Origin of the sequence: Aeromonas tecta (assembly GCF_000820185.1) — a bacterium.
GTDB lineage: Bacteria > Pseudomonadota > Gammaproteobacteria > Enterobacterales > Aeromonadaceae > Aeromonas > Aeromonas tecta.
Genome location: NZ_CDCA01000011.1, coordinates 1 through 57,671 on the forward strand (window position 1 = coordinate 1; position 57,671 = coordinate 57,671).

Genomic DNA, 57,671 nt, shown 5'->3' on the forward strand with positions numbered 1-57,671 from the left:
TCCATCACCGGCACCAATGAAGCCCCCGATGCCAGAGACGATGGCCTCAGCAGCCAGCAGAGTGTCACCCTCGATGGGGAGAACTGGGAGACCAGCAGCGATATCAAGGTGGATTACTATGTCATCGATGCGACAACCGGATTGAAAGTCGCCGATGCCGAGAAGTCGGATTACACCGGTGACGGCAACCATCGCTTCGGCGTGAAATCAGACATCGAACAACCTGGGGCTGATCAGGTACAGGCGGGACAGATTGGCTACCTGGACAGTGAAGACAAGAGCGAGGCCATGCGCTTTACCTTCCAACAGGGGCAGGTCGCCAACCACGCCACCATCGATATCAAGAGCTTGTGGTCTGATCGTGCCAGTGGGGGTTGGGAGCCAGGTTGTGAGCGTGGTGTCTGGAAGGTCTTCTACAAAGGAGAGCTGATCGCGAGCGGCATCTTTGAAGGCACTTCGGGTGGTAAGCAAACCCTCCAAATTGACGCCGGCGGCCGCTATTTCGACAGCATAGAGATGTCGGCGATTGGCTATAAAGATGGCATCGTCGATCCGCAAGGCTCCGAGTACTTTATCACCAAGGTCACGGCGGACCTGACCCATTTCGATCAAGCATTCCAGACCAACGAGACCGGCAGCCTCTCCCTCGACGTGTTGAACAATGATTCGGATCCCAATCAGGATGAGATCAGCATCGTAGAGGGCAGCTACCCGGACTACATTACCCTGGTGAATGGCAAGCTGTTCTTCGATGCAGCCAAATACCTGCAAACCTTGCCGGTGGGACAACGTGACTTGCGCCCTGGAGAGGCCAAATCTATCGAGTTTGAATACAGCATCCGTGATACGCATGGGGCGACCGACAAGGCCAAAGTCAATGTCACCATCATTGGGGATCCCCTCTCCGACGCGGCCCCGCTGCATGTAGAGTTGCAGGAAAGCGATCTGGGCAAGGGAAACCCGGCTCACAGCGAAGGCATGCTGCCCGGTGCCCATGAGGCGACCCCTCACACTTATCAGTTTGCCGCGCAACAGAGTGGTGCCGATGTCCACAGTGGTGGTAATTCCCTCAGCTATGAGGTCAGTCTGGATGGTCTGCAGCTGACTGGATTCATCATGGAAGGGGGGCAGAAGGTCAATGTGCTGGTTGCACAACTGGATCCGCAGAATGGCTCCTACCAGTTGGATCTCTTCAGGCCGCTGGATCATAGCCTCCCCGGCAAGGACCTGATCTCACTCCCCTTCGACATGAATATCCAGGTGGGAAATCAGCTGACCCAAGAGCAATTGATCGTCGATATCGTCGACAGCGCCCCCAATCCGGTTTCCATCACCCATTCGGTCGGCGATGTGGCGCCACAGTCCAACTCCGTCATCATCGCGCTGGACATGTCCGGCTCGATGAATGACAACGTGCGCGATAGCAACGGTCAGTGGACAACCCGCTGGTCGATCTCCCAGCAGGCAATCAAGGCGATGTTCGCCCAATACGACAAGATGGGAGACGTACAGTTCAAAATTGCGACTCATGCGGGTTATCCGGACGGTCAAACTTCAGGCTGGCTGCACTCTCTGGACGATATCCAGAAATTCTTCGACACCCTATCCCCGGCAGGCTGGACACCCTATTACCAGGCGCTGAACCAGGTCGACGCCATTCTGGGCAATCAGCAGGATCAGGTCGCCATGGAGGGTACCAACAAACAGTTCTATTTCCTCTCCGATGGCGCCCCCTCTGACTTCGGCTATTGGGCCAGCGGTGCCTACAAATCCCAGGAAATACGTGAGCGGCTGATGAGTGGTATCAGCCCGGATGAGGTGGGCGGTGAGCAACATTATCAGGATCTGCTCAATGGCAGGGTATCGCCGACCAAGGCCGAGCAGTTCCTTATCCTGGGCGAATCCATGGATCACATCATGGATAAACACGGCCACCCCTTTGACAACATGAACATGCTGGCCATCGGCAAGAGTGCCTCACTCGAATATCTGGATCCGTTGGCAGGTAAGAATGGAACTGCCATACAGGTAGAAAATGATGCCGATGTCACCAGTATTCTGACCGAGTCAGTCCCGGGCCAGTTGCACGGTGATGTCACCCAGCACGCCATCGAGGGGGAATGGGTACAAAGCCTGCACTACGATGGCCGAACCTACTTCTATGACCAAGCCAAAGGCGGCATCTTCGTCCATAACAACGATACCGAGAGCAAGGTGGTCGATGGCGCCAAGCTATCGCTTGATACGACCAACGGCAAACTGGTTCTAAATTTTGAAACAGGGCAATACGACTATCAGGCCAAAGATGTGCATGGCAATGGGCAGGACAAGTTCCTCTTCACCTTGCGAGATGGGGATGGCGATACTGCGGACACCGCTCTGGTTATCGACGTCACGGATCTGCAAGGAGGTATCACCCCATCACCGCTCATGAATGAGGCGCCCACTGCGTTTGCACCGTCCGCCCGGTTCCTCGCGTCAGAGCAGCAAGATGAACTTATCGAACTACCCGCCAACTATCCTCCTGCGGACTCAACCCACGCGGTGGAGAGCCTGACCACGACGGATCTGGTCATCCATGATCTGCTTGCCCATGATGACATGGAGACTCTGCTCACACAGGTTGCACCGACCACTCAAGACTCGGGAAGTGTTGCCAACGCGTTGAGCAGCGTGACGACACCAGCGAACCTGGGGAGCGATATAGCCGATTTGAACAGTCATACCATGCCAAATCCGATATTGGATGAATTGCTGTCACAGCAGCAATTTATTCAGTAATCACCCATATAACGGTCCCCTCCCTAATCGTTGGGGGCCGTTGATATCAACCTGTCACCACCCCATCCCCGCTCGCACCCGGCGAAACAGCCGGCCGCTCACAGTTTCAGATCCGAATTCGACGTATCATTTCACCCTCGTCACCTCAAGATCAAAGAGGCGTGTTCTCCTGATACAACCTGAACTTAACTGCGAGCCGACCAAGATGAAGCAGACTTTACTCTCCCTGACCCTGGCCAGCCTGCTGGCACTGCCGGCGTTTCTCCCCTCCGCAGCCTGGGCTGCCCCGGTGCGCTCCCTGCAAAAAGAGCAGAATTACGATCAGTACATCAGCAAGCGCCAGGTGGTGGATCAGCTGCTGGCGGATGCCTTGCACATCTTCAAGTCGCCAGCCCGCGTCTCGGACGCCGGTTTCACCGCCAAGATGCCGAGCAACATGGAGCTGGTCACCGAGCTGTTGCTGCAGGCCTATCAACTCGAGCCCTATCGCACCGACTTGCTGATCTCGGCGGCCAACGCCCAGATCTACAACGGCAACGTGGACAGGGCCATCAGCCTGTTCGAGCAGGCATTAGTCGCTGCGCCGGACGACCTGGATCTCAACACCTATCTCGCCACCTGGCAGCGTTTCAAGGGCAATCAGGCCAAGGCCGATGGCTATTTCAAGCGGGTGACTGAGCTCAATGGTGGGCGCGCCGCCGATCTGCAGCGCATCTTCGACACGGTGGACAGGGTCAACTCCACCCCACTCAAGGAGCAGCAGGGACGGGGCGAGAAGAAGGGGCGCCGCGCCATCGTCACCCTGGGTTATGCCCTCAATCCCGATGGCAGCATGCACGACATCCTGCTGGGGCGACTCGAAACCACCCGGGCGCTGGCCCAGGCCAACCCGGCGGCGCTGATCATCCTGACTGGCGGCGTGCCCCAGAACCGCCAGACCGAGGGCAAGCTGATGGCCGACTGGCTGGTGAAGAAGGGGATAGATCGCTCCCGTATCATCGAGGAGAACTACGCCACCAGCACGGTGGAGAACGCCCTCTACAGCGGTTATGCCCTCGCCCGTCACCAGATTGAGTACGCGACCCTGGTGAGTTCCGCCAGCCACGTGCGCCGGGGCCAGACCCTGCTGGAAATCGCCTGCTGGCAGAGCGGCCCGGCCGGGATCCAGATAGACAGTGTCAGCTACCCGGACAAGCCATTATCTAGCCTGGCCAAGGTGAGCGATGGCGAGCTGCTCGGCATCTACCGCGACGCCCTGCGCACCTATGGCCTCTGGAGCTATCGTTCGGCGCCACTGATCGAGCGTTGATCAGCAGCGTCTCGGGGCTCTGATCGCCCTGATCGCCCTGATCGCCCTGATCGCCCTGATCGCCCTGATCGCCCTGATCGCCCTGATCGCCACAATTGTTAGGGCTAGGGCTAGCCATACCACAGCAACCCGTCCACTGGCGGGTTGCTGCTATCGGGCCGTCCAGGCTACCCGCCGATTAGAGCCCCTGTCCGATCTTCCCTATGTTGCCCCTGCCTTTTATCGTCGATTTCCTTCCGTACCTTCCTCCCGCACTTTCCTTCCGCCAGAAAGCCCGATTGCCGGCGTGCGAATAACCTCTTCACATTCCGGCATATCTCAATTACCTCATTGATTCGCTGCTCTTTTTCTAAGAACCATAACTCATGACTGCTGTCTTCTCGTTCCTTCATTCCCCACCCTGTTTCGGGAAAAGATGTGCTCTCTATCACCCGAATGAAGGAACGGCATCATGGCAGGAAAAGGAACTTCTCTCTGGCTGGCGGCGCTCGCTCTGGTCACACAATCGGCCCTGGCGGTCGAGGTCACCGTCGCTTACCAGACCTCGGCCGAGCCCGCCAAGGTCGCCCAGGCCGACAACACCTTCGCCAAGCAGAGCGGCGCCAAGGTGGACTGGCGCAAGTTTGACAGCGGCGCTAGCGTGGTGCGGGCGCTGGCCTCGGGCGACGTGCAGATAGGCAATATAGGCTCCAGCCCGCTGGCGGTGGCCGCGAGCCAGAATGTGCCCATCGAGGTGTTCCTGCTCGCCTCCAAGCTCGGCGAATCCGAGGCGCTGGTGGTGAAGCAAGGACTCGCTAACCCCCAGGATCTGGTGGGCAAACGCATCGCCGTGCCCTACAGCTCCACCACTCACTACAGCCTGCTGGCCGCCCTCAAGCACTGGGGCGTCGATCCGGCCAAGTTGCAGATAGTGAACCTGCAACCGCCGGCCATCATCGCCGCCTGGCAGCGCGGTGACATCGACGGGGCCTATGTGTGGGCGCCGGCCCTCAACCAGCTCGTCAAGGAGGGCAAGGTGCTGACCGACTCGGCTCAGGTGGGGCAATGGGGCGCACCGACCCTGGATGTCTGGGTGGTCCGCAAGGACTTCGCCAAGGCCCATCCCGAGGTGGTACAGGCCTTCGTCAACAGCACCCTGGCGGCCCAGCGCGGCTATCTGGACAATCCCGATAGCTGGCTGGCCAAGCCGGACAACCTCGACAAGCTGGCTCGCCTGAGCGGCGTGCCCGAGTCCGATGTGCCCGAGCTGGTCAAGGGCAACACCTACCTGGATGCCCGTGCCCAAAGCGCCGAGCTGAGCGGCCTGGTCAACCAGACCATCATCGACACGGCCCGCTTCCTCAAGGCCCAGGGCAAGGTGCCAAGCGCCGCCGCCGACTACAGCCAGTTCGTGACCGACCGCTTCGTGAAGTCACTGCCCCAATAAGCCACAGGAGACGATCATGCTGCAGCTCTCTTATGTGTCAGCTGAGTACGCTAGCAGGAAGGTGCTCGACAACATCAGTCTCTGCCTCGAACCGGGGGAGTTGATGGTGGTGCTCGGTCCCTCCGGCTGCGGCAAGACTACCTTGCTCAACCTGGTGGCAGGCTTCGAGCCCTGCCATCAGGGCCAGATAAGCCTGGGGGGCGAGCGGGTGACGGGCCCTGGCGCCGAGCGCGGCGTGGTATTCCAGAGTGAGGGGTTACTTCCCTGGCGCAACGTGCAGGACAACGTCGCCTTCGGTCTGCAACTGGCCGGGGTGCCCAAGGCCAGTCGCCATGAGCAGGCGCAAGCCCTGCTGCGCCAGGTGGGGTTGGAAGGGGCCGGCGAGCGCGCCATCTGGCAGCTCTCCGGCGGCCAGCGTCAGCGGGTCGGCATCGCCCGCGCCCTGGCGACCCAGCCGCAGCTGTTGTTGCTGGACGAGCCGTTTGGCGCACTGGACGCCTTCACCCGGGAGCAGATGCAGACCCTGCTATTGCGTTTGTGGCACCAGGGCCGCCGTCAGGTGCTGCTCATCACCCACGACATCGAGGAGGCGGTGTTTCTGGCAACCGATCTGGTGCTGCTCTCCCCCTCCCCCGGCCGGGTGATGGAGAGGCTCACCCTGAACTTCGGTCGCCGCTTCGCCGCGGGGGAACCCTGCCGCAGCATCAAATCCGATCCGGCCTTTATCGAGCGACGTGAGTACGTGCTCAGCCGGGTGTTCGAGCAGCGGGAGGCGTTCGCATGATAATGCTCCTCACCCGACAACTGCATCTTCGTGGGCGCGCCCTGCGCTGGCCGCTGCCACGGCGACTGAGCCTGAGTATCGCGACCCTAGTTGCCTTGCTGGCCCTCTGGTGGCTGGTGGCCCGCCTCGGCTGGATAGATCCGCTGTTCCTGCCGCCCCCGGCCCAGGTACTGGCCCAGCTCATCACCATTGCAGGGCCGCAGGGCTTTATGGACGCCACCCTGTGGCAGCATCTGGGGGCGAGCCTCGGCCGCATCCTGGTCGCATTGGCGGCGGCGGCGGTGTTTGGCATCGCGGCTGGCATCGCCATGGGGCTGAGCCCCACGGTGCGCGGGGTACTGGATCCCCTCATCGAGCTCTACCGGCCTGTGCCGCCGCTCGCCTACCTGCCGCTGATGGTGATCTGGTTTGGCATCGGCGAGACCGCCAAGGTGCTGCTCATCTATCTGGCCATCTTCGCCCCGGTGGCCATGGCGACCCTGGCCGGGGTGCAGAGCGCCCAGCCGGTGCGACTGCGGGCGGCCCGGGCACTCGGCGCCACCAGGGCGCAGGTGCTGTGGCACGTGATTCTGCCGGGGGCGCTGCCGGAGATCCTCACCGGGCTACGTATCGGCCTCGGGGTGGGCTGGTCGACTCTGGTGGCGGCCGAGTTGATTGCCGCCACTCGGGGCATGGGCTTTATGGTGCAATCTGCCGGCGAGTTTCTCGCCACCGATGTGGTGCTGGCAGGCATTCTGGTGATCGCGGTGATCGCCTTCGTATTGGAATTGGGGCTACGCGCATTGCAGCGCAGGCTGACACCCTGGCATGGAGAAATACAATGAATGACAAGCTGACCATCACACCGCTCGGCCCCCATGGTGAACGTCCAAATCGCCATCACACCGAAACTGGGTTGACGCACATTGCCGCGCAGGCTGACGTCCCGACATCCCATGGAGAAAGACAATGAGCGACAAGCTGACCATCACACCGCTCGGGCCTCATATCGGCGCCGAAATTGCCGGCCTCACTCTGGCCGAGCCCCTGACCCAGGGCCAATTCGAGCAGCTCCACCGGGCGCTGCTCAAGTACCAAGTGCTGTTCCTGCGGGATCAGCCCATCACCCCAAGACAGCAGCGGGCGTTGGCGAATCGCTTCGGGGACTTGCACATCCACCCCGTCTATCCCCACAGCGAGGAGGCCGAGGAGATCATCGTGCTCGACACCCACGACGACAACCCGCCGGACAACGACAACTGGCACACCGACGTGACCTTTATCGAGACGCCGCCGGCGCTGGCCATCCTGGCTGCCAAGCAGTTGCCACCGAGCGGGGGCGATACCCTCTGGGCCAGCGGCATCGCGGCGCTGGCGGCCCTCTCCCCGCCGTTGCAGAAACTGCTGGCGGGGCTGGAGGCGGAGCACGACTTCACCAAGTCCTTCCCGGCCCATCGCCACAACGGCAGCGAGGAAGAGCGCCAGCGCTGGCAGGCGGCGGTGGCCAAGAACCCGCCCCTGCGCCACCCGGTGATCCGCACCCACCCGGTGAGCGGGCGGCAGGCGCTGTTCGTCAACGAGGGCTTTACCACCCGCTTGCCGGACTTGCCCGCCCGGGAGAGCGAGGCGCTGCTCGGTTTCCTGTTCGATCACATCACCCGCCCCGAGTTTCAGGTGCGCTGGCGCTGGCAGGAGAACGACATCGCCATCTGGGACAACCGTGTGACCCAGCACTATGCCAACGCCGACTACCTGCCGGCGCGGCGGGTGATGCATCGGGCCACCATCCTCGGGGACAAGCCCTTCTGGCGCGCGTCCTGAAGCACTGACATAGCGAGCGCCCATAAGAAAGCCCGCCGATTGGTGGGCTTTTTGCGCGGCAGCAAAGGCCGGCGTCAGGCCTTGAACTCCAGCACGGGATTGAAACCACCGTAGATCATGCGGGCGCCATCGAATGGCATCTGCTGATGCATGGGACTGGCCGGATCCATCCTCGGATCCTGCATCATCTTTTGCATCGCCTCGTCCCGGGTGGCCTTGTCCGGCCACTCCACCCAGGAGAAGACCACGGTCTCGTCTTCCTTGGCCGCCACGGCGCGGTAAAAATCGGTCTGCTTGCCATGGGGTACGTCGTCTCCCCAGCACTCCAGCACCCGGGTCGCACCGAGCTCGAGGAAAATGGGATCTATGTATTTTGCATGCTCGATCATGGCCTGCTTGTTCGCCGTGGGCACGGCAATCACGAATCCATCTACGTATGACATGAGACTCTCCTCCTTATTGAGGATCTCAGCATAGCAATGGGTGCCGCCCGCCGCGCCCTTCCGGCTACCGTCCAATCAGGCGGCGATCAGCCGCTCCAGATCGCTGCGGCTCAGGTGTTTGGTATCCACCTTCACATAGAGGGAGCGCTCTTCGGCGACCAGCAGCACGTCGCTCACCCCGTCGCAGGCGCGGATCTTCTGCTCCAGCGCCGCCGTGGCATCGACGCCCTCGGGCAGCAGGATGCGCAGACTGCTGACATAGGGCGGCTCCTGCATGGTGAGGCTGACCCCGAGCCAGAGCAGCGCCAGCACGGCGCAGCTGCCAAATACCAGAGGTGCACCGCCAATGCTATAGAGCAGGCCACCCAGGCTGCCGCCGATGGCGACTCCGATAAACTGGCTGGTGGAGTAGACCCCCATGGCGGTGCCCTTGTAACCAGGGGGCGACTCCTTGCTGATAAGCGATGGCAGCAATGCCTCCATCACGTTGAAACCGATGAAGAAGATCTGCAGTCCCAGGAGCAGACCCCAGAGCTGCAGTCCCGCCTGCCAGAGCACCACTTCGGCGATGAGCATCACCAGCACGCAGAGCTGGAATACCTGTTTCATCTGCCGGCGCTTCTCGGCATAGAGGATGAAGGGCACGACGCTGACAAAAGCGATCAGCATGGTCACCAGATAGGCCTGCCACTGACTGTCTCGGGGCAAACCCGCCTGTTCGAGTAAAGGCGGCAGCGCCACGAAGCTCGACATCAACAAGGTGTGCACGCAGAGGATGCCGAGGTTGAGTTTGAGCAGACGGGGATTGGCCAGCACGGTGCGGATCCCCCCCTTTACCAGCGCCGACTCACGGTTGAGCAGGTGGCTCGTCGGAGTGGGTACCCACCACAGGGTGATGCCGATCCCCCCCAGCGCCAGCAGAGCAATCATCCAGAACAGGCCGGACAAGCCCAGGGCGTGGGTGATGACGGGGCCGGTCACCATGGCGATGGCGAAGGTGATGCCAAAGCTCACCCCGATGAAGGCCATGGCCTTGGTGCGGTTCTGCTCGCGGGTGAGATCCGAGAGCAGCGCCATGACGGCGGCAGAGATGGCGCCGCTACCCTGCAGGGCGCGGCCGACGATGACGCCCCAGATGGAGTCGCTGAGGGCGGCGATGACGGCGCCGAGGGCAAACATCAGCAGACCGCCGACGATCAGCGGCTTTCTGCCGATGCGATCGGAGAGCAGCCCGAACGGGATCTGGAACAGGGCCTGGGTCATGCCGTAGATGCCGATGGCCAGACCGATCAATGCCTCGGAGGCGCCCGCCAGGGACATGCCATAGGTGGTCAATACTGGCAGCACCATAAACATGCCGAGCATGCGTAGTGAGAAGACGGAGCCGAGCGCCCAGGTGGCGCGGCGCTCGCCCCTCGTCATGGTGAAATCATTCATGATGGCCTCGATAGGTCAAAGAGAAGAGAGACTCAAAGGGCTGATGGCACAAGGCAGGCCACAGCCGACAAACTGGATAAACGCCCCGCAAGGGGGCCTCATAATAACAGAGCCGGGAAAGTTCCCGGCTCTGGATTCTACTGATTTTCCTGTGTCACATCACAACACCGGGCCCGGACTAACGGTGCCTCAGGGCAGCATGCTCACCAGCACCGGCGTCGCATCCGGCTGGAAGTCCACCGACATCATCACGCTCAGGCAGGTGATGGTGACGATGGAGAACATGAACAGCTTGCGGGCCCAGAGGGAGTCATCGACCGCCTGCTTGTAACCCGACAGCGCCATCCCCAACCACCAGACACTCACCGCGGTGGCGACGATCAGGTACTTGTAACCGGCGTAACCGCCGAGAAACAGCATCAGGGTCGGCACCATAAAGGCCAGGATGTAAAGGGTGATGTGGTGTTTGGCCACGGAGATCCCCTTCACCACCGGCAACACCGGGATGTTGGCGGCCTGGTAATCCTTGAAGCGGAAGATGGCAATCGCATAGGAGTGCGGCATCTGCCACAGGCTGAAAATAGCCAGCAGGATCAGGGCACCGGAGTCGAACTGGCCGCTCACCGCGCAGTAGCCGATGACGGGTGGTGCGGCGCCGGAGAGGCTGCCGACCAGGGTGCCATAGACCGAATGGCGTTTCATGTAGAGGCTGTAGACCCCCACATAAACCAGGAAGCCCAGCACTGCCAGCAAGGCGGCCAACGGATTGGCCGCAAAGTAGAGCAGTGCAATGCCCGCAACGCCCAGCGCGCTCGCATACCAGAGCGAGACGCCAGGGGCGATCAACCCCTTCACCAGGGCGCGGTTCTTGGTCCGCTCCATGATGCAGTCGATGTCCCGGTCGATGTAGTTGTTGAACACACAGCCGGAGGCGACCACCAGTGACACCCCCACCATGGTCAGGATGAACAGGGGAACGTCCAGGCTCCCCTTCGAGGCCAGCAGGAAGCCTCCGATAACCGAGATAAGGTTACCGAAGATGATGCCCGGCTTGGTCACTTGCAGGTATTGCTTCATCATCACATCAACCCGCTTAGTGAATCATCATGTTGACGTTGAGGTTGTACATGATCCACAGGGAACCCACCACGACTATGGCGATGATGAGCACGGTAAACACCAGTGCTATCAGGTTCCAGCGCTCCTCTGACGAGGTGTTCATGTGCAGGAAGTACGCCAGATGCACGAAGATCTGGATCACCGCCGTGGCCACCACAGTACCCAGCACCATGGCGTGGGAGGCGCTGCCGTCCATCACCATCCAGAACGGGATCGCGGTCAGGATGACCGACAGCACGAAACCGATCAGATATGACTTGGCACTGCCGTGGCTGGCGCCGTGATTATCGACTGCTACGTGAGTACTCATTTACATTGCCCCCATCAGATAGACCACTGTGAAGACGCAGATCCACACCACGTCAAGGAAGTGCCAGAACAGGCTCAGGCACATCAGGCGAGTACGGTTGCGCTCGGTCAGCCCCTTCTTGGATACCAGCACCATCATCACGATGATCCAGATAAGACCACTGGTCACGTGGATACCGTGAGTACCGACCAGGGTGAAGAAGGCAGACAGGAACCCACTGCGCTGCGGACCGAAGCCCTCGGCGATCAGGTGATGGAACTCGTAGATTTCCATGGCGATGAAGCCGGCGCCGAGCAAGAAGGTTACCAGCAGCCAGCCGTTGACGGCCGCCACCTTGTTCTTGTTCATCGCCAGCATGCCGAAACCGAAGGTGATGGAGCTAAACAGCAGCAGCATGGTTTCGGCGAACACGAACGGCAGCTCGAAAATATCCTTGCCGCTCGGACCGCCGGCGGTGCCGTTGACCAGGACTGCATAGGTTGCGAACAGGGTCGCAAACAAGATGCAGTCACTCATCAGGTAGATCCAGAAACCGAACACCTTGGTGGCACCGGCATCATGGTGCCCATGATCGTCATGGGCGCCGTGAGTGTGATGTAGAACGTCAGTTGCCATAGCGTCAGGCTACCTTGTTGATGTTGTCGAAATGCTGACCTTCGATGCGCTCGATCTCGTCAACTTGTACGTAGTAGTCCACATCCTCGTTGAAGCTGTGGATGATCCAGGTGGCTACCATGCCGACGAAGCCGGCGATGGCCATCCACCAGATGTGCCAGATCATGGCAAAGCCAAACACCACGCTGAGTGCGGCAATGACGACACCGGCACCGGAGTTCTTGGGCATGTGGATGGGGGCATACTGGGCCGGCTGGCGATAGGCGCTACCGTCCTCTTTCGCTTCCCAGAAGGCATCAAGACCCTTGATCTTCGGTTCGATGGCGAAGTTGTAGAACGGCGGCGGCGAGGAAGTCGCCCACTCCAGGGTACGGCCACCCCAAGGATCGCCGGTCCAGTCACGGTTCTTCTCGCGGTCACGAATACTGACCACCACTTGAATCACCTGACACAAGACACCGATGGCAATCAGGCCGGCACCGCAAGCGGCCACCACCAGCCAACCGTGGAACTCGGGATCGATGTTCTGGCTGACCCGACGGGTCATGCCCATGAAGCCCAGCACATAGAGCGGCATGAAGGCCACGAAGAAGCCGGTGATCCAGAACCAGAACGCACGCTTGCCCCAGACATCATCCAGCTTGAAGCCGAATGCCTTCGGGAACCAGTAGGTGATACCGGCGAAGCAACCGAACACGACGCCGCCGATGATGACGTTGTGGAAGTGGGCGATCAGGAACAGGCTGTTGTGCAGCACGAAGTTGGCGGCCGGTACCGAGAGCAGTACCCCGGTCATGCCACCGACGGTGAAGGTGATGATGAAGCCGACGGTCCACAACATGGGCGAGGTGAACTCGATGCGACCGCGATACATGGTGAACAGCCAGTTGAAGATCTTCACCCCGGTCGGGATGGAGATGATCATGGTGGTGATGCCGAAGAAGGCATTCACGTTGGCGCCGGATCCCATGGTGAAGAAGTGGTGCAACCAGACCACGAAGGAGAGCACGGTAATGGCCACGGTGGCCCACACCAGCGAGGTGTAACCGAACAGCTTCTTCTTGCAGAAGGTCGCCACGATTTCGGAGAAGATCCCGAACACCGGCAGCACCAGGATATACACCTCGGGGTGACCCCAGGCCCAGATCAGGTTGATGTACATCATCATGTTGCCACCCATGTCATTGGTAAAGAAATGGGTGCCGAGGTAACGGTCTGCGGTGAGCAGGGCGATGGTGACGGTCAGGATCGGGAAGGAGGCGATGATCAGGATGTTGGCGCAAAGAGCCGTCCAGGTGAACACCGGCAGACGCATCATGGTCATGCCAGGAGCACGCATCCTGATGATGGTGGCAAAGAAGTTGACACCGGTCAGCAGGGTACCCAGACCCGAGATCTGCAGACTCCAGATCCAATAATCGACCCCGACGCCCGGACTGAAGTCCACGCCCGACAAGGGCGGATAAGCCAGCCAACCGGTCTGGGCGAATTCGCCGACCGCCAGGGAGACGTTGATCAGCACCACGGCCGCGGCGGTAAACCAGAAGCTCAGGTTGTTCAGGAAGGGGAAGGCGACGTCACGGGCACCGATCTGCAACGGCACCACTATGTTCATCAAGCCGATCACCAGTGGCATGGCCACGAAGAAGATCATGATGACGCCGTGGGCGGTGAAGATCTGGTCGTAGTGGTGCGGCGGCAGTATGCCTTCCCCACCGGCGGACGCCATGACCTGCTGGGTACGCATCATCACCGCATCGGCGAAGCCGCGCAGCAGCATGACCATCCCTAAGATGAGATACATGATACCGAGGCGCTTGTGATCCACCGAGGTGAACCACTCTTTCCACAGATATTGCCACTTGCCGAAATAGGTGATCAGCCCGGCGATCGCCAGCCCACCCAATATGATACCGGCTATCGTGACCATGATTATGGGTTCATGGTACGGGATAGCTTCGAGTGTTAACTTTCCAAACATCGATTATTCCTCGGATCCTGCTTTCACACTCTTGTCATCCATCGGCATGGCCATGTGCCCGGCATGATCTTCATGCCCAGCCTCTGCCATGTCGCCGTGATCCATGTCGGCCATGTCCATCTCGTCGTCATGCTTGCCGGCAGCGTCGTGTTGCATGCCCTTGTGGTCAGCCGGTTTCATGTCACCCATGAACTTGTTGATCACGTTGACGAACAGCTTGGGATCAGCGCTCGCGAAGTACTCCACCGGGTGGTTTTCGCTCTTCTTCGCCAGCACATCGAACTCACCCATGGTGTTGAGCATCTTGGGAGACTGCTTGACCTTGGCAACCCAGGCATCAAATCCGGCTTGATCCGTTGTGGCGATGGCCTTGAACTTCATGCCGGAGAAACCGGCGCCGCTGTAGCTGCCCGAAATTCCCTTGTACTGACCCGCCTCGTTGGCAATCAGATGCAACTTGGTCTGCATCCCCGCCATGGCATAGATCTGACCACCCAGTTGCGGGATGAAGAAGGAGTTCATCACGGTGTCGGAGGTCACCCGGAAGTTGACCGGGGTATTGACCGGGAAGGCCAATTCGTTGACCGAGGCAATGCCCAGTTCCGGATAAACAAACAGCCATTTCCAGTCGAGGGAAATAACATCGACCTGGATCGGTTTGACGTCCGATACCAATGGTTTGTATGGGTCCAGTTCGTGGGAAGTTTTCCAGGTAATCACCGCCAGAATGGCGACAATAATGACGGGGACGGTCCAGACAACCGCTTCAATCTTGTTGGAGTGAGACCAATCCGGGGTATATTTGGCGGAGGTGTTGCTTGCTCTGTATTTACGAGCAAATGCCACCGTCATAATAATCACAGGAATCACTACAATTAACATCAGACCGAGTGCGGTTAATATTAGTGACTTCTGCTCCAGACCAACCTGCCCTTTGGGGCTCATCAGAGCCATGTCGCAGCCACTCAGCAAGCCAGTAGTCGCGATCAACAGCAAAGCGCCCAAGCCCCTCTGTACATCATAAGGTCTCATGCAATACCCTCATCTTTTCAAGGCTTATTGGTATAATAAAAATGCAGCATTTTATTGCATCAGACCGACATGTGAACAACATGAAAAATTAATCTGAAATATGTTTTTTGTTTGGTATGAAGATGCGCCAGATGTTAAATGCTTGACATCGACACTTTTTATACAGCGACAAATTACAAATTCATCCTTTGTTGATTTCATTTCGATCCCTCTTCGAGCAACAACTGGGCAATAGTCGCATTTCCCCTTAATGTTGTCATGGTCAATATGACCACTTTTCCCTGCCAAATCTCTTTCCAGTACATTTATCAACCAATCAAACTTTGATCTGGTCATGGTAAATGATGAAATAAAATAATAATTAATTAATTAATCATACATCTGTGTGATTAACTTCCAGATGACGTTGATTGCAGACTCGAAAGTGACCCACGCTGTTCCAGTGGTTTCATCATTCATCAAAAAAAGTCTCCAACGGAGACCTTTAATTCATCGTTCGCTATTTCCATTCATACCAGGTTCAGCCATGGCAAGCGGGCCGCTTTACCGACTCAGCGATGGGGATGCTCCATCCGGGTCGCAACGGCAATCCGGTTCCAGGCATTGATGGTAACGACCTGCATCAGACACTGGGCCAGCAGGGTCTCGCCGAGCACCGCCAGTGCCTGTTCATAGGTCGCCTCACTCAACCCCTGTCCGGCGATCAGGGTTACCTCGTCGGTCAGGGCCAGCACGGCCCGCTCGCGCGCATCAAACAGCGGGGATTCACGCCAGGCGGCCAGCGCCAGCAGGCGCTGCGGGCTTTCTTGCTGCTTCATTGCCACCTCGGCATGCATCTGGATGCAGTAAGCACAGCCGTTGATCATGGAGGCTCGCAACTTGATGAGCTCCTTCAGCGCGGGAGGAATATCGCTGCCCCCGAGATAGGACTCGAGCCCCATCATGGCCTGAATGGCGGCGGGAGCTTGCTGGGCGAGCTGGATACGATCTGACATGGTAAGACTCCTATTGCGAGATGCCCGTCGCGGGCGATGACGACATTGTTCATCTTCTCGTCGATGAATAGAATATCGGCTAAACCTGCAACAGTTTTGCATTTACCGCAAAGGAGTGCCCATGCTGGATCGCATTCGTATCCTGGCCCAGGTCGTTGAGTCCGGCAGCTTCTCCCGCGCCGCTCGCGCCCTCAATCTGGCCCCCTCCTCGGTGACGCGCACCATAGACACACTGGAACAACAGCTCGGGGTGCCGCTGTTCAAGCGCAGCACCCGCCAGTTGGTGCTGACCGAGCAGGGTGAGTACTTTCTCGCCCGCTCGGTGCGGCTGCTGGAGGAGGCCGATCAGCTGGTACAATCCCTCCAGCCCTTGCATGTAACGCCCCGAGGGCCATTGCGGGTCTCGGTGTTCGAGAGCTTCGGCGCGGCCTGGCTGGCACCGCAACTGCCCGCGTTTCTGGCCCGCTACCCCGAGGTGCGACTGGAGATTGAACTGGACAATCGACTGGTGGATCTCGATGCCGATAACGTGGATGTGGCCGTTCGCATCGGGCGCCCGACCGACAGCAGCCTGCATGCCCGTCGACTGCTGGCCAACCGTACCCTGCTGGTCGCCTCCCCCGCCTATCTGGCGCAGCACGGCAAGCCCAGCCACCCCGATGAGCTGGCCAATCACAATTGCCTGATCCGTGGCCAGGGTCGCCAGCGCCAGCACTGGTATTTCAGCCGTGGGGCGGAGCGGCAAAGGGTCGCGGTGCAGGGCAATCTCGCCTCCATCGGTGGCACACCGCTGCTGTGCGCCGCCCAGGCGGGTTGCGGCCTGCTGTTGCTGTCGAGCTGGATGGTGCAGCAGGGGCTCGATAATGACAGCCTGCAGCGGGTGTTGCCCGACTGGCAGGCCTCCCCCTATGAGGATCGCCACGACGAGATCTATGCGGTATTTCGCGGAGGTCGCTTCTTGAAACCCCAGACCCGGGCCTTTATCGACTTTCTGATAGAAGCGATCGTCCCCTTGCAGGGGGAGCCTCGCTGACGGACGGGAGAGGTGGATTGCCTCGCCTCACCGGCAGTCACAATGATGGGGCGCAATGCCCGACGAGGGGAGCGGCAAGAAAGGGGATCGCCTGATAACAAGAAGCCGGGCAGCGAGCCCGGCTTCTTGTCACCCCAATGGGGTCTTCGTTATCATTTCAATCCGCTTAATGGGGTTTTCGCCCCTCCGGCGCGGCTGAGCTGCTGCGATAGTCGCCATAGGGAAAGACGTTGCGCAGCCGCTGGGCTACCGGCTCAGGGATGGAGCGGGAAAACACCAGCCTGACGCCGCCGCCATCGCGCTGTCCCAGGATCCGGCCCCGTACCGGATCCTGATGCAGGATCTGCTTGGCCTGAGCCAGGAAGGGCGCAGGGACTGTGCCCCGCTTCACCAGCACCTTGCCAGGGGCAAGCCGGATCTCGAACAGCGCGCCACGCCCCAGCGTCATCAACCACCAGATCAGGGCTATCGCTACCAACAAAGACAACCAAGCCATCCTTCCCTCCTTGCAGATCCCTATTTTCGTCAGTATAGGCCGCGCCGGCGGTCGATTATTTGGCGCCAGTCACGCTTTGCTCATCCCCCAGGCCGCTTCCTCAGCAGTCTTTGCCCCAGGCCACCAGCGTCTCGCGATAGAGCGCGAGCAGCGCCTGATCCCGCACCGCCACCCCGACTCGCTGGGCACGATGATCGGCCCACTCGTCATGGGGATGGGACTTGCCATCGAATTTTTGCAGGGTATGGCCGATGGCGGGGCCGCTATCGATGACCCGTACCGGCCCTTCTCGCAGAGTGAACAGGCCCGGATCTATCACGTAGGCGATGGCAGAAGGATCGTGCACATGGCAGCCATCCAGGCCGATCCGCTCCGAATAGAAGCGCAGGTAGAAGCGGCTCACCTCCCACAGGAAACGGCCAGGCTCACCCGCCTCATCACGCAGCGCATCGAGATAGCGACTGCTGAAGAAGCTTTGCTGGGTCACGTCCAGCCCGATGATCACCACCGGCCAATCGGCGGTGAAGACCGCATCCGCCGCCTCGGGATCGTCGTGGATATTAGCCTCGGCATAGGGGGTCACGTTGCCGCGATGACCGTTCACGCCAAAGGCACCTCCCATCACCACCACCTCTTTTACCAGTTGGGTGATCTCCGGCGCCGCCTGCAACGCCAACGCCAGGTTGGTGAGGGGCCCTATGGTGACCAGGGTGATCTCACCGGGGGCGGCTTTGAGCGCCTCGACGATATATTGCCAGGCCGGGCGGGGATCCGCGCTGATGCTCACCTCCCCGGCCGTCACATCCCCAAAGCCGGTGGGGCCGTGTACGACTGTGGTCGGTCCCACAGGTTCCCGCAGCAGTGGCGCCGCGGCACCCTGGGCCACGTCGGCCTTCATGCCATATTTTTGCTTGAGCCAGAGCGCGTTGTGGGTGCCATTTTCGATGGTGGCGTTGCCAAACACAGTAGTGATGGCGAGCAGGTCGATGGCGGGGTGCGCCTCGGCAAAGAGTATTGCCATGGCATCGTCGATGCCGGGATCGGTATCCAGAATGATCTTGTGAGTCATGGGGCCTCCATACGACAGAACTGCCAGTGTAGCCGCCTCCCGCCCGTTTAACAGCGCCCGGATCACAGCCTCGCGGTTTCGTTGGCGCCTCCCCTGCCGGTTGCTGCCATTTTAAGCAAGCGCGGCGAATAAAAAGAGAGACATAACATTCACAGGGTCCGACTGTCGAGATTATGGGCAACCGGACGGGTGCCAGCGGCCGATGCCTTGTGGGCGACTCCAGAGGATGGTATCACTGGCCCCTGCCCATTTATCTCAACCACCTGCCGAGGCACCATAGTGATCACCCTGATTAAAGAGTCTGACCAGCTGAAGATGCTCTGGAAGAACAAGCAGGGCACCACGGCCCAGATCCTCATCTCCCCCAAGGGGGCGACGCTGGACAAACTCGATTTTGATTACCGTCTGAGCTCGGCCCCCATCAAGGCCGCCGGCCCCTTCTCCAAGTTTCCCGGCTATCAACGCATCCTGCTGCCCATCAGCGGCGCTGGCTTCGTGCTCAACGGCCACCCTTACGCCACCCATGAGGCGGCCCATTTTGGTGGCGACGAGGAGACCCACTGCGAATTGCTGAAAAAAGAGGTGACGGATCTTGGGCTCATCTACCATCCCGAACGCATCAGCGCCAACGTGCGGGTGCTGAATGTCCCCTTTCCGCTGACCCTTACCCTGGAGGCTGACAAGACTTACCTCTGTCACCTGCTGAGCGGGCAGCTGGAGGTGCAAGGCCAAAGTGTCGCAGTCAACGAGACGCTGCTGGTCACGGCCGAGGAGAGCATCCGGCTGGAGTGCCAGAAGAAGACGACCATCGCCTTCTTTACCCTGCAGAGCCGATAACAGGAGCGGGCCGAAAAGACGATGGCCATTGCCTTCAAGGCCCAGTCTGGTCGTTAACAGGTACAAAAAAGCCGGGTAGCCCGGCTTTTTTCATGGCAATGCTGGCAAGCGATTTAGCCGACCTTGAAGCTGCCCTTCATCATGGCGAAGTGGCCGGGGAAGGAGCAGAAGAAGGTGAGGTCTTTACCGGCAAGGCCGTCGGTCTTGAAGGTGACACTGGCACTCTCACCGCCGCCCACCAGCTTGGTGTGCGCCAGGATGCGGGCATCTTCCTTGGGCAGATAGTCGTGATCGGCACCGGCGCTCATGCCGGCGGTGGCCACGGCCTGGTAATCGGCGGTGTTTGCCAGTACCCAGTTATGACCCATGGCGGTCACCGGCATCTTGCCCGTGTGATTGATGGTGACAGTCACTTCTTTGCAGGTGGCCGGCACGCTCATCTCTTTGAGGTTGTACTGCATGGCATCATTGCCTTCAATGACCAATGCGCACTCATCGGCCAGGGCCGGGGCTGACATGCCCAATGCAGTCAGAGAGCCCAGAAACAGCAGGGTAATCGCCTTTTTCATCATCTTCTCCTTTGATTGGCAATAGATGGCAACACGCTTGCCTGAAAATCCGCGTCTGCGATGGGCAAAGATGCTGTCAAAATCGATGTTAATTGTACTCAACTGTTGTCAATCGACTATGGCTTTTGCTCAAAGCTGCGGACCAAGTCACCTGTTTGCCAGCAAGACCATTCAACTTTGGAACAGATCTGTCGGCTCTACATCCGCAACCGCTTAATTATTTCCGATCCCCCTGCGGGCAATGAACTCGTCAAGTCGCGGCGCCTTGGCTAAGCTTGCCCCCCTGCCGACCCATCCCCGCGAGAATTGACGATGCGCCTTCCCTTCCCGGTCCCAAGCCAAACTGGCCTGCTGCTAACCCTGATGCTGCTGTTGACCGCCTGCCAACCCAGCCCACCAACCCAGACCCGCATTCAGGGCAAGACCATGGGTACCTTCTACGTGGTGACGGTGAACGATGCCTTCCCGGGGGGCGAAGCGGCGCTGCAGCAAGAGGTGGATGCCCTGCTGGCACGGATGAACGAGGAGATCTCCACCTACGATCCGGGTTCGCTCATCTCCCGCTTCAATCAAGGGCCCGCCAACGAGCCCATGGTCATACCGACCAGCATGGCCAAAATTGTGCAACAGGGTATCGAGGCGGGACACCTCACCGGCGGCAAGCTGGATGTGACCGTGGGCCCGCTGGTCAATCTGTGGGGGTTCGGGCCGGACAAGCGTCCGCTTAAGCGGCCAACGGCCGAACAGATTGCCAAGGCCCGCACCCGGGTTGGCATCGACAAGCTGAGCCTGACCAAACAGGGGGACAACTTCCTGCTCGGCAAATCCATCCCGGATCTCTACCTCGATCTCTCCACCCTGGGCGAGGGGGCCGCATCTGATGAGATAGCCACCTTGCTGGAGAGCAAGGGCGTTAACAACTACCTCATCGAAGTGGCGGGGGCGGTGCGCAGCCATGGCCACAATAGCAAGGGCAACCCCTGGCGAGTGGCCATCGTCGAACCTTCTGACAACCCGGGAGCCATCGAAGATGTGGTGATCCCCAATGGCATGGCGCTCAGTACCGCCGGCAGCTATCGCAACTATTACGAGCTCGATGGCGTGCGCTACTCCCACATCATCGACCCCGCCAGCGGCGCCCCCGTGACCCACAAGCTGGTCTCCGCCAGCGTGATCACCCCAACCGCGCTGGAGGCCGACGCCCTCGATACCGCGCTGATGGTAATGGGGCCTGAGCAGGCGCTGGCCTTCGCCAAAACACACCAGCTGGCGGTCTACCTCATCGTCAAGACGGCGCAAGGCTTTGAGGCCAGGTTCACTCCCCAATTCGCCCCCTATCTACAGCAAAAGACACCCTGAACCGCCATTGCGAGGCCGGGCCTTCGCCACCTTGGCTGGGCGGCGTGAAAAACTGGTGCTGGCGCCGATTTGCGAGGGAAAGAGGGGGCAATTGCGCCATCGGATTGCCTGTTTGCGGACTTTGGTGGCACACTTCCTCTACCCGCCCGTAGCGCCCTGACCCAAGACAGATGCAGACACAGGATCCCGAGCCAGAGAAGAAAGCCCAGCCCAAGCCCAGACGTATTCTACTGGTCAACGAGCAGCGCTCCTTCCAGATGATGATGAAGGCGATGCTGATCAACATCGGCATCAACCGCATCACCTACATCAATTCGGCCGAAGAGGCGCGCCGTCGCTGCCAGAAAGAGTCCTTCGACATCTACCTGCTCGACTACGAGCTGGGGGCCGGCGAGAACGGTCGCCAGTTGCTCGAAAGCCTGCGGGATCAAAAGCTGATTCCCCCCCAGAGCGTGGTGATCATGGTCAGCAGCGACAGCTCGCGCGCCATGGTGCTGAGCGCCCTCGAGGCCGAGCCCGACGAATACCTGATGAAACCCTTCTCCCAGGAGCAGTTCTCGTTTCGCCTGAAACGCGCCCTCGCCCGCCGCCAGGCGCTGGAGAGCGTGTTCATCGCCCTCACCCAGAATGACTTGCCGTCCCTCATCGAGGCCTGCGCCACTCAGGCCGATGCGGCGCCCCGCTTTGCCAACTTCTGCCGCTGCCTGCAAGCCGACACCCAGCTCAAGCTCGGTCAGGCCAAGGAGGCCCGCAGCCTGATGCGTCAGCTGCTGGCCGGGCAGGAGAACAGCTGGGCCCGGCTCACCCTGGGCAAGGCCTGCCACACCCTGGCGCTGTATGAAGAGGCGGTGAGCCACCTGCAGGCAACTCTCAAGAACGCCCCGCTGATGGTGGAGGCGCACCTCTGGCTGGCAGAATCCCAGCTGGCGCTCGGCAAGGGCGAACTCGCCCAACAGGAGCTCAGACGGGCGGTGGATATCTCGCCCCAGTCGGTGCAGCTCTCCCGTCGCCTGGCAGAAGTCTGCCTGCTGCGCCACGACTACGGCCAGGCCAAGGATGTGCTGCTGTCCCTCATCGACCTGTCGCGCAACTCCATCCACCGTACCCCGCATTATCTCGGCGCCTACATCCAGACTCTCACCCTCTATGCGCTCAACAGCAACGACGGCTACCACATCGCCAATCTGCAAAAGCAGGTGAACTCGGCACTGTCACGGATCCGCGATTCGCTGATGATGGCGGAGTTCAACTATCCGGTGTTCGAGCAGATCTGCCAGGCCCGGGTCCAGATCGCCCTCGGCGAGTTGCTCAAGGGCAAGAAGATGCTCTATCGCGCCAACCAGAACTGGCTGGATCAACCCGATACCATGCCACCCGCCCTGCTCGGCGAGACCATACTGGCGCTCTATCAGCTCGGCGAATTCGAATATGCCGAAAGTCTGCAGGCATTGCTGGCAGAAGATGAGGATCGGCTACTCACCACCTGCATCCAGGTGACCCGGGATGACAAGACGGTGCAGGAGCGCCGCCAGCGTTATCAGCAGCTCAACGACCTGGGCATCAAGTCCTACCAGAGCGGGGAATTGGAGCAGGCACTCGGCCACTTCCGGGAGGCGCTGCGCCGGGCGCCGGCCAATACCGGCGCCGCCCTCAACAAGATCCAGGTGCTGCTGCAACTGATGCAGAAGAATCGCAAGAGTCCGGAGTTCGGCGCCGAGTGCAAGGAGACCCTGGAGGTGCTGGAAGGCATCCCCTTGAATCCCGCCCAGCAGGATCGTTTCCGCAAGCTGCGCCAGGAATTTAACCAGTTCAACTAGCCAGCTGACGCGGCGCCTCACCTATGCTGATACCAATCCAGCGAAGGAGGGGCAACAGCATGGCGATGTGCCGATATCTGGTGGCGGATGGCCGTCACTGCAGCGAAGAGGCCGGGGAGCATGAGCTGTGCCGCTGGCACAATCCCCAGGCCGATCATCAGTCCCCAGGCACTGCCCAGGCGCTGGAAAACTATGTGCGTCAAGGCGGTCTCTGCCACGGCCTGCAACTGGCCCGCGCCGAGCTGACCGGCCTCAATCTGGTAAACAAGCAAGCACCGCAAGGCTTTTTGCTCGAGCAGTGCAACTTCTATCGCGCCAATCTGCGCGGCGCCCACCTCTATGGCATCCGTTTTCACGGCGGCAGCCTGATGAAGGCCGATGTCAGCGAGGCCAGCCTGCACTGCGCCCAGTTGCACAACGTCAACCTGCTCGGCATCCGCTGGCAAAACACCCGGCTCGACAATCTGGATACCGGCAAGTACTTGATGCAGGAGCGCAAGGGCCGCAGCGAACGGGATCCCCGGCAGGCCAGCGTCTGGTTCAAGGAGGCCGAGGAGACCTACCGGGATCTGCGCAAAGCCTCGGAGGCGCAGGGCATCTTCACCATGTCCGGCCGCTACATCCAGCAGGAGCTCACCATGCGCCGGCTGCAGATGCCTTTTTTCTCCTACCAGCGTTTCGCTTCCTGGATAGTGGATCTCTTCTGCGGCTACGGAGAGGCCCCCATGCGGGTGGTACTCTTCTCCCTGCTGCTGATCCTCATCTGCAGCGTCTTCTACTTCTTCTTTGGCCTGAGCTTCAACGGCAACCACCTCATCTACCGGCCCGAGGCGAGCCTGGAGCAGAACGCCCTCTTCCTGCTTGAATGCCTCTACTACAGCGTGGTGACCTTCACCACCCTAGGTTATGGCGACTTCACCCCCATCGGCCTGTCGCGGCTCTTCGCCGCCTTCGAGGCCTTCACCGGCAGCTTCACCCTGGCGCTGTTCGTGGTGGTGTTTGTCAAGAAAATGACCCGCTGAGGGAGTCAAGTCGGGCCGCAGCGACCCGACCCGATTTACCCGGTCAGGGCAACGCGCATCGGCTCGGTCCCTGAACTTGCATCCACGGCGGATTCCTAGTCCAATAGCGACTAATAAAAACGACATGAGCATCTCAGACATGAAGATCATCTCTTTCAATATCAATGGCCTGCGCGCCCGTTTTCATCAGCTGCAAGCTATCATCGACAAGCATCAGCCGGACGTGATCGGCCTGCAGGAGATCAAGGTGCACGACGACGCCTTCCCGGTGGCCGACGTGGAAGCCATGGGTTATCACGTGGTGTTCCATGGTCAGAAGGGTCATTACGGGGTGGCCATCATGAGCAAGCAGCCGCCACTCGAGGTGCAAAAAGGCTTCCCCACCGATCCCGAGGATGCCCAGCGCCGGATGATCATGGCCAGCTTCAAGCGTGAAGACGGCTCCATCATCAAGGTGATGAACGGCTATTTCCCCCAGGGCGAGAGTCAGGATCACGAGACCAAGTTCCCGGCCAAGCAGAAGTTCTATGAGGATCTGCAGCACTACCTGGAGACCCACCACACCCCGGACGATCAGCTGGTGCTGATCGGCGATGTCAACATCTCCCCCACCGATCTCGACATCGGCATCGGCGAGGCGAATCGCAAGCGCTGGCTGCGGGATGGCAAGTGCTCCTTCCTGCCTATCGAGCGCGAGTGGATGGAGCGCCTGAAAGGCTTCGGCCTGACCGACACCTTCCGCGCCGCCAACCCCACCGAGTGCGAGCGCTTCTCTTGGTTTGACTACCGCACCAAGGGCTTTGACGAGAACCGGGGCCTGCGCATCGATCTCATCATGGCGTCCAATGCACTCAAGGACAAAGTGACCGAGACCGGCATCGACTACGAGCTGCGCGGCATCGAGAAGCCGTCCGATCACGCCCCCATCTGGGCCTGCTTTGCCTGATATGTCTTAAGTGGGGGCGCCAGGCCCCCACTTATCCCCTCCCCGTCTTGCCTGTTTATCCCTTCGCCAGCCCTGTCACAGATTGTCGCGACCGCTTGCGCCGCCTCCTGCCGGAGCGGACAACCCCCTGCCCCTGAAAGCTCCCGTTCAATTTTGTCACTCTATTATTAAAAAACCGTTGTATAGCAAAACGTTAAATGTGCAAACATGTCGTTAATAATGCTCGTTGATAATAAAATGACACGCAGCCAGCGTGGCCCCACCGGCAGGAGTGTGAAGATGAAGGTTCCAGGGATCAGGAAAGAGACATTCAAACGTGGTTGCATGGCCCTGGCACTGGCCAGCGGGCTGGTTGGCTGTGGTGATAGCAAGGATGGCAATGCCCAGGCGATGCCCCAGGTACCCGTGGTGGTCGCCGAGGTGGTCCCGGCCGATGTGCCCTTCACCACCGAAGTGGTCGGTGAAACCGCCGGCTTTCGCGAGATAGAGGTGCGCTCCCGGGTGGGGGGCATACTGCTCAAACGCACCTATGTGGAAGGGCAACCGGTCAAGGCCAATCAGGAGCTGTTCCTGATCGATCCTGCCCCCTATCAGGCCGCACTGGAGCAGTCTCAGGGCAGCCTGGCCCAGGAGCAAGCCCGTCTCAACAAGGCCCGCGCCGACAGGGAGCGGATCATCCCCCTCTATAAACGCCAGGTGGTGAGCCGCAAGGACTACGACGACACCATCGCCAACTATGAGGCGGCCGTGGCCTCCCTGCAGGCGGCCCAGGCCCAGGTGAAAGAGGCCGCGCTCAACCTCGGCTACACCCAGGTCACGGCCCCCATCGATGGCATGGCGAGCAAGAGCTCCCAGTCCGAGGGCAGCCTCATCTCCACCAGCGGTGACAATGGCCTGCTGACCACCATCACCCAGTTCGATCCCCTCTATGTGAACTTCTCTTATTCGGAGCAGGATCGGCTCATCTTCGACAACTACATCAAGAGTGGCCAGGTCAAAGCCAACACCGATGCCAACTGGCGCACCCATATCCGCTTGACCGACGGCTCCGTCTATCCCCAGCCGGGTCATCTCAACTTCTCCGACAACAGGGTCGACCCACAGACCGGCACCATACGCGCCCGCGCCATCTTCGATAACAAGCAGGGAGCCCTGTTGCCCGGCCAGTTCGTGCGCATGACCATCGAACTGGGGGTGCGCAAGAACGCCATCCTGGTGCCGTCCCGCGCCATAGTGCAATCCCAAGCCGATCGCATGGTGATGGTGGTCAATAGCGACAACAAGGTCGAGCCCCGGGTGGTCAAACTGGAACAGGGCATCGAGGACAAGGTGCTGGTCACCAGCGGCCTCAAGGCGGGGGAAAAATACGTGGTCGAGGGGCTGATGAAGGCCCGTCCCGGCGCCCTGGTCAAGCCTGTCTCCGCCGAGCAGATGCAAGCCATCACCGCCAAGGTCATCGATCACAGCGCCGGCAAATAAGGAGTTCGTATGTTTTCCAAGTTCTTCATCGAACGCCCCATCTTTGCCAGCGTGATCTCGATCATCATAGTACTGGCTGGGTTGGCCGCGATGCGCTCCCTCTCCATCGAGCAGTATCCGCAGATAACCCCGCCCGTGGTGCAGGTCACGGCCTACTACTCGGGCGCCACTCCCGAGGTCATCTCCCAGACGGTCGCCGCCCCCATCGAGCAGCAGATCAACGGCGTCGAGGACATGATCTACATGCAGTCCGGATCCGCTTCCAACGGCCAGATGAACCTGAACGTCTACTTCAGCATCGGTACGGATCCGGATCAGGCCACCATCAACGTCAACAACCGGGTCTCGGCCGCCATGGCCCAGCTGCCCGACGACGTGAAGCAGCAGGGGGTGACGGTACGCAAGAAATCCACCTCCATCCTGCAGGTGATCACCCTGGAGTCGCCAGAGGGGGCCTTTGATACCACCTATCTCTCCAACTACGCCCTGCTCAACATCATCGATGAGCTCAAGCGTATCCCCGGGGTCGGTGATACCACCCTGTTTGGCGGCACCGACTACGCCATGCGCATCTGGCTGCGGCCGGACCGGCTGGCCCAGCTCAGCCTGACCACCAGCGATGTGGTGAATGCCATTCGTGAGCAGAACACCCAGTTCGCGGCCGGCAAGATAGGGGCCCAACCCACCTCTGCCCCCATCGATTTCACCTACACGGTGCAGACCAAGGGGCGTCTCGAGGCGGTGAGCGAGTTCCAGAACATCATCATTCGCTCCATGCCGGACGGATCCAAGATCCGGGTCAAAGATGTCGCCAGGGTCGAGCTCGGGGGCAAGGACTATGACGTGACCGCCAAGGCCAACGGCAAGCAGGCCATCGGTATCGCCATCTACCTGCAACCCGGTGCCAATGCGGTCGCGGTGTCGGATCAGATCAACAGCACCATGACCGCCCTCAAGACGCGCTTCCCCCAGGGAATGGAGTACCGGATCCCCTACGACACCACCGAGTTCGTGAAGATCTCCATCGAGGAGGTGGTACACACCCTGATCGAGGCGATCATCCTGGTGTTCTGCGTGGTCTATCTGTTCCTGCAGAACCTGCGCGCCACCCTGATCCCCTGTATCGCGGTGCCGGTATCGCTGATCGGGACCTTCGCCGGCATGTTGGTGCTGGGTTTCTCCATCAATCTGCTGACCCTGTTCGGCATGGTGCTCGCCATCGGCATCGTGGTGGATGACGCCATAGTGGTGTTGGAAAACGTCGAGCGGATCATGCAGGAGAAGAAGTGCTCCCCGAAAGAGGCCGCCATCCTCGCCATGCAGGAGGTGTCCGGCCCCGTGGTCGCCATCGTGCTGGTGCTGTGCGCCGTGTTCCTGCCGGTCGCCTTCATGGGCGGCATGACCGGGGTGATGTACAAGCAGTTCGCCATCACCATCGCCGTCTCCGTGACCATCTCGGGGCTGGTGGCGCTGACCCTCTCCCCCGCCCTGTGCGCCATCCTGCTCAAGGAGGGACACCATAAACCGGCGCGCTTCTTCGTCTGGTTCAACGCCCAGTTTGACAAGCTGACCTCCCGCTATGTGCGCGGGGTCGCCTTCCTCAACCGCCGGGTCGGCGTCGCCTTTACCATCATCCTGTTCATCCTGGCCGGGGTCTATGTGCTCTTGATGAAGGTGCCCGGCGCCCTGGTGCCCGACGAGGATCAGGGGTATCTCATCTCCTCGGTCATGTTGCCGGACGCCGCCGCCCTCACCCGTACCCAAACCGTCGCGGATCAGTTTGACAAGATAGCCATGGCCAACCCCAACGTGCAGGACGTGGTCACCTTCTCGGGCTTTGACATACTGTCGAGCGCCATCATCAGCAACCGGGGCCTGAGTTTCATCACCCTCAAGGACTGGGGCGAGCGGCAGGGCGAGGGGCAGGACTCCTTCTCCCTGGCCAAGACCCTGCAAGGGCTCAGCGTCATGGGACAGTCCGATGGCGTGGTCGCCTCCTTCAACCCGCCCCCCATCCAGGGCATGTCCACCACCGGCGGACTGGAAGGCTATCTGCAAGATAGGGGATCGGGTGATACCAAGGCCTTCGCCGTCGAGGTGGATCGCCTGCTGGAAGCGGCCAAACAGCGGCCAGAACTTGCCAGTGTCACCACCACCTACCGGGCCAACGTGCCCCAGGTGTTCCTGGATCTGGACCGGGAGAAAGCCAAGGCGCTGGGGCTGCCCATCAACGCGGTGTTTGACACCATGCAGGCCACCTTCGGTCAGGTCTACGTCAACGACTTCAACCAGTTCGGTCGTACTTACCGGGTCCAGTTGCAGTCCGAGGCGGATTACCGGGCCCACAAGAGTGACATTCGCAACGTCTATGTCCGCTCCGACAAGGGCGACATGATCCCCCTCACCAGCCTGGTGACGGTGCGCGATGCCACCGGCCCCGAGCTGGTCGAGCGCTTCAACATCTTCCCGGCGGCCAAGATCATGGCGCAACCGGCACCGGGCTACAGCTCGGGTCAGGCCATCGCCGCGCTGGAGCAGGTAGCTGACGAGACCCTCGGCAACGAAGCCAAGCTAGAGTGGACGGGCTCTGCCTATCAGGAGAAAGAGGCGGCAGGCAGTGCCGGCACCGCCTTTGGCTTTGGCATCATCATGGTGTTCCTGATCCTGGCGGCCCAGTACGAACGCTGGACCCTGCCCTTCGCGGTCATCACGGCGGTGCCCTTCGCCCTGTTTGGCGCCCTGTTCGCCACCTGGGCGGTGGGACTCACCAACAACGTCTACTTCCAGATAGGGCTGGTGACCCTGGTCGGCCTTGCGGCGAAGAACGCCATCCTCATCGTCGAGTTTGCGGTGATGAAGCACGAAGAAGGGATGAGCCTGCTGGAATCGGCGCTGGAGGCGGCGCGACTGCGTTTTCGTCCCATCGTCATGACCTCGCTCGCCTTCATCCTCGGCTGTGTGCCGCTGGTCACCTCGAGCGGTGCCGGCGCCGCCAGTCGGCACGCCCTCGGCTGGCCGGTCATCGGCGGCATGTTGGCGGCTACCTTCATCGCCATCTTCTTCATCCCGCTGTTCTTCCGCCTCATCATGCGGCGATCGGAGCAAAAGGCCGCCAAGGCCCACGAAGAGAAACACTGAGACTGACAAGCCCCCGCCCATGCGGGGGCTTGCTTATGGGGCCGCTAGCCTGATTTTTCATGGGTTTTCTGCCTGGCATCAGTGACAATCTCGCCGCGTCACCGCTCCAAGTCCCTGTCTGCCATCACATATTAGGTATGTCTATTCGTGCCAAACCTTGACCTTCTCCTTTAGGTAAGGTTTACATTCGGCACATCCGTCACAGGGAAGCCGCCCATGTTGTCATCGAGATTGCCCACAGAGCTCATCGCCCGGCTGTTGCTGGCGCTGGTGCTCGTCTGCAATCTGACCCTGTGCATCAGCTGGCATGGCTCGGCGGCGGCAGAGGATGCCGCGCCCCAAGCGACCCAAATGCTGGCCATGGCCGACATGGCCGACATGGCCGATGCCCCCGCAGTCATGCAGGGGCTCCCCTGCCACGATGCCGGCAGCGGACAAACCGGTGCCAGCATGAGTCAGGGTGACTGCCAGATGCACGGCGGCCTCACCTCCCCCGGAGGGGCTGGTATGCCCTTGCTGGCGGCGCTGCTCACCCTGTTTGCCCTCCCCTTGCTGATCATGCCACGCCTTGGCGCCCTCGATGCGTCACTGGATCAGTGGCTGCGTGACCCCTTGCTGCGCCTGCGCGGCGCCCATCCCCCCTCCTGGCCCAGACGGCATCTGATGCTCTCTGTGCTGCGCCATTAGAAACATCTTCTCCCGCTAGCCAGTGCGATGGTTTTTCCATTGCCATAAACGACTTGCAGCAGACGATTATGTTGCTACAGCCACGTTTATCGCCTACTTCTGCTAGTGGCCAAGCCTGTTCTGTGTGATGTCGGCGCCTAAAGCCCGCACCTATCGCACCGACGGCTTGCCCGTTCGCCACTTGCAGCAGCCCGGCGGCCTGACACAAGAGAAGATGTACCATGTCATCAGCCAAGATGTTTGCGCACCCAAGCGCCCCCTCCTCCCGCACTGTCTGCCTGCAGACTCGCGCCGGAGGCCTGTTATGAACAAGACCCTGATCCTGTCTACCCTGCTGCTTGCCCTCGGGGCCGGCGGCGGTTATCTCGCTGCCAGACACCTGCCCGGCGAGGGTGCCAGCGCCGAGAAACAGCCCCTCTATTGGGTCAACCCCATGGATCCGCGCGATCGGCGTGACGGCCCCGCCAAGGACAACATGGGGATGGACTTTATCCCCGTCTTTGAGGAGAAACAGGGGGGATCGCCGGGTACCGTCACCATCAGCCCCCAGATCCAGCAGAACCTGGGGGTGCGGCTCGCCAAAGTAGAGCGACTGCCCGTCCACCAGCAGATCGAGACTGTGGGTTACGTGGGCTATGACGAGGATCGGCTGGAGGCCATCAACGCCCGCATGGCGGGCTGGATCCGCACCCTGGCCATCAAGAGCGAGGGGCAAAAAGTGGCGAAGGGCAGCCTTATCTATGAGCTCTATGCACCGGATCTGGTCAATGCCCAGCACGAATACCTGCTGGCCCTCAATACCAGCAACCCACTGCTGCTGCGCGCCGCCGAAGGCAAGCTGAAATCCCTGCAGGTGCCGGCGGATCAGATTGCCGCCCTCAAGCGCACCCGTCAGGTGAGCGAAACCATCCGCATCTATGCCCCGAGCAGCGGCTATGTGTCTGAGCTGAAAGTGCGCGAGGGCCAGTATGTAGAGCCCGCCGCCGCCCTGTTCAACATCAGCACCCTCAAGCAGGTGTGGGTGAGCGCCGAGGTGTTCGAGCGCCAGGCCGCCCAGCTCAAGGTCGGGGATCCGGTCAGCATGACCCTGGACTACGCCCCCGGCCGCCAGTGGCAGGGCCGGGTGGATTACCTCTACCCCACCCTGGACGCGGTGACCCGCACCCTCAAGGTACGGCTGCGTTTCAATAACCCGAACGAGTTCTTGAAACCCAACATGTTCGCCAAGGTGAGCATTCGCAGCGGCAGCGGCGCGCCGCAGACCCTGGTGCCGAGTGAAGCGGTGATCCGCACCGGCAGCCAGGACCGACTGGTGCTGGCGCTGGGGGATGGCGGCTTCAAGTCGGTGGCGGTGACGCTCGGCCCCCAGTTCGGTGACAAGGTCGCCATCCAGAGCGGGGTCGAACCCGGTGATGAGATAGTCAGCTCGGCGCAATTTTTGCTCGACTCGGAATCGGCCATCGATTCGGACTTCCAGCGCATGACGGCGGTGCGGCCCCAGCAGGTCTGGACTCAGGGGGAGATCCAGACCCTGGACATGGCAAGCCGAGTTTTAAGCGTCAGTCACCAGCCGATCCCGGAATGGCAGTGGCCCGCCATGGAGATGGACTTCACCGTCGCCGACGGGGTCGATATGGGGCAGTTGAAGCAGGGTCAGGCCCTGCACCTGCAGGTCGAGCAAGAAGGAGATGAGTACAGGATCGTCAATATCCATGTCGAGGATGGCGACGCAGCCCCTGCCAAAGCTGAGATGAGCGACATGCCGGACATGAAAGGCATGGATCACAGCCAGCACGATATGGGGGATAAATCATGATCCCCGCTATCATTCGCTGCTTTGTCGGCCCTCACATTCTGCCGCTGGCGCCCTATCAAGCGAGAGGTGCCAAGCCATGATCCCTTCCATCATTCGCTGGTCCGTCGGCAACCGCTTCCTGGTGCTGCTGCTCACCCTGATGTTGACCGCCTGGGGGCTCTGGTCGGTCAAGCAGACCCCGGTGGATGCCTTGCCGGATCTCTCCGACGTGCAGGTGATCATCAAGACTTCCTACCCAGGCCAGGCGCCCCAGGTGGTGGAGGATCAGGTCACCTACCCGCTCACCACCGCCATACTGGCGGTGCCGGGGGCTACCACGGTGCGCGGCTACTCCTTCTTCGGCGACTCCTTCGTCTACGTGCTGTTTGACGACAGCACGGATCTCTACTGGGCTCGGGCTCGGGTGCTGGAGTACCTGAGCCAGGTGGCACCTAGCCTGCCCGCCTCCGCCCGCCCCCAGCTCGGCCCGGATGCCACCGGGGTGGGCTGGGTCTATCAGTACGCCCTGGTGGACAAAACAGGCAAGCACGATCTCAGCGAACTCACCTCCCTGCAGAACTGGTTTTTGAAATACGAGCTGCAAACGGTAAATGGCGTCTCCGAGGTCGCCACCGTCGGCGGCATGGTGCGCCAGTACCAGGTGCGGGTCGATCCGGACAAGCTGCGCGCCTACGGCATCCCCCTTTCGCTGATCCAGACCGCCATCGAGATGGGCAACCAGGAGACAGGCGCCTCCGTCATCGAGATGGCGGAAGCAGAATATATGGTGCGCTCGAATGGCTATCTGAAGAGTGTCGAGGATCTGAAACAGATACCCCTTGGCACCAATGTGCGGGGCGCGCCCTTGCTGCTCGGTGACGTAGCAGATGTGGTTACCGGCCCACAGAGTCGACGCGGCCTCGCCGAGCTCAACGGTGAGGGAGAAGTGGTGGGCGGCATCATCGTCATGCGCTACGGCGAGAATGCCCAGCACACCATAGACGGGGTCAAGGCTCGGCTCGCCGAGCTCAAGAGCAGCCTGCCGGACGGGGTGGAAGTGGTGACTGTGTATGACAGATCCGATCTCATCCAGCGTGCCATCGACAACCTCTCCGGCAAGCTCATCGAGGAGTTCGCCGTGGTGGTGCTGGTCTGCCTCGCCTTCCTGTTCCACTTGCGCTCATCCCTGGTGGTGGTGATCTCCCTGCCCATCGCCATCCTGGTCGCCTTCATCGTCATGCATCTGCAGGGGATCAACGCCAACATCATGTCCCTCGGCGGTATCGCCATCGCAATCGGCGCCATGGTGGATGGCGCCATCGTGATGATAGAGAACGTGCATAAGCACATGGAGCGGGAGGCGCTCACCGACAAGAATCGTTGGCGGATCATCGTCGAGGCGAGCATCGAGGTGGGGCCCGCCATCTTCTTCTCCCTGCTCATCATCACCATGAGCTTCCTGCCGGTGTTCGCGCTGGAGGCCCAGGAGGGACGAATGTTCCATCCGCTGGCCTACACCAAGACCTACGCCATGGCGGCGGCGGCCGGGCTCTCCATTACCCTGGTGCCAGTATTGATGGGGTACTTTATCCGCGGCAGAGTCTTGCCCGAGCAGGCCAACCCCCTCAACCGGGGTTTAAGTAACGCTTACATCCCCCTGCTCAACACCGTGCTGGCGCGCCCCAAGACCACGCTCGCCGCCGCCCTGGTGGTGACTGTGGTGGGCTTCTGGCCGCTCAACTATCTCGGCTCCGAGTTTATACCGCCGTTCGATGAGGGGGACATCATGTACATGCCCACCACGGCGGCGAACATCTCGGTGGGCAAGGCGCGGGAGATCCTGCAACAGACCGACAAGCTCATTCGCACCGTGCCCGAGGTGCAGAACGTGTTTGGCAAGGCGGGCCGCGCCGACTCCGCCACCGATCCCGCCGATCTGGTGATGATGGAGACCAGCATCCAGCTCAAACCCCGCGATCAGTGGCGCCCCGGCATGACCCCGGAAAAACTCAAAGAGGAGCTCGACTCCCTCATCCGCTTCCCCGGCCTCACCAACGCCTGGGTGCCTCCCATCAAGACCCGCATCGACATGCTGGCCACCGGTATCAAGACTCCGGTTGGCATCAAGATAGCGGGGCCGGATCTCAAGGTCATTCAGGGCCTCGGCCAACAGCTGGAGCAGATCGTCGGCAAGGTGCAGGGGGCATCGTCCGTCTACGCCGAGCGGGTGGCCGGTGGTCGCTACGTCAAGGTAGATATCGACAGGCTCAAAGCAGCGCGCTATGGCCTCAACATCGCCGAGGTGCAGGCGGTGCTCGCCACCGCAGTGGGCGGCATGGACGTGGGCCAGACCATAGAGGGGCGCGAACGCTATCCTATCAACCTGCGCTACCCCCAGAGCTACCGCGATTCGGTAGCCAGCCTGGAGCTCTTGCCGCTGGTGACCCCCAAAGGAGAGCGCATCGCCCTGGCGGACGTGGCCCGAGTCTATATCAGCGACGAGGCCCCCATGCTGCGTAGCGAAAACGCCCGCCTCAACGGCTGGGTCTACGTGGATATCCGGGATAGGGACATCGGCTCCTTCGTGGCCGAGGCCAGGGCCGAGGTGGACAAGCAACTGGTGTTGCCGGCGGGCTACGCCCTCAGCTGGTCCGGGCAGTACGAATACATGGAGCGGGCCAAGGCGCGCCTCGCCTATGTGGTGCCGCTGACGTTCGCCATCATAGTACTGCTGCTCTATCTGGCGTTTCGCCGTTTCCAGGAGGTGCTGCTTATCCTCACCACCCTGCCGCTGGCAGTAGTCGGGGGGATCTGGACCGTCTGGCTGCTGGACTTCAACCTCTCGGTGGCGGTCGGTGTGGGCTTTATCGCCCTGGCCGGAGTGGCGGTGGAGACCGGCGTCCTGATGCTGGTCTACCTCAACCACGCCTGGGACGATCTGGTCGCCCGCGGCAAGCCCACCCTGCAAGGCCTGCACGACGCCGTCATTCAGGGCGCGGCCCTGCGCCTGCGCCCCAAGATGATGACGGTGGTGACCATCATCGCCGGCCTCTTGCCCATCATGTGGAGCCACGGCACCGGCTCCGAGGTGATGCAGCGCATCGCCGCCCCCATGATAGGCGGTATGGTGACGGCGCTGGTGTTGACCCTGCTGGTGCTGCCCGCGGCCTTCTATCTGTGGCGCAAACGCAACCTGGCGTCCGAGCAGGCCGACTGATCCGAATTCACAACCAATACAGAATCAACGACTTTTAAGGAAAACATCATGCACATCAAAACATTGACCCTGACCCTGCTGCTCGGCCTCGCCTCTATTCAAGCCCAAGCCGAGATGACCATGAGCCACGAGGGGCACGATATGTCCCAGATGGAAGGGATGGAGATGGGCGACACGACCATGACCAAGGGGGTCATCAGCCGCATCGACGTCGCCAATGGCAAGGTCGGGATCAAGCACGAGGCCATCAGCAATCTCAAGATGCCTCCCATGACCATGACCTTCCGGGTGGCAGATCCGGCCCTGCTGGAAGGATTCAAAGTCGGGGATGCGGTCAACTTCCACGCCGAGAACCCGGCCGGCAAGCTGACGGTAACCAAGCTGCAGAGGCAGTAAACCGACCGAGGTAAAAATGGGATATGAGAGCTGTGCTGGTGCCACCTTTCATATCCCTTTCTTTATTCCTGATGCCTCCCCGGCATGCTTGACACCACGCTGCCGATATATGGCCAAACATCCGAATTATTATTCGAATACGACACTGATAGACAGATTAGATATCAATCTGCATCCCCTCTCCTGCATTTAAAACTCCGACATAACACTGACAACAAAGTTAATAAAAAGCTTGTCAGCCATTCAGTTTATATTCAGCAAAAAATGACCATCTCCCCTTACTATCGAGGCTCCTATTCGTAACAGGAGATTAACAAAACCAATTACATCAAACGTTCGACCCCTCATTAAATATAACCCTGTATGAGAGCAAGGATATTGCTTTCGGCTCTACTGCGCTCTTGTAGAGATAGATAAGGATATTATATGAAAAAGCCTATACTGTTCGGTGCTATTGCGGCGCTGGCCACCACTAGCGCGATGGCGCAGCCCCCGGAGATCGCCGCTTATTATTTGAGTGGGCCCGATGTGCCTACCGGCATCCCTGCCTATTACGCCTCATTGAATAATCTGGAGGCCATGAGTCAGCAGGTCGCCAGTCAGAAGAGCAATTTCAATAAACTGGTGCTGTCGTTCGTTCAGCCCAGCTTGGTCAATTACACGCAAAATGATCTGGCCTGTACCGGATTATTCGGTTATGTCTGTGACACTGCCACCGTCAATAAAAAATCGAAAGATAATAAATCCACCGCCGATTTTTCCCAGCTCAAGGAGATCATCAACACCTTCAAGCTGCACGGGGTGGAGACTTATATCGCCGTCGGGGGCTGGAACTTCAGCTGCATCCCGGAATACTACGATGTCACCGCGGGCAAGGTGAATGCCTGTGGCCCAGCCGGGGAGAAATATGACTCCTTCCCCAATCCGGGCCCCAGCAATCGCTTCGACAATCCGATCTCCGGCCAGGCCGCGGATCAGGCCTATCGAAACGTGGTGCAGCTGGCCAGCGATCTCGGCGTGGCGGGTATCGATCTGGACTACGAAGAGTTCTGGCACGCGGACCTCAACGCCTACAGCTGGCGCCTGACGCCGGATTCGGTGCAGACACCTGCCAGCAATCCGGAGTACCTCGACACCGCCGAGCTGATGAGCCAGGGCAAGGGACCGCTTATCTATAACAACGACATGCAGATAGATTCCGATCAACTGGCCTACCCCAGGATCATGCCGGACACGGTCGACAAGTTTGCGGCCATACTGGGCTCTCTCTACAGCGCCATCAATGCCATCAACCCTGAGCTGGCACTGAGTACGGCGGCGCCGGCAACCGGCGGGCTCCCCAATATGTCGGCCAACTGGGGCAGCAATGCCCACACCAGCCACACCTATGGCGGTGCTTGGTGGGGCGGCAACCTGTATGGCCTCATCTACAACACCGCCCTGCAATATCCGGATAAGATCGACCGGCTCAGCAGCATAGGCATCATGTCCTATGACTTGAGCGAAACGGATTGTGGCGGGGATACCAATATTCCCTGCGATCTGGCGGGGCAGGTTGATTATTATTACGGTTCCTTCTTCAGCTGGTTGAAATCTGGCGATACCCTGCGCCCAGGACATGCACTGATAAAAGGATCCCCCAGTTATGCAACCGCATCAATTCAACCACAGAAGTTGTTGATTGCCCCACCTATTACAGTCGGCTTTGAAGTGGGCAGACCGGCCACCGGCAATTTAGTGCTGAGCAAAGAGCTGCTCAATGATATCGCAAGCCGCACTGCCAAATATTCCCCCTCCGGCATGATCATGTGGGATCTCTATAAAGACAAGCGTCATGATGAACCCATGGGCAGTTGGGACCCTGACTGGGCTCGCCCCAATGACGTATTGACCGTCACCTGTGACTTCATGGGATTAAAGGGCGAGCAATATGACTGTGCCAGCACGGTACCCAATCCCTGATACGGAGACAGTCGATATAGAATAAACGAAACATGCCGGTACGCCTTGCGCCGGCATGCTGCCGTCATAGATTCACGCTCGCCCATATGATTGCCGGTTTATTGATGACAATCCCTGATCCGATTTCCCCAAGCAGGAAAATGAAATAATGGCGCAATAAAAATGGGCAGGTCTAGCCTGCCCAAATCTATTATGCCGGATGAGCGCTTCGCCATCAGCCGCGAATATGCTCGATAAAGGCATCTATCTGCTCGCGGCCGCAGACCGGATTCATAAAGACCGCCTTCTCGCCGGCGATGTAGGAGTACTTGCCGCGCTCGTCGTATTCCGAATGCGCTACCGCCTCCACCCAGTTGGTGAAGAGCCCCACCTTGCCACGATGCTTGAACAGGTCGCGGTGATAATCGGTATTGCGTTGCAGCCGTGCCTTGTAGGCGGGATCGGCGCTGCGGGCCAGCTCGAAGGCGAACTCGGCTTCCGGATCGCTCACCCACTCAGGGTTGTAGATCTTGAAGCCCACGCTCGGCCCCTGGTTCTCCTGAGCCACCAGTTTGACGTTGCCAAGCTGGCTCAGGCGGAAGCGGAAGTAGTTCGCGTTCTGCAGACAGTGGGCCAGCACGGTGCGATAACCCTCCACCCCCATGTAGTTGAGGGCCGCATAGGCGCCGAACAGGCCGCTCGCCCCACGGGAACACTCGATGGTGGACTGCAGATGGGTCTGGCCCTGGATGTCCCGCTCGAAGTAGGAGAAGTTTTCCGGATCGTTCTCCATCGCCTTGAGGTCATCCTGCTCTTTTATCATCACCAGGCTGGAGGTGTAGGGCACATAGCCCCACTTCTGGAAGTCGACGGTGAAGGAGTCGGCGTATTTCAACTCGGCGAAGCGTGCCACGTTGCGCTCAATCCCCGCCAGGGTGGCGGCGTTGATGGCGAGGGGGTTGGCGGCAAAGTCGTAATCCAGGAAGAAGATCATCGACCAACCGATGGCGGCATCCACGTGGATATGGGGCTTGACCGCCACCTCGAAGCGCTCGCACAGACGATCTCGCAGTTCCACCACGGGTTTGACCTGATCCACCCCGAAGGTGTCGGTGGTGCCCATGGTGAGCATGATGGTGGGGACCACGTGTTTGAGGGCAAAACAGGCGGTCAAGGTGCGTTCGAGATCCACCAGATCGATGTCGTTGTTCTCACCGACCTGGATACGAATGGTCTTGTTCTCGATATCCACCCCGAGCAGGGAGAGGTTGGTGATGTTGGAGTAGTGGCCGCCCTGGGAGTTGATGATGCGGTAATCCTGATAGTGACCGAGCCCCTTGTGCTTGGCCTCCGGCAGGCTCTTGCGAATGCCGAGCAGATAGCCGTAGAGGTTACAAAAGGTCCCCCCCTGGGTGAAGATGCCGGTGGCGCGATGGGGATCATAGCCCGCCAGCAGGGCTATCTGGCGCACCACCTTCTTCTCGAGCTCCTCGGCCACCCCGGCGTACTCGGAGTAGACCAGGTTGGGGTTCGCGAGGATGCCCATCTGGGCGCCGTAGATGGCGGGATCCGCCGACATGGTGATGACATTCTCGACGCTGGAGGGGTTCTCCCAGTCTTTGGAGAGGGCGCCGGCAAACAGCAGCTCCGTCATGGGCTCGCCTGGCGTGCGCATAGCCTGTGGCACCGGCATGGTTTCGCAGAGATCCGCGAGGCGGGCACGGCCATCCGGCCAGGCATTGAGGCGCGCATCCGGCGCCAGCCCGCGGGCACGAAACTCGTTGAGGGTGGCGAAGCCGGGATCACGAAACACAGGCCAGAGCTCGGGATTGCGGGAGAAGTAATGGGCCTTGACGGTGGCGAAGCGGGCGGAGAATTCGGGGGAGACGGCGTTGACGCCGTCATCTTTCAGATAAACCAGGTCACTCATTTTTATACCATTTAGTACTGCAGAGGTGCCCCGGTTATACCCCTCAGGTCGCATTTGAAACAGCGACAATAACTAATGGCCTGCCCTACTTTTTATCATGATCCAGACGGGGTAAGGGCTGACCGGAAGGTCGCCGTTCTGGCCCGCTCCCGTTTCGTGATCCCGCTCCCATCCGCCGTTATGCAGCGCAGGAGCGGGTAACCCAGCGGATCTAGCACAATACCGAGCACAGCTCCTAGCGCAGCGCCGCTACCAGCCAGTTCTCGAGTTCAGCCAGCTCGGCCGCCTGAGTCGGGAAGTCGTGCTTGAGTTCTACGAACAGAGCTCCTACCGCCTCGGGTCGGTAAACTATCCCCGAAAGCCGCTCGGCCAGGACATCCAGCGGCGCCGGCTCCAGGCTGTCGCTGAAGATCTGCACCCGGCCGATAATCCCTTTCTCCACATCGAAGTGCAGCTCCACCCCACCCCAGCCGAAGCGCTCGTCCAGCTGATGGGCGAAGGCCGGTGCATGGCCAAAGTTCCATTCCCAACTGCGCTGGCGGGCGAAGGTCTCGGCAAAGCCGGGCAAGTCTGGCAGCTGTTCGGGGGAGATATGCTCTGGCAAGGCCCGCTCACCATAGTGGGTGAAGAAGGCCTCGCTCAGTGCCTGCACCACCTGCTCATGACTGATCCCCGGCAGCAATTCACTCAGGTTGGCGACCCGGCTGCGCACCGAGGTGATGCCCTTGGCCGCCAGCTTCTTGGGATCCGGATTGAGGTAGTTGGCGAGCCGGCTGAGATCGGCGTCCAGCAATAGAGTGCCGTGATGAAAGCCGCGATCGAGGGTCTCCCGGTAGGCAGAGCCGGACACCTTGCGATCCCCGTCCGGGGTCGCCACCAGCAGATCGTTGCGCCCCGAAGCGAAGGCCTCCACTCCGAGCCGTTTCAGGGCGTCCAGCACGATGGCGGTGGAGAGGCTCTTGTCGTAGCCCGGCTTGCCCGCCATGAAGGTGAAGCAGCTGTTGCCAAGATCGTGGAACACGGCGCCACCGCCGCTGCTGCGCCGAGCCAGAGTCACCCCATCCTCTTCCATGCGGCGGGTGTTGCACTCCTTCCAGGGATTCTGGGCGCGGCCAATCACCACCGTATTGGCGTTGCGCCACAGGAACAGCACCCGCTGGCGCGGGTCCATCTGACGGAAGATACACTCCTCCACCGCCAGGTTGAACAGGGGATCGTGAGAGTCAGAGATAAGCAGGCGCAGGGAGGGCATGGGCAAGCCTTGTCAAAGCAATGGGGTTCCGATATTACCATCTTCCGCCGCGGGATGGGTTTTCGCCCCCACACAGGATTCACTCACCCTATCTCAAGGCTGGGCGCCTTGGCGCAATATGGGCCATGCCTTGTCGACCAGCAGGACGCCGGCCACCATGGCGGCCACGAACAGCCAGATCAGGGGCTGGCCGCCACTGACAAGGCTCAGGGCCGGGCCCGGGCAGATCCCGGCCATGCCCCAGCCGATGCCGAACAGCGCGGCACCGCCGAGCAAGCGTCTATCTAATCGCTGGGACTGGGCTGGCGGATAAGGTTCCCCTAACAGGCTCTGGCGATGGGGCCGCACTAGGTAGAAATATCCCGGCATAAACACCAGCAGTGCGCCTCCCATCACGAAGGCGAGGCTGGGATCCCAGGCTCCCGTCACATCGAGAAAGCCCAGCACCCTGGCGGGATCCACCATACCGGAGATAGCGAGACCGAGCCCGAACAGCAGGCCGGATAACAGGCTGATAAGCAGTTGCATGATGGCTCCCTTCACAGCAGGTGGTGGCTGACAAACACGGTGAGTACCGCGGTGGCCATAAAAGTACAGGTGGCAACCAGAGAGCGGCGCGACAGTCGTCCCACCCCGCAGATGCCGTGGCCGCTGGTGCAGCCGTTGCCAAGACGGGTTCCTATCCCTACCAGCAGCCCTGCCACCATCACCCAGGGCCAGGGGGGCAGCACCGCCAGGATCGGCAGGCTTGCCCAACCGAGACTAAATGCCAGCAGACTGCCCATCCCCAGTCCCAGCAGGAACAGCCAGCGCCAGGCATCTTTGTGTTGCAGGGCACCGCCCAAGATGCCGCTGATCCCGGCGACCCGGCCGTTGAACAGCATCAGCAGCAGGGCAGAGAGCCCGACCAGCATGCCGCCCCCCAGGGCAAACAGCCATTGGCTTTCAAACATAGCGATTCCTCACGGGATGGGACCTTACATTAGCAACTTCTTATGTTCGTTCATTCTACGATCCCACTAAACATTAGCAATCCCTAATTTATGATATTCACCACAATCGGAAGGCTCAGATGATGAGGCGATCTGCCGCGGCGGGCCTTGCCAACGAACTTGTATCCGGATGTTACGAACAGAGGAGAAGGCTTTACCTTGGCGGCGGGGATGGGTACCATTTGGCCGTTAATCAACAGCGGAGACCATCAGTGGGCAATTCATCAAGTGACAGTTGCAGGCCGACCCAGCGCGTCGGCACTCAGGTCGCGAGATAGCCGCAGGTCTTCCTCTGCCGCACTCTCGCAAACCTGCGAGAAGCGGAAATCCACTCCCCTCTTCTCTCTTTTTACACTTGACGTCAGGTGACGCCGCTCAATAACGGCGGACATCTTGCCTGCATAGTTTCTGCTTCCCACAAGGAGGCTGCTATGCGCTTTGTTTCAACTTTGTCTGTATCGACACATGCCCACCCTCTGCGGAGCTGGTTTGGCCGTGGCGTGTTGCCACGCTGGTTGCGGGGCAGAGCCCAGCGTCACCACTATCGCCTGCAGATCCGTTGTCTGGATCGCGCCGACATGGAGCAGGTACTGGGCATGGTGGCTCATACCCTGCAACCGGCCGGGCTCAGCCCGCGCCAGTCCATAAGGCCAGGCCGGCACGGGGGGCGGGAGCTGGTGCTCAACCTGCTCTGCACCCCGCCCCAGCGTCGCTATCTGGTGCAGTTCGTGCATCAGGTCGGCGCAGACCACCCCGTGCGTTGGGAGCTGCGGCCGCGACGCGATGAGCAGTCAGTGCTCGATTAAGTCGGCGGAGCCAACGAGGTTGGCCCCGCTCACTCTGTCCCTTACACTTGTTCGCCGCTCAGTGGGAGCCTGAGCGCAAGGCGCGGTTCGACGTGTGCTCATATTGATTTCCAGCGATGACCTTCACCCCTTTTTGCACGTCATTCATCAACGCATCCAGCAAGATGTTCCATCTTCTGTTCTCGAAGGTCATCACGCAGCCATAAGGAGTACGCCATGAGAATGTGGCAACAAATAGACATGCTTTCCCTGCTCGACACCCTGGCCAGCCTGCTGCTGGCCTTCGTGTTGGGCAGCCTGGTGGGGTTGGAGCGCCAGTATCGCCAGCGCACCGCCGGCCTTCGCACCAACGTGCTGGTCGCCGTGGGCGCGGCCCTGTTCGTCAACCTGGCCCAGCGCATCTATGACCTGCACGGTGGCACCTACGGGGTGGTCCATGTGGTGGCCTATATCGTCTCCGGCATCGGCTTTCTCGGCGCCGGTGTCATCATGCGGGAATCCGGCAACATCCGCGGCATCAACACCGCCGCAACCCTGTGGGGTGTCGCGGCCGTCGGCGCGGCCAGCGGGGCCGGCCTCGCCATGGAAGCCATCCTCGGCGCCCTGTTCGTGCTGGCCGCTAACACTCTGCTTCGCCCCCTGGTCAATCAGATCAACCGTCATCCGGTGGACAATACCGATACCGAGGTGACCTACAAGGTCACCGCCCTCATCCGCCGCACCCACCAGAAGGAGATGCTGCCCTGGCTGGAGAAGATGCTGGAGCAGGCCAACTACCCCTTGAGCGAGCTCGATATCGAGCCGTTCGGGGAACATGATCTGGAGATCTCGGCGGTGCTGCTCGCCACCTCCATCGACGGTGATGAACTGGATGCCCTGATGAAGACCCTCGGCGAACACCCCCGTATCAAGCAGATCTTCTGGCGCACCAGCACCATGGATTGAAGAGTGGGAACCCGCAGGCTGTCGGATGAGGATCCCAGCGCCCAGCAGATAAAAAGAAAGCCGGCCCTGGGGCCGGCTTTCTTGCATCACGCGGATTGCGCTTCGCTTATTTGGTCAGATCGTCGAAGAAGCGTTTCACCCCTTCGAAGAAACCTTCCGATTTTGGCTTGTGGGTCTTGGCGGCGGCGCCGCTGAAAGACTCGTCCAGCTGGCGCAGCAGATCTTTCTGGGTCTCGGTCAGCTTGACCGGCGTCTCGATCACCACCTTGCACATCAGATCGCCAACCTGGCCGGAGCGCACGGACTTGACGCCCTTGCCCCGCAGACGGAACAGCTTGCCGGTCTGGGTTTCCGGGGTGACCTTGAGCTTGACCCGGCCATCCAGGGTCGGCACTTCAATCTCGCCGCCAAGGGCCGCGGTGGTGAAGCTGATGGGCACTTCGCAGTAGAGATCGTTGCCATCACGCACGAAGATTTCGTGCTCCTTGACGTGGACCTGTACGTACAGATCCCCTGCCGATGCGCCCGCTTCCCCCGCTTCCCCTTCACCGGAGAGACGGATACGGTCGCCGGTATCGACCCCGGCCGGGATCTTGACCGACAGGGTCTTGGTCTTCTGGTAGCGGCCTTCACCGTGGCACTTGCGGCACGGATCCTTGATGATCTTGCCGCGGCCATGACAGTGCGGACAGGCTTGCTGCACCGCGAAGAAGCCCTGGCGCATCTGCACCTGGCCTGCGCCGTGGCAGGTCGGACAGGTATGGGCGGAGCTCCCGGTGTGGGCACCGGAGCCGTTGCAGACCTCGCAGTGGACCTGAGTCGGGATCTTGATCTCCTTGGAGACCCCGCGCACCGCCTCTTCCAGCGTCAACTCCATGTTGTAACGCAGATCCGAGCCCCGGGCCGGGCCACGACGACCACCGCCACTGCGGCCACCAAAGATGTCGCCAAAGATATCGCCGAACGCATCACCAAAGTCGGCACCGCCGCCAAAGCCACCGTGGCCACCGCCACCCTGGCTCTGATCCACCCCGGCATGACCGTACTGGTCATAGCGGGCGCGCAGGTTCTCGTCGGTCAATACCTCGTAGGCTTCCTTGACCTCTTTGAACTTCTCTTCCGAGGCGGCATCCCCCTGGTTACGGTCGGGGTGATACTTCATCGCCAGACGCTTATACGCCTTCTTGATCTCGCGCTCATCGGCACCTTTCGATACCCCAAGCACTTCGTAGAAATCGCGCTTCGACATACTCATCCTGTTGCTATATCAGCAGTTACGCAGACGGGCGTTGGTTACCCAACGCCCGTGAAATCATTGACCAAGCCGATGGGCAGCGCGAACGCTGCCCGGTTGGGTACGGCTTATTTTTTGTCGTCTTTCACTTCTTCGAACTCGGCATCGACCACGTCGTCTTCGCCCTTGGCGGAAGAAGTCTGACCGGCATCAGCGGCGCCTGCTTGACCCTGAGCCTGCTGCTGAGCAATCTCCATCAGCTTCTGGGACGCTTCCAGCAGAGCCTGCTGCTTGGCCTCGATGGCGGCCTTGTCGTCACCCTTGAGGGCGCTTTCCAGCTCGGACATCGCGGTCTCGATCTTGGTCTTCTCGTCGGCAGGCAGGGCGTCACCGGCTTCGGCGACTTGCTTGCGGACAGAGTGGACCAGACCGTCAGCCTGGTTGCGGGTCTGCACCAGCTCTTCAAACTTCTTGTCTTCGGCCGCGTTGGCTTCCGCCTCGCGTACCATGCGTTCGATCTCCTCGTCAGACAGACCGGAAGAAGCCTGGATGGTGATCTTCTGCTCCTTGTTGGTCTCCTTGTCTTTGGCGGAGACGTGCAGAATACCATTCGCATCGATATCGAAGGTCACTTCGATCTGCGGCAGACCGCGCTGCGCCGGACGGATGCCTTCCAGGTTGAACTGGCCCAGGGACTTGTTGTCGCTGGCGCGCTTGCGCTCACCCTGCAGCACGTGAATGGTCACGGCAGACTGGTTGTCTTCGGCGGTGGAGAACACCTGGGACTTCTTGGTCGGAATAGTGGTGTTCTTCTCGATCAGCGCAGTCATCACGCTACCCATGGTTTCGATACCCAGGGAAAGCGGGGTCACGTCCAGCAGCAGTACGTCGGTCTTCTCACCGGACAGTACGGCGCCCTGGATAGCAGCACCCATGGCCACGGCTTCGTCCGGGTTGACGTCTTTGCGCGGTTCTTTGCCGAAGAAGTCAGCCACGGTCTTCTGAACCAGCGGCATACGGGTCTGACCACCCACCAGGATGACGTCGTCGATCTCGCCAACGGCCAGACCGGAGTCTTTCAGGGCGACACGAACCGGCTCCAGGGAGTCTTTCACCATGTCTTCCACCAGGGATTCCAGCTTGGCGCGGGTCACCTTGATGTTCATGTGTTTCGGACCGGTGGCATCTGCGGTGATGTACGGCAGGTTCACGTCGGTCTGCTGAGCGGAAGAGAGCTCAATCTTGGCTTTCTCGGCGGCATCTTTCAGACGCTGCAGGGCCAGCTGGTCGTTGCGCAGGTCGATGCCCTGCTCACGCTTGAACTCGTCAACCAAGTAGTTGATGACACGGTTGTCGAAGTCTTCACCACCCAGGTGGGTGTTACCGTTAGTTGCCAGTACTTCGAAGGTGGTTTCACCTTCCACTTCGTCGATCTCGATGATGGAGATATCGAAGGTACCGCCACCCAGGTCATAGACCGCAACCTTGCGCTCACCCTTGACCTTGTTCACGCCGTAGGCGAAAGCTGCGGCGGTCGGCTCGTTGATGATGCGCTTGACGTCCAGACCGGCGATGCGACCGGCATCCTTGGTAGCCTGACGCTGGGCGTCGTTGAAGTAGGCCGGTACAGTGATAACCGCTTCGGTCACCGGCTCGCCCAGGTAATCCTCGGCGGTCTTCTTCATTTTCTTCAGCACTTCGGCAGAGATCTGCGGCGGTGCCATTTTCTTGCCTTTCACTTCGACCCAGGCGTCACCATTGTCAGCCTTAGCGATGGCATACGGCATGATCTTCAGATCACGCTGTACTTCTTCATCTTCGAAACGACGGCCGATCAGACGCTTGATTGCAAACAGCGTGTTCTTCGGGTTGGTGATAGCCTGACGCTTAGCCGGCTGACCAACCAGGATTTCGCCGTCATCGGCATAGGCAATGATGGACGGAGTAGTACGGTCGCCTTCCGCGTTCTCGATCACGCGAGCATTATCGCCATCCAGAATAGCGACACAGGAGTTGGTAGTACCCAGGTCAATACCGATGATTTTACCCATTTGACGAATCTCCAAATACTTTGAATAAACTGGCGAGGTGCTCGCCTTAATACGTTAACGGCTAGGTGGGGCCTGCCACTGTGGCTTTCAAGCTCCCGGCATCAATTTCTTGTCACTGTGAAGTGCAATCGGAGTGTGCCGCCGTGGCCTTGCCACCTATATGGGGTCGTAAGCGCGCGCTTCAAGCCCCGCATATAAAAAACCGTACCAACTGTGTCGACGGCGGCGATCTTTCAGCCTATTTGCCACCGACACCAATAAAAAGCCCGCCGAGCGGCGGGCTCTATAGGGGATGAGTCTCAGGCAGGTGCCTTGGAGACCATCACCATGGCCGGGCGGATGACCCGACCGTTGAGCTCGTAGCCCTTCTGCATCACGGCGATGACGGTGTTCGGCGCCAGCTCGGCGTTTTCAACCATGCTCATCGCCTGATGGGCATTGGGATCAAACGGCTGGTTCTGCGGATCCAGCGCCACCAGACCGAACTTGGCCACCCCGCCTTGCATGGCTTTGAGGGTCAGTTCCACCCCTTCGATCATGGGCTTGAGGGTCTCGTTCTCTTTGTCGGCGAGTTCGATGGCACGTTCCAGGTTGTCCAGCACCGGCAACAGCTCGGCGGCAAACTTCTCCAGCGCGAACTTGTGCGCCTTCTCCACGTCCTGAGCGGCGCGGCGACGCAGGTTTTCCATCTCGGCGACGGCACGCACGGCGCGCTCACGCTCGTCGGCAGCCGCTTGTTGCGCCGCCTCCAACTGGGCTTCCAGTTCGGCAATGCGGGACTGCTCGGCTGTCACTTCACTGTCTACATCGGTCGGCTCGACTGGCTGGGCTTCTACTTGCTCCATCGCTTCAACCTTTTGTTCTTCGTGGTTCATGACATCTCCAATATTCAGGGGTTACTTCGATCAATGCCGCTATTATGGGGACGCAGCCCCCGCTTTCAAGGGGTAAAGGCCATGTCATGGTCAATGACCTGCGTCAGTCGGCAATTTAGCCGCTTTTCGGCGCCGGATCCGCCGAGCCGGCATGGTGGCAGACAAATCCCCACCAAAGCGCGGTATACTCCCCTCAATACTCATCCCAGACCCGACAACCTATGGATTCTCCGTTCAAAACCATCGCCCTGATCGGCAAACCCCATCATGAAGGTGCCAACCAGACCCTCAGCGGCCTCTATCAATACCTGAGCAGCCGTGGCTTTCGGGTGCTGCTCGAGAGTCGGGTCGCCCACACCCTCGGCGTGCTCTGTGATGACGTGATGGATCTGGTGCAGCTTGGGGAACAGGCGGATCTGGCCATCGTGGTCGGTGGTGATGGCAACATGCTGGGGGCGGCGCGGGTGTTGTCCCGCTTCGATGTGGCGGTGATCGGGGTGAATCGCGGCAACCTCGGTTTCCTGACCGATCTCTCGCCGCAAGATTATCTGCTGCCGCTGGAGCAGGTGCTGTCCGGCCACTTCAAGAGCGAGCATCGCTTCCTGCTGGAGGCCGCGGTCTATCGCCACGGCGAGCGCAAGTCGAGCAATCTGGCGGTGAACGAGGCGGTACTGCACCCGGGCAAGATAGCCCACATGATCGAGTTCGAGGTCTATATCGATGGCAGCTTCATGTACAGCCAGCGCTCGGACGGCATCATAGTCGCCACCCCGACTGGCTCCACCGCCTATTCGCTGTCGGCGGGGGGCGCCATCCTCACCCCCAAGCTCAACGCCATCACGCTCGTTCCCATGTTCCCGCACACCCTGAGCAGCCGCCCCATCGTGCTGGACGCCGACAGCGAGGTGCGTTTGCTGGTCTCCCCCGACAACCAGGACGATGCCATGCAGGTCAGCTGCGACGGCCAGGTCACTCTGGCGGTGCACCCGGGGGACGAGATCCTCATCAAGAAGAGCAGCCACAAGCTGCACCTGGTTCATCCGCTCGATTACAGCTACTTCCACGTGCTGCGCAACAAGCTCGGCTGGGGCAGCAAGCTGTTCTGATAACAAGGGGCCAGCGTAGAGCTGGTCAACCCCAGCACCTATATCTCGCCCGTATCGACCAGCCTGAGCCGCTCAGGCCCGGGCGCAAATTGCACCCCGTTGCGCCCGTTCTGCTTGACCCGATACATGGCCGCATCCGCCCTGCCCAGCAGATGTTCCAGATCCGCTCTGTCGGCCGGAGCACAGACGCCGCCGACGCTGACCGTAACCCCCGCGCAGGGCGGGCAGGCGCCCTGGGCGGAGCGCAACTCGATCTGAGAGCGGATCCGGTCGCAAATAGAGAGCGCATCATGTTCATTCACCCCCGGCATGATGATGGCAAACTCTTCCCCGCCGATCCGGCCGATGAGGTCATCCTTGCGCGACTCGGACAGCAGGATCTGCGCCACGAAGCGGATCACCTCATCCCCGCAGTGATGGCCAAAGTTATCGTTGACCAGCTTGAAGTGATCGATGTCGAGCACCACCACGCTCAGCGGCAACTCCTGCACCTCCCCTTCCTGGCAGTAACGATGCGCCTGCTTGAACAGCCCTCGCCGATTGAGCAGATCGGTGAGCGGATCCCGCTCCGACAGGGCGGTCAGCTCGCTCTCCGTCTCGATATAGGCCACCAGCGGTAACAGCAGCACAGAACCGACTGTCAAGATCATGTGCATGAAGAAGACGGCGTCGAGCAGCCACGCCTCGGTACCCGCTGCCTTGATGAGCAGGGCAATGCCCTGGCTCAGCAGCACCACGAAGTGGACCAGATAGATGCAGGAGACGATACAGAGTACCCGTTGCCGATGGCGACTAAGGGAGAAAATGAGGCAGGCACACCACAGATAGAGGGCAGACTCCATGCAGGCCAACACCAGCCGGACTTCGATCTGGGTGGCCAGGATGCCATAACCGAGCAGCAGCAGAACCACGACACGTCGGGTGATGCGCACAGCGGGCGGCTTGTCATAGAGGGCGTAAAATCCGGCCAGCAGCAGTAGCACGCTGACGAGCGAGACCAGCCCGCCAAAGAAGAATCCCCACGCTGGGTGGCGCGTCAGAATGCCGAGACTGAGCAGCAGGATGGACAACGAGAAGGCAAAGGCCGACAGCGACCAGAGCAGGAAATTTCGCCGCCCCGGCTTGACCTGATGGATAAACAGCATGAGTGACGCCGACATCAGGTTGATTGCCAGCGAGAGCAACAACAGGGTCGGCGTGTGGATAATCATGGCTTGTCCTTAACGTGGGGCCGGGCTCCGGTGCCCGCCGGCCTGCTCCTCTGAGCCCGTTGCCGGTGGCGTGGGCAAACAGCGCTGCGCAGCCCAGCCTCTATCATAGCGCCTTATCAATAGGCCATGACTCGGCTCCCATTCCCTTGAACCGGCATTCACCCCCTCGCCATGTATAAACATCCAGTATATACTGTTCAAACGTACAGTAATTTGAGTCTACACAGGATGAGACCATGCTGAGCCAACTGACCATCACCAACTTCGCTATCGTCAAATTTCTCGAACTCGATCTGCAAGCCGGCATGACCTGCATCACAGGCGAGACCGGGGCAGGCAAATCCATTGCCATCGACGCACTCGGCCTCTGTCTGGGCGAGCGGGCCGAAGCAAGCATGGTGCGACCCGGTAGCGACAAGACGGAGGTCAGTGCCCGCTTCCTGCTGGACGGCAACCCGGCGGCCCGTGCCTGGCTCACCGCCAATGAGCTGGAAAACGAGGGAGAATGCATAGTACGACGCGTGCTCTCCGCCGAGGGTCGCTCGCGCAGCTACATCAACGGGGTGCCCGTGCCGCTGGTGCAGCTCAAGAGCCTGGGGCAATTGCTGGTCAACGTACACGGCCAGCACGCCCATCAGTTGCTGCTCAAGCCCGATTACCAGCTCGCCCTGCTAGACGGTTACGCCGGCCACCATCTGCTGCTGGACGAAGTACGTCATCACTATCAGCAGTGGCGCCAGCTGCAAAATGAGCTCAATCGACTCAAGGCCGAGCAGCAGCAGCGCGAGGCGCGTCGCCAGCTGATCGAGTACCAGGTGCAGGAACTGGATGAATTCGCCCTGCAACCGGGGGAATTTGAAACCATAGAGGAAGAACACCAGCGCCTCGCCAACGGTACCGAACTGATGCAGGAGTGTGGCGCCTGCCTCGACCTGCTCTATGACAACGACGAGACCACCATCGCCGGCCTGCTGCAGGTTGCGGTAGACAGGGCAGAAAGCCTGGTCGGGATGGACAGCCGTCTTGGCAACGTGCTCGGCATGCTCAACGAAGCCTTGATCGGCGTGCAGGAGAGCCATAGCGAGCTGCGCAGTTATCTCGATCAGCTGGAGCTGGATCCCGAGCGTTTCAACGAGCTGGAGGCACGCCTCTCCAAGGCCATCAACCTGGCGCGCAAACACCATGTCAAACCGGCCGAGCTGGCCCTGCACCATCAGGATCTGGCCAGCGATCTCGCCCGTCTCAACTCGGATGAGGAGCGGCTGGAGGGGATGGAAGATGAGCTGGCTCAGGCGCGCACCGCCTTCGTGCAGGCGGCAGAGGTGCTGAGCCAGAGTCGTCAGCGCTATGCCAAAGAACTCGGCGCCAAGGTGACCAGCAGCATGCACGAGCTGGCCATGCCGGATGGCCGCTTCGCCATCGAGGTGCGCCCCGATGCCCAGAGCAGCCTGTCGCCACTCGGCATCGATCGGGTGGAATTTATGGTCACCACCAACCCGGGCCAGCCGATCCAGCCGCTCGGCAAGGTCGCCTCCGGCGGGGAGCTGTCGCGCATCAGCCTCGCCATCGTGGTGATCAGTGCCCGCAAGATCTCGACACCGACCCTCATCTTCGATGAAGTGGACGTGGGGATCAGCGGCCCGACCGCAGCCGTGGTCGGCCGCCTGCTGCGCCAGCTCGGCGAGTCCACTCAGGTGATGGTGGTTACTCACCTGCCCCAGGTCGCCGGCAAGGGCCACCAGCACATGGTGGTCAGCAAGCATACCGATGGCAAGACCACCGAGACCCAGATGCAGGCACTCAATCCCAAGGCCCGTCTGAACGAACTGGCGCGCCTGCTCGGTGGCGATCAGATCACCGACAACACCTTGGCCAATGCCCGCGAGCTGCTCGCCTCCTGACATCCCGAGCGGGAGGGGGTCAGTCCCCTCCCACCGGCTCACAACGACATATTTGACTGCACATTCATCATTTAACAGCGCTGTTCATCTACTGAAATACCACCAATAGTCATAACCCCTCATACGAGCAGCAACAGGCCATATTGATCCCGTGTCGGCCTGACAGTAGAGTGAGTCGGTAAAGGCGATGACTCACCCCCGCGCCCACCCTATACTCCTCTTTACCCTGGCTTGGCCTCCTATCAGGCTGTCAAAGCGCCAACCCCGACATCAGGACTCCCCCATGCTTCATGTGTTTGGTCACAAGAACCCCGACAGCGACAGCATCTGCACCGCGCTGGTCACCGCCGACTGGCTCAATGGCCAGGGTCGCCCCGCCCAGGCCTTCGCCCTCGGCACCCCCATCGCCGAAACCCGCTTCATCCTGGAGACGGCAGGGGTCGAGGCGCCGCCCGTGCTCACTGGCAGTGTGGCCGACAAGCCGGTCTTTCTGGTGGATTTCAGCGAGCTGGAGCAAGGGCCGGACGGGCTGGCTGATGCCGATGTGCAGGGACTTATCGACCATCACCGCATCGGCACCCTGATCACCCGCGGCCCGCTCGATGCCTGGGTCAGGGCGGTCGGTTGCAGCGCCACCGTGTTGCTGGAGCTGATGGGCTATGACGGTTTGTCCCGTGCCCAGGCTCGGCTACTGCTGGGCGCCATCGTCAGCGACACCTTCAACTTCACCTCCCCCACCACCACGGCGCAGGACAAGAGTGCGGTCGAGAGGCTGTTGCCCATCGCCGAGCTCGAGCTGGCCCCCTTTGCCCAGACTCTGCTGGAGCGCCGCACCCAGCTCGGAGACGCCCCCCTGAGCGAGGCGCTCGTCGCCGACGAGAAGGCGTATCAGATAGCGGGCCACTCCCTGATGGTCAGCCAGATCTGCGTGATGAATCCGGCAGAGATCCTGGCCCGCAAGGATGAGCTGCAACGCGCCATGCAGGATCGGCTGAGATCCGAAAAGCTGGATGCCTATGTGCTGATGCTGACCGATCTCGCCAAGGGGAACAGCCAACTCTTCTTCGCCAGCAACGGCATCTTGCCAGCGGACCCGGTCCGGCTGGACGGCGCCGTCAGCCGCAAGAAAGAAGGACTACCCTGGCTCGCCAGCCACTTCGCCTGACCAGAGTTCTGGCGTACATAGCCGTACAGACCTGACTCACCTTCTTTGCTCTCACTCGCACCACGCCCTCATGCCATCGGCATGAGGGCTATCGGTATCACATCGAATCCATCCGCAACTAAAACATAACAATTCCTTCATTTTCCATTCAACTCAATCTGTTATGATGATGTAAACGGATCCGTTGCGCCGTGCTTATTCTGACAAGGAGTGACGCTGGAAAGCATAAAACGGGTTCGTTTGAACTGATATTTCGCGGGTTCTGGATGATGCAGGCGAGTGCCTCCTTCCCCTTGACCCGCACCTGCCAAGGAGAACTGCTTATGACCCCGACCAATATAGTGTTGTTGCTGGAAGGCAAGGATTACGAGCAGGAGACGCTGGCCAAGGCCAGTCAGCTGGCACAAGCCATGGGGGCTGAGCTGACCCTGTTGCACCTGACTCACAGCAGCAAAATACGCCAACGCAGCCTGTCACTGTCCCAGGAGGAGCGCAGTGCCCAGGGAACCCTGGATGCCAAGGCCACCATCAGCCAACTCATCACCCAGCTGCGCCACCCGGTGGATTACCAGTGTCTGGTGGTGGATGAGGTGGTATCGGATCTGAAACGCTGGTTGGCCGCTCACCCCATGGATCTGCTGCTCATTGGCAGCCGTCACCACTGGATGGAAGGATCCCTGGCTCGGCTGCTCATCTACAAACTGCCCATCGATATCCAGATCTGCCACGAGCCCTATGCCGAACAGCTCAAGGCCGTCGGTTAATCGGTTGGTGCATCTTCCAGGGCCCGCTCCATCAGCGGGCCTTTATTTGCCTCTCTGCCTCGTTTCAATCCGATGTCACTGACGCCGCCCCCCTTCTCAGCTCCTCACATACGCCAGCCCCTCGGCCTGAGTCGCCCGTTAATAACAATTTCATCTACATGATTTCTTACACATTGCTTGCTGTTGTTTAAGCCCCGTTTGCTGCAGGATATTGCCCTTGCACGCCGTCGCACGTTTCGTTCAGGTGATAAATGAAAATACTCCCCAAGCAGGGCAAGCTCGCTCTGCTCGTCCTCGTACTGCTAGCCATCATCGTCTGGCTGGCATGGCCCAGTAAAACCCCGACCCCGGTGCTGAGTGCATCTGTCACCCGTCAGGACGTGGAGCAGACGGTGCTGGCCAGCGGCGTCCTGCAGGCCATCGAACAGGTGGACGTGGGTGCCCAGGTCTCGGGCCAGGTCACCTATCTCGCCGTCGAGGCCGGGCAACAGGTCAAGCAGGGGGATCTGCTGGCAGAGATTGACCCATTGATCGCCCAGAACAACTTAAAGACCGCGGAAGCAGACTTGGCCAGCCGCCGCGCCCAGCTCAAGATCAAGCAGGCGCAGCTCAAGCAAAACGATCTGGCCTGGCGTCGTCAGCAGCAGATGTTCAAGCAGGAGGCGAGCTCGCGCGCCGATCTGGAAAGCGCCGAGGCGCAGCTGGCGGTCACCAGGGCTGAGTTGCAAAGCGCCCAGGCCGATATCGACAGTGCCGTCATCAAGGTGGATCGCACCAAGACCGAGCTTGGCTACAACCGTATTCAGGCCCCCATGGACGGGACCGTGGTCTCCATCGTGACCCGTCAGGGCCAGACCCTGGCCGCCAGCCAGACGGTACCAACCCTGCTCAAGCTCGCCGACCTGGAGACCATGACGGTCAAGGCCCAGATCTCCGAGGCCGATGTCAGCAAGGTCAGGGCCGGCATGCCGGTTTACTTCACCCTGATTGGGGATCCGGATACCCGTTATCACGCCACCCTGCGCACCGTCGAGCTGGCGCCCACCAACATCAACGAGCTGAGTTCCAGCACCACGGCAACCAGTAATGCGGCCGTCTACTACTATGCCCTGTTCGATGTGCCCAACCCAGACCATCAGCTGCGGGTCGCCATGACCACCCAGGTCACCATAGTGCTGGGTGAACGCAAGCAGGTGTTGGCCATCCCGCAGACCGCGCTCGGCAAGAAGCTGGGGGACAACGAATATGAAGTCACCCTGCTCACCGACGATGAGCAAAAAGAGACCCGCCGCATCCAGACCGGCATGAAGGATGACATCAAGATTGAGGTGGTGAGCGGGCTGCAGGAGCATGACAAGGTCACCCTGGAGCAGGGCAAGCCGGTCCACGGCGATGACATGGAGGTGATGCCGTGAGTGAGCCCCTGATCCGGCTCAAGGGGATAGAGCGGCGCTACCAGAGCGGAGAGCAGGAAGTGACAGTGCTGCATCCGCTGGACCTGACCATAGCGGCGGGAGAAATGGTCGCCATCGTCGGCGCCTCCGGCTCGGGCAAATCCACCCTGATGAACCTGCTGGGTTGCCTCGACAGGCCGAGCGCGGGTCAATACCTGTTTCGCGGCCAGGACACCGCCAGTCTGGATGCCCTCGCCCTGGCCCGGCTGCGCTGTCACCACTTCGGCTTCATCTTCCAGCGCTATCACCTGTTGCCGCATCTCGATGCCGCCGCCAACGTGGAGATCCCGGCCATCTACGCCGGCATGCCACGCCCCGTGCGCCAGGCTCGTGCCCGCACCCTGCTCGCGCGCCTCGGCTTGAGCGATCGCAGCCATCACAGACCGGGCCAGCTCTCCGGTGGCCAGCAGCAGCGGGTCAGTATCGCCCGTGCGTTGGCCAATGGCGGCGAGGTGATCCTGGCCGATGAGCCCACCGGCGCCCTCGACAGCCACAGCGGCAAGGAGGTGATGGCCATCTTGAAAGAGCTGCATGCCCAGGGCCACACCATCATACTGGTGACCCACGACATGGCAGTGGCCAACCACGCCGATCGCATCATCACCCTGCGCGATGGGCGGGTGGTAGAAGACAGCGGCCAGTCCGCAAAGAGCGCCAACCACAACGATCGGATCGACACCCTGCCCGATGGCCGGGTGGTAGAAGACAGCGGCCAGTCAGCAAAGAGCGCCAACTACACCGATCGGATCGACACCCTGCGCGATAAGCGGGTGGAGCAAGACAGCGCGCAGCAGGTGACGCCCTCCCGTCCGACCGCACTGCCAACGCCCCAGACCGATGGTCAGCCGGCAAGTACGCCTAACCAGAGCCCGGCGACCGCCGCCGCGCCGAACACAGTGTTCACCGCCAAGAGCGGCAGCAAGGGCTGGGATCGCTATCGAGAGGCGGGCCGCATGGCCCTGCATGCCATGCTGGCCCACCGTATGCGCACCTTCCTCACCATGCTTGGCATCATCATCGGCATCGCCGCCGTGGTCAGCGTGGTTGCCCTCGGCCAGGGTGCACGCGCCAAGGTGATCAACGACATCAATGCCATGGGCACCAATACCATCGATATCTTCCCCGGCAAGGATTGGGGGGATGAGAAGGCGGCCAGCATCCAGACCCTGAACGAGCGGGATCTCGACGCCCTGCTCGGCCAACCCTATCTGGAAGGGGCCAGCCCCCAGATTGCAACCTCGGGTCAGCTGCGTTATCGCAACAAGACCAGCAGCGGCAACGTGGTCGGGGTCGGCAGCGACTTCTTCCGGGTCAAGGGCATGACCCTCACCCAGGGCCGCCTACTCGATGCACGGGATATCCAGAGTCGGACGGCGGTGGCCGTGGTGGACGGCAAGACCATCGAGAGCCTGCTCGGCAAGGTGAACCCCATCGGCCAGGTGGTGCTGGTCGGCACCCTACCGGTGCGCATCATCGGCGTGGTAGCGCAGGAGACCGGCTTTGGCCGCAGCAGTCAGTCGGTCACCGTCTGGCTGCCCTACAGCGCCGTGATGAGCCGCCTCATCTCCCAGAACCATTTCAGCCAGATCACCATCCGGGTCAAGGACGGGATCCAGCCCGCCCTGGCCGAGCAGGCCGCGGTGGCGCTGCTCACCCAACGCCACGGGGTGAAGGACTTCTTCACCTTCAGCAGCGACAGCATCATCAAGTCGGTGGAAAAGACCACCGCCACCATGACGTTGCTGGTCTCCGCCATCGCGGTGATCTCGCTCATCGTCGGCGGGGTCGGGGTGATGAACATCATGCTGGTGTCGGTGGTAGAGCGCACCCGGGAGATCGGCATCCGCATCGCGGTGGGCGCGCGCCAGTCCGACATTTTGCAGCAATTTCTGATCGAGGCGGTGATGGTCAGCCTGCTGGGCGGCCTACTCGGCATCGGCCTCGCCCTGCTCATCAGCCTCGTCTTCTCACTGTTCGTGGAGAGCTTCCAGATGCACTTCTCACTCTTCTCCATTCTGATGGCCTTTGGCTGCTCCTCGCTCATCGGGATCCTGTTTGGCTACCTGCCGGCCCGCAATGCGGCCCGGCTCGATCCGGTCGAGGCGCTGGCGAGGGAATGATGATGCACAAACTATCCACACTGGGGCTCTGC

At 60.5% G+C, this 57,671-nt stretch carries 48 protein-coding genes (1 of these 48 running past the window's edge); 29 read left to right on the top strand and 19 right to left on the bottom strand.

The genetic code is table 11. The features are described from left to right. The 7 genes from BN1137_RS02755 to tauD all read left to right on the top strand — a co-directional run. Positions 1 to 2,781 (top strand): Ig-like domain-containing protein (locus BN1137_RS02755; RefSeq protein WP_157433603.1); only part of this gene is annotated, 2,781 nt, incomplete at its 5' end. A 205-nt stretch (positions 2,782 to 2,986) separates the two neighbouring features. Then, positions 2,987 to 4,090, top strand: a complete 1,104-nt coding sequence (locus BN1137_RS02760) for a YdcF family protein (RefSeq protein WP_050717140.1) — start codon at positions 2,987 to 2,989, stop codon at positions 4,088 to 4,090. Positions 4,091 to 4,541: 451 nt separating this feature from the next. Next, a complete protein-coding gene (gene tauA / locus BN1137_RS02770) occupies positions 4,542 to 5,516 on the top strand; it encodes a taurine ABC transporter substrate-binding protein (protein ID WP_050717142.1) in 975 nt (324 codons plus the stop codon). A 16-nt stretch (positions 5,517 to 5,532) separates the two neighbouring features. Further along, on the top strand, positions 5,533 to 6,300 hold the full coding sequence (gene tauB / locus BN1137_RS02775; protein ID WP_050717143.1) for a taurine ABC transporter ATP-binding subunit: 768 nt from the start codon (positions 5,533 to 5,535) through the stop codon (positions 6,298 to 6,300). Further along, the gene (gene tauC / locus BN1137_RS02780; RefSeq protein ID WP_050717144.1) at positions 6,297 to 7,124 is read left to right on the top strand and encodes a taurine ABC transporter permease TauC; all 828 of its coding nucleotides are present in this window, start codon (positions 6,297 to 6,299) and stop codon (positions 7,122 to 7,124) included. The genes tauB and tauC overlap by 4 nt, the downstream gene beginning before the upstream one ends. After that, the gene (locus BN1137_RS23000; RefSeq protein WP_269745105.1) at positions 7,121 to 7,252 is read left to right on the top strand and encodes a hypothetical protein; all 132 of its coding nucleotides are present in this window, start codon (positions 7,121 to 7,123) and stop codon (positions 7,250 to 7,252) included. Before tauC ends, BN1137_RS23000 begins: the two co-directional genes overlap by 4 nt. After that, complete coding sequence (gene tauD, locus BN1137_RS02785) at positions 7,249 to 8,100, top strand: taurine dioxygenase (RefSeq protein ID WP_050717145.1); 852 nt, start codon at positions 7,249 to 7,251, stop codon at positions 8,098 to 8,100. The genes BN1137_RS23000 and tauD overlap by 4 nt, the downstream gene beginning before the upstream one ends. Positions 8,101 to 8,174: 74 nt before the next feature. Here tauD and BN1137_RS02790 read toward each other — a convergent pair whose 3' ends face one another. From BN1137_RS02790 to BN1137_RS02825, 8 genes are all read right to left on the bottom strand, one after another. Beyond that, positions 8,175 to 8,543 (bottom strand): DUF1428 domain-containing protein, encoded by a 369-nt coding sequence (locus tag BN1137_RS02790; protein WP_050717146.1) that lies wholly within the window; start codon positions 8,541 to 8,543, stop codon positions 8,175 to 8,177. A 75-nt stretch (positions 8,544 to 8,618) separates the two neighbouring features. Continuing rightward, a complete protein-coding gene (locus BN1137_RS02795) occupies positions 8,619 to 9,980 on the bottom strand; it encodes an MFS transporter (RefSeq protein ID WP_050717147.1) in 1,362 nt (453 codons plus the stop codon). A 189-nt stretch (positions 9,981 to 10,169) separates the two neighbouring features. Then, entirely contained in the window at positions 10,170 to 11,063 is an 894-nt protein-coding gene (gene cyoE, locus BN1137_RS02800) for a heme o synthase (RefSeq protein WP_050717148.1), read from the bottom strand. 10 nt (positions 11,064 to 11,073) lie between these two features. After that, complete coding sequence (locus BN1137_RS02805; protein ID WP_050717149.1) at positions 11,074 to 11,409, bottom strand: cytochrome o ubiquinol oxidase subunit IV; 336 nt, start codon at positions 11,407 to 11,409, stop codon at positions 11,074 to 11,076. Then, positions 11,410 to 12,024 (bottom strand): cytochrome o ubiquinol oxidase subunit III, encoded by a 615-nt coding sequence (locus BN1137_RS02810; RefSeq protein WP_050717150.1) that lies wholly within the window; start codon positions 12,022 to 12,024, stop codon positions 11,410 to 11,412. A 4-nt stretch (positions 12,025 to 12,028) separates the two neighbouring features. Beyond that, positions 12,029 to 14,005 carry a cytochrome o ubiquinol oxidase subunit I gene (cyoB, locus tag BN1137_RS02815; RefSeq protein WP_050717151.1) on the bottom strand — a complete coding sequence of 659 codons (1,977 nt, stop codon included), beginning with the start codon at positions 14,003 to 14,005 and terminating at the stop codon, positions 12,029 to 12,031. A gap of 3 nt (positions 14,006 to 14,008) precedes the next feature. Further along, the gene (gene cyoA, locus BN1137_RS02820; protein ID WP_083443340.1) at positions 14,009 to 15,037 is read right to left on the bottom strand and encodes a cytochrome o ubiquinol oxidase subunit II; all 1,029 of its coding nucleotides are present in this window, start codon (positions 15,035 to 15,037) and stop codon (positions 14,009 to 14,011) included. A 551-nt stretch (positions 15,038 to 15,588) separates the two neighbouring features. After that, entirely contained in the window at positions 15,589 to 16,032 is a 444-nt protein-coding gene (locus BN1137_RS02825; RefSeq protein WP_050717153.1) for a carboxymuconolactone decarboxylase family protein, read from the bottom strand. 121 nt (positions 16,033 to 16,153) lie between these two features. On the opposite strand from BN1137_RS02825, the gene BN1137_RS02830 reads away from it, so the two are divergent. Next, positions 16,154 to 17,065, top strand: a complete 912-nt coding sequence (locus BN1137_RS02830) for a LysR family transcriptional regulator (protein ID WP_050717154.1) — start codon at positions 16,154 to 16,156, stop codon at positions 17,063 to 17,065. 166 nt (positions 17,066 to 17,231) lie between these two features. Here the strand turns inward: BN1137_RS02830 and BN1137_RS02835 are convergent, their stop codons facing one another. Both BN1137_RS02835 and BN1137_RS02840 read right to left on the bottom strand, forming a co-directional pair. Continuing rightward, positions 17,232 to 17,561, bottom strand: coding sequence for a DUF3634 family protein (locus BN1137_RS02835; RefSeq protein ID WP_050717155.1), 330 nt, complete (start codon positions 17,559 to 17,561; stop codon positions 17,232 to 17,234). A 100-nt stretch (positions 17,562 to 17,661) separates the two neighbouring features. Further along, complete coding sequence (locus BN1137_RS02840; RefSeq protein WP_050717156.1) at positions 17,662 to 18,630, bottom strand: nucleoside hydrolase; 969 nt, start codon at positions 18,628 to 18,630, stop codon at positions 17,662 to 17,664. A 279-nt stretch (positions 18,631 to 18,909) separates the two neighbouring features. Here BN1137_RS02840 and BN1137_RS02845 point away from each other — a divergent pair, with 279 nt between their 5' ends. Beyond that, entirely contained in the window at positions 18,910 to 19,467 is a 558-nt protein-coding gene (locus BN1137_RS02845; RefSeq protein WP_050717157.1) for a HutD family protein, read from the top strand. 113 nt (positions 19,468 to 19,580) lie between these two features. Here the strand turns inward: BN1137_RS02845 and azu are convergent, their stop codons facing one another. Beyond that, complete coding sequence (azu, locus tag BN1137_RS02850; protein WP_050717158.1) at positions 19,581 to 20,036, bottom strand: azurin; 456 nt, start codon at positions 20,034 to 20,036, stop codon at positions 19,581 to 19,583. 312 nt (positions 20,037 to 20,348) lie between these two features. Between azu and BN1137_RS02855 the strand changes: the two genes are divergently transcribed. The 11 genes from BN1137_RS02855 to BN1137_RS02905 all read left to right on the top strand — a co-directional run bounded on the left by BN1137_RS02855 (position 20,349) and on the right by BN1137_RS02905 (position 37,854). After that, positions 20,349 to 21,395: an FAD:protein FMN transferase gene (locus BN1137_RS02855; RefSeq protein WP_050717159.1), complete on the top strand. Its 1,047-nt coding sequence runs from the start codon at positions 20,349 to 20,351 to the stop codon at positions 21,393 to 21,395. A gap of 170 nt (positions 21,396 to 21,565) precedes the next feature. After that, on the top strand, positions 21,566 to 23,212 hold the full coding sequence (locus tag BN1137_RS02860) for a tetratricopeptide repeat-containing response regulator (protein WP_050717160.1): 1,647 nt from the start codon (positions 21,566 to 21,568) through the stop codon (positions 23,210 to 23,212). Between the two features lie 59 nt (positions 23,213 to 23,271). Further along, positions 23,272 to 24,234, top strand: coding sequence for an ion channel (locus tag BN1137_RS02865; RefSeq protein WP_050717161.1), 963 nt, complete (start codon positions 23,272 to 23,274; stop codon positions 24,232 to 24,234). Positions 24,235 to 24,373: 139 nt separating this feature from the next. After that, complete coding sequence (gene xthA, locus BN1137_RS02870; protein WP_050717162.1) at positions 24,374 to 25,180, top strand: exodeoxyribonuclease III; 807 nt, start codon at positions 24,374 to 24,376, stop codon at positions 25,178 to 25,180. Positions 25,181 to 25,459: 279 nt separating this feature from the next. Continuing rightward, positions 25,460 to 26,659: an efflux RND transporter periplasmic adaptor subunit gene (locus tag BN1137_RS02875; protein ID WP_050717163.1), complete on the top strand. Its 1,200-nt coding sequence runs from the start codon at positions 25,460 to 25,462 to the stop codon at positions 26,657 to 26,659. 9 nt (positions 26,660 to 26,668) lie between these two features. After that, positions 26,669 to 29,797, top strand: a complete 3,129-nt coding sequence (locus BN1137_RS02880) for an efflux RND transporter permease subunit (protein WP_050717164.1) — start codon at positions 26,669 to 26,671, stop codon at positions 29,795 to 29,797. A gap of 216 nt (positions 29,798 to 30,013) precedes the next feature. Then, positions 30,014 to 30,484, top strand: a complete 471-nt coding sequence (locus BN1137_RS02885; protein ID WP_050717165.1) for a hypothetical protein — start codon at positions 30,014 to 30,016, stop codon at positions 30,482 to 30,484. Positions 30,485 to 30,788: 304 nt separating this feature from the next. Beyond that, on the top strand, positions 30,789 to 32,300 hold the full coding sequence (locus BN1137_RS02890) for an efflux RND transporter periplasmic adaptor subunit (RefSeq protein WP_050717166.1): 1,512 nt from the start codon (positions 30,789 to 30,791) through the stop codon (positions 32,298 to 32,300). A 76-nt stretch (positions 32,301 to 32,376) separates the two neighbouring features. Further along, the gene (locus BN1137_RS02895; protein WP_050717167.1) at positions 32,377 to 35,496 is read left to right on the top strand and encodes an efflux RND transporter permease subunit; all 3,120 of its coding nucleotides are present in this window, start codon (positions 32,377 to 32,379) and stop codon (positions 35,494 to 35,496) included. A 48-nt stretch (positions 35,497 to 35,544) separates the two neighbouring features. After that, the gene (locus tag BN1137_RS02900) at positions 35,545 to 35,892 is read left to right on the top strand and encodes a copper-binding protein (RefSeq protein ID WP_050717168.1); all 348 of its coding nucleotides are present in this window, start codon (positions 35,545 to 35,547) and stop codon (positions 35,890 to 35,892) included. A 426-nt stretch (positions 35,893 to 36,318) separates the two neighbouring features. Continuing rightward, on the top strand, positions 36,319 to 37,854 hold the full coding sequence (locus tag BN1137_RS02905; protein ID WP_050717169.1) for a glycosyl hydrolase family 18 protein: 1,536 nt from the start codon (positions 36,319 to 36,321) through the stop codon (positions 37,852 to 37,854). Between the two features lie 214 nt (positions 37,855 to 38,068). On the opposite strand, the gene BN1137_RS02910 is transcribed toward BN1137_RS02905, so the two are convergent. The 4 genes from BN1137_RS02910 to BN1137_RS02925 all read right to left on the bottom strand — a co-directional run bounded on the left by BN1137_RS02910 (position 38,069) and on the right by BN1137_RS02925 (position 41,968). Continuing rightward, positions 38,069 to 39,763, bottom strand: a complete 1,695-nt coding sequence (locus BN1137_RS02910; protein WP_050717170.1) for a pyridoxal phosphate-dependent decarboxylase family protein — start codon at positions 39,761 to 39,763, stop codon at positions 38,069 to 38,071. 235 nt (positions 39,764 to 39,998) lie between these two features. Further along, entirely contained in the window at positions 39,999 to 41,015 is a 1,017-nt protein-coding gene (locus tag BN1137_RS02915; protein ID WP_050717171.1) for a lipoate--protein ligase, read from the bottom strand. Between the two features lie 93 nt (positions 41,016 to 41,108). Continuing rightward, complete coding sequence (locus BN1137_RS02920; protein ID WP_050717172.1) at positions 41,109 to 41,543, bottom strand: YeeE/YedE family protein; 435 nt, start codon at positions 41,541 to 41,543, stop codon at positions 41,109 to 41,111. Between the two features lie 11 nt (positions 41,544 to 41,554). Beyond that, the gene (locus BN1137_RS02925; RefSeq protein ID WP_050717173.1) at positions 41,555 to 41,968 is read right to left on the bottom strand and encodes a YeeE/YedE family protein; all 414 of its coding nucleotides are present in this window, start codon (positions 41,966 to 41,968) and stop codon (positions 41,555 to 41,557) included. 470 nt (positions 41,969 to 42,438) lie between these two features. Between BN1137_RS02925 and BN1137_RS02930 the strand changes: the two genes are divergently transcribed. Beyond that, complete coding sequence (locus BN1137_RS02930; RefSeq protein WP_050717174.1) at positions 42,439 to 42,813, top strand: hypothetical protein; 375 nt, start codon at positions 42,439 to 42,441, stop codon at positions 42,811 to 42,813. A 216-nt stretch (positions 42,814 to 43,029) separates the two neighbouring features. Continuing rightward, positions 43,030 to 43,758 carry an MgtC/SapB family protein gene (locus BN1137_RS02935; RefSeq protein ID WP_050717175.1) on the top strand — a complete coding sequence of 243 codons (729 nt, stop codon included), beginning with the start codon at positions 43,030 to 43,032 and terminating at the stop codon, positions 43,756 to 43,758. A 106-nt stretch (positions 43,759 to 43,864) separates the two neighbouring features. Here BN1137_RS02935 and dnaJ read toward each other — a convergent pair whose 3' ends face one another. The 3 genes from dnaJ to grpE all read right to left on the bottom strand — a co-directional run bounded on the left by dnaJ (position 43,865) and on the right by grpE (position 47,918). Beyond that, the gene (gene dnaJ / locus BN1137_RS02940; RefSeq protein WP_050717176.1) at positions 43,865 to 45,007 is read right to left on the bottom strand and encodes a molecular chaperone DnaJ; all 1,143 of its coding nucleotides are present in this window, start codon (positions 45,005 to 45,007) and stop codon (positions 43,865 to 43,867) included. Positions 45,008 to 45,120: 113 nt separating this feature from the next. After that, positions 45,121 to 47,043, bottom strand: a complete 1,923-nt coding sequence (gene dnaK / locus BN1137_RS02945) for a molecular chaperone DnaK (RefSeq protein ID WP_050717177.1) — start codon at positions 47,041 to 47,043, stop codon at positions 45,121 to 45,123. Positions 47,044 to 47,342: 299 nt separating this feature from the next. Further along, on the bottom strand, positions 47,343 to 47,918 hold the full coding sequence (gene grpE / locus BN1137_RS02950) for a nucleotide exchange factor GrpE (RefSeq protein WP_050717178.1): 576 nt from the start codon (positions 47,916 to 47,918) through the stop codon (positions 47,343 to 47,345). A 221-nt stretch (positions 47,919 to 48,139) separates the two neighbouring features. On the opposite strand from grpE, the gene nadK reads away from it, so the two are divergent. Further along, on the top strand, positions 48,140 to 49,024 hold the full coding sequence (gene nadK / locus BN1137_RS02955; protein WP_050717179.1) for an NAD(+) kinase: 885 nt from the start codon (positions 48,140 to 48,142) through the stop codon (positions 49,022 to 49,024). A gap of 38 nt (positions 49,025 to 49,062) precedes the next feature. Here the strand turns inward: nadK and BN1137_RS02960 are convergent, their stop codons facing one another. Further along, positions 49,063 to 50,235 (bottom strand): GGDEF domain-containing protein, encoded by a 1,173-nt coding sequence (locus BN1137_RS02960; RefSeq protein ID WP_050717180.1) that lies wholly within the window; start codon positions 50,233 to 50,235, stop codon positions 49,063 to 49,065. A 236-nt stretch (positions 50,236 to 50,471) separates the two neighbouring features. Here BN1137_RS02960 and recN point away from each other — a divergent pair, with 236 nt between their 5' ends. From recN to BN1137_RS02990, 6 genes are all read left to right on the top strand, one after another. Continuing rightward, the gene (gene recN, locus BN1137_RS02965; protein WP_050717181.1) at positions 50,472 to 52,136 is read left to right on the top strand and encodes a DNA repair protein RecN; all 1,665 of its coding nucleotides are present in this window, start codon (positions 50,472 to 50,474) and stop codon (positions 52,134 to 52,136) included. A 283-nt stretch (positions 52,137 to 52,419) separates the two neighbouring features. Continuing rightward, positions 52,420 to 53,301 carry a DHHA2 domain-containing protein gene (locus BN1137_RS02970; RefSeq protein WP_050717182.1) on the top strand — a complete coding sequence of 294 codons (882 nt, stop codon included), beginning with the start codon at positions 52,420 to 52,422 and terminating at the stop codon, positions 53,299 to 53,301. 323 nt (positions 53,302 to 53,624) lie between these two features. Continuing rightward, a complete protein-coding gene (locus tag BN1137_RS02975; protein ID WP_050717183.1) occupies positions 53,625 to 54,065 on the top strand; it encodes a universal stress protein in 441 nt (146 codons plus the stop codon). Between the two features lie 251 nt (positions 54,066 to 54,316). Continuing rightward, complete coding sequence (locus BN1137_RS02980) at positions 54,317 to 55,480, top strand: efflux RND transporter periplasmic adaptor subunit (protein ID WP_050717184.1); 1,164 nt, start codon at positions 54,317 to 54,319, stop codon at positions 55,478 to 55,480. Then, a complete protein-coding gene (locus BN1137_RS02985) occupies positions 55,477 to 57,639 on the top strand; it encodes a MacB family efflux pump subunit (protein ID WP_050717185.1) in 2,163 nt (720 codons plus the stop codon). Before BN1137_RS02980 ends, BN1137_RS02985 begins: the two co-directional genes overlap by 4 nt. Continuing rightward, on the top strand, positions 57,636 to 57,671 hold the 5' portion of the coding sequence (locus BN1137_RS02990; protein WP_050717186.1) for an efflux transporter outer membrane subunit. It continues 1,338 nt past the right edge of the window; 36 of the gene's 1,374 nt are visible here — the first part of the coding sequence; the start codon lies at positions 57,636 to 57,638; its stop codon lies off the right edge, out of view. The genes BN1137_RS02985 and BN1137_RS02990 overlap by 4 nt, the downstream gene beginning before the upstream one ends.

Coding starts and splice junctions, on each gene's coding strand:
- BN1137_RS02860 (WP_050717160.1), top strand. CDS start 21,566: ATGCAGACACAGGATCCCGAGCCAGAGAAGAAAGCCCAGCCCAAGCCC.
- BN1137_RS02910 (WP_050717170.1), bottom strand. CDS start 39,763: ATGAGTGACCTGGTTTATCTGAAAGATGACGGCGTCAACGCCGTCTCC.
- tauD (WP_050717145.1), top strand. CDS start 7,249: ATGAGCGACAAGCTGACCATCACACCGCTCGGGCCTCATATCGGCGCC.
- BN1137_RS02795 (WP_050717147.1), bottom strand. CDS start 9,980: ATGAATGATTTCACCATGACGAGGGGCGAGCGCCGCGCCACCTGGGCG.
- cyoB (WP_050717151.1), bottom strand. CDS start 14,005: ATGTTTGGAAAGTTAACACTCGAAGCTATCCCGTACCATGAACCCATA.
- BN1137_RS02825 (WP_050717153.1), bottom strand. CDS start 16,032: ATGTCAGATCGTATCCAGCTCGCCCAGCAAGCTCCCGCCGCCATTCAG.
- dnaJ (WP_050717176.1), bottom strand. CDS start 45,007: ATGTCGAAGCGCGATTTCTACGAAGTGCTTGGGGTATCGAAAGGTGCC.
- xthA (WP_050717162.1), top strand. CDS start 24,374: ATGAAGATCATCTCTTTCAATATCAATGGCCTGCGCGCCCGTTTTCAT.
- BN1137_RS02875 (WP_050717163.1), top strand. CDS start 25,460: ATGAAGGTTCCAGGGATCAGGAAAGAGACATTCAAACGTGGTTGCATG.
- recN (WP_050717181.1), top strand. CDS start 50,472: ATGCTGAGCCAACTGACCATCACCAACTTCGCTATCGTCAAATTTCTC.
- BN1137_RS02900 (WP_050717168.1), top strand. CDS start 35,545: ATGCACATCAAAACATTGACCCTGACCCTGCTGCTCGGCCTCGCCTCT.
- BN1137_RS02880 (WP_050717164.1), top strand. CDS start 26,669: ATGTTTTCCAAGTTCTTCATCGAACGCCCCATCTTTGCCAGCGTGATC.
- dnaK (WP_050717177.1), bottom strand. CDS start 47,043: ATGGGTAAAATCATCGGTATTGACCTGGGTACTACCAACTCCTGTGTC.
- cyoA (WP_083443340.1), bottom strand. CDS start 15,037: ATGAGACCTTATGATGTACAGAGGGGCTTGGGCGCTTTGCTGTTGATC.
- BN1137_RS23000 (WP_269745105.1), top strand. CDS start 7,121: ATGAATGACAAGCTGACCATCACACCGCTCGGCCCCCATGGTGAACGT.
- tauB (WP_050717143.1), top strand. CDS start 5,533: ATGCTGCAGCTCTCTTATGTGTCAGCTGAGTACGCTAGCAGGAAGGTG.
- BN1137_RS02915 (WP_050717171.1), bottom strand. CDS start 41,015: ATGCCCTCCCTGCGCCTGCTTATCTCTGACTCTCACGATCCCCTGTTC.
- BN1137_RS02930 (WP_050717174.1), top strand. CDS start 42,439: ATGCGCTTTGTTTCAACTTTGTCTGTATCGACACATGCCCACCCTCTG.
- tauC (WP_050717144.1), top strand. CDS start 6,297: ATGATAATGCTCCTCACCCGACAACTGCATCTTCGTGGGCGCGCCCTG.
- BN1137_RS02980 (WP_050717184.1), top strand. CDS start 54,317: ATGAAAATACTCCCCAAGCAGGGCAAGCTCGCTCTGCTCGTCCTCGTA.
- BN1137_RS02885 (WP_050717165.1), top strand. CDS start 30,014: ATGTTGTCATCGAGATTGCCCACAGAGCTCATCGCCCGGCTGTTGCTG.
- grpE (WP_050717178.1), bottom strand. CDS start 47,918: ATGAACCACGAAGAACAAAAGGTTGAAGCGATGGAGCAAGTAGAAGCC.
- BN1137_RS02830 (WP_050717154.1), top strand. CDS start 16,154: ATGCTGGATCGCATTCGTATCCTGGCCCAGGTCGTTGAGTCCGGCAGC.
- BN1137_RS02895 (WP_050717167.1), top strand. CDS start 32,377: ATGATCCCTTCCATCATTCGCTGGTCCGTCGGCAACCGCTTCCTGGTG.
- BN1137_RS02920 (WP_050717172.1), bottom strand. CDS start 41,543: ATGCAACTGCTTATCAGCCTGTTATCCGGCCTGCTGTTCGGGCTCGGT.
- BN1137_RS02760 (WP_050717140.1), top strand. CDS start 2,987: ATGAAGCAGACTTTACTCTCCCTGACCCTGGCCAGCCTGCTGGCACTG.
- BN1137_RS02970 (WP_050717182.1), top strand. CDS start 52,420: ATGCTTCATGTGTTTGGTCACAAGAACCCCGACAGCGACAGCATCTGC.
- BN1137_RS02810 (WP_050717150.1), bottom strand. CDS start 12,024: ATGGCAACTGACGTTCTACATCACACTCACGGCGCCCATGACGATCAT.
- BN1137_RS02865 (WP_050717161.1), top strand. CDS start 23,272: ATGGCGATGTGCCGATATCTGGTGGCGGATGGCCGTCACTGCAGCGAA.
- BN1137_RS02925 (WP_050717173.1), bottom strand. CDS start 41,968: ATGTTTGAAAGCCAATGGCTGTTTGCCCTGGGGGGCGGCATGCTGGTC.
- BN1137_RS02855 (WP_050717159.1), top strand. CDS start 20,349: ATGCGCCTTCCCTTCCCGGTCCCAAGCCAAACTGGCCTGCTGCTAACC.
- BN1137_RS02790 (WP_050717146.1), bottom strand. CDS start 8,543: ATGTCATACGTAGATGGATTCGTGATTGCCGTGCCCACGGCGAACAAG.
- nadK (WP_050717179.1), top strand. CDS start 48,140: ATGGATTCTCCGTTCAAAACCATCGCCCTGATCGGCAAACCCCATCAT.
- BN1137_RS02890 (WP_050717166.1), top strand. CDS start 30,789: ATGAACAAGACCCTGATCCTGTCTACCCTGCTGCTTGCCCTCGGGGCC.
- BN1137_RS02840 (WP_050717156.1), bottom strand. CDS start 18,630: ATGACTCACAAGATCATTCTGGATACCGATCCCGGCATCGACGATGCC.
- tauA (WP_050717142.1), top strand. CDS start 4,542: ATGGCAGGAAAAGGAACTTCTCTCTGGCTGGCGGCGCTCGCTCTGGTC.
- BN1137_RS02935 (WP_050717175.1), top strand. CDS start 43,030: ATGAGAATGTGGCAACAAATAGACATGCTTTCCCTGCTCGACACCCTG.
- BN1137_RS02905 (WP_050717169.1), top strand. CDS start 36,319: ATGAAAAAGCCTATACTGTTCGGTGCTATTGCGGCGCTGGCCACCACT.
- BN1137_RS02835 (WP_050717155.1), bottom strand. CDS start 17,561: ATGGCTTGGTTGTCTTTGTTGGTAGCGATAGCCCTGATCTGGTGGTTG.
- BN1137_RS02960 (WP_050717180.1), bottom strand. CDS start 50,235: ATGATTATCCACACGCCGACCCTGTTGTTGCTCTCGCTGGCAATCAAC.
- BN1137_RS02975 (WP_050717183.1), top strand. CDS start 53,625: ATGACCCCGACCAATATAGTGTTGTTGCTGGAAGGCAAGGATTACGAG.
- azu (WP_050717158.1), bottom strand. CDS start 20,036: ATGAAAAAGGCGATTACCCTGCTGTTTCTGGGCTCTCTGACTGCATTG.
- BN1137_RS02805 (WP_050717149.1), bottom strand. CDS start 11,409: ATGAGTACTCACGTAGCAGTCGATAATCACGGCGCCAGCCACGGCAGT.